The following is a 55,543-nucleotide window of genomic DNA, read 5'->3' as shown; positions in this document are numbered from 1 at the left end:
GGGCGACATTGGCAAACTGTTCCCGGACACCGATCCTGCTTTTAAAGGCGCAGACAGCCGCGAACTGCTGCGCGAAGCCTGGCGTCGTATTCAGGCCAAAGGCTACACCCTAGGCAACGTTGATGTGACGATCATTGCTCAGGCACCGAAGATGCTGCCGCACATCCCTCAGATGCGCGTGTTTATCGCTGAAGATCTGGGCTGCCATATGGACGACGTCAACGTCAAAGCGACCACCACGGAGAAGCTGGGCTTTACCGGTCGTGGCGAAGGCATTGCCTGTGAAGCCGTGGCGCTGCTGGTGAAGGCGGCCAAATGACGGATTTCGACAACCTGACGTATCTGCACGGTAAACCGCAGGGCAAGGGGCTGCTGAAAGCCAACCCTGAAGATTTCGTGGTAGTGGAAGATCTGGGTTTTGAGCCGGACGGCGAAGGCGAGCACATCCTGGTGCGCATTCTGAAAAACGGCTGCAACACCCGCTTCGTGGCGGACGCGCTGGCAAAATTCCTCAAAATCCACGCCCGCGAAGTGAGCTTTGCCGGTCAAAAAGATAAACATGCCGTGACTGAACAGTGGCTTTGCGCCCGTGTGCCCGGCAATGCCATGCCCGATTTAAGCAAATTTGAGCTTGAAGGCTGTAAGGTACTGGAGTACGCCCGCCATAAACGCAAATTGCGTCCGGGAGCGTTGAAAGGCAACGATTTCACGCTGGTGCTGCGTGAAGTGAACGACCGCGATGACGTTGAAAAACGCCTGAAGGCCATTACCGAACGCGGCGTGCCAAACTATTTTGGCGCACAGCGCTTTGGCATTGGTGGCTGCAACCTGCTGGGCGCGCTGCGCTGGGCGCAAAGCAGCGCGCCGGTGCGCGACAGGAATAAACGCAGTTTTTGGTTGTCGGCGGCCCGCAGTGCGTTGTTTAATCAGATTGTGAGCGAACGGCTGAAAAAACAGGACGCGAATCAAGTTGTTGTCGGCGATGCGCTACAATTAGCGGGACGCGGAAGCTGGTTTATGGCAACGGCCGATGAGATGGCCGATGCCCAGTCGCGCGTGGACGCTAAAGCGCTGATGATTACCGCCGCCTTGCCGGGCTCAGGCGACTGGGGAACTCAGGGCGAGGCGCTGGCCGCTGAGCAGTCAGCGGTGGCGGATGCGCCAGAATTACAATCATTGCTGGTGCGGGAAAAAGTCGAGGCGGCGCGCCGTGCGATGCTCCTCTACCCGCAACAGCTGAGCTGGAACTGGTGGGATGACGTAACCGTCGAGTTACGCTTCTGGCTGCCGGCAGGTAGCTTTGCCACCAGTGTTGTCAGGGAACTTATCAACACGTCGGGTGATTATGCGAATATTGCTGAGTAACGATGACGGGATCCATGCGCCAGGTATTCAGACGCTGGCGAAACACCTCCGCGAATTTGCGGATGTGCAGGTCGTGGCTCCCGATCGTAACCGCAGTGGCGCGTCTAACTCATTGACGCTGGAGTCTTCACTTCGCACCTTTACCTTTGAGAATGGCGATATTGCCGTCCAGATGGGGACGCCGACCGACTGCGTGTTTCTGGGCGTAAATGCGCTGATGCGCCCGCGGCCGGATGTTGTGGTCTCCGGCATCAATGCCGGGCCGAATCTTGGCGATGATGTGATTTACTCCGGCACCGTGGCCGCGGCGATGGAGGGGCGTCACCTGGGGTTCCCGGCGCTGGCGGTCTCGTTAAACGGCCACACCCACTATGACACTGCCGCCGCGGTAACCTGCTCTATTCTCCGTGCGCTTGGCCGCGAGCCGCTGCGTACCGGACGTATCCTCAATATTAACGTGCCGGATCTCCCGCTGGACGAGATCAAAGGGATCCGCGTGACGCGCTGCGGCAGTCGCCATCCGGCCGATCAGGTTATTCCCCAGCAGGATCCGCGCGGCAATACCCTGTACTGGATCGGCCCGCCGGGAGATAAATGCGATGCCGGGCCAGACACCGACTTCGCTGCGGTGGATGAGGGTTACGTTTCCGTTACGCCGTTGCACGTAGATTTAACCGCTTATAGCGCGCATGATGTGGTGTCGGACTGGTTAGATCGGGTCGGAGTGAACGCGCAATGGTAAGTAAACGTGTACAAACTCTTCTGGAACAATTACGCGCACAGGGGATCGCCAACGAGCAGGTGCTGGATGCGCTTGCCCAGGTTCCCCGTGAGAAGTTTGTAGATGAGGCGTTTGAACACAAAGCGTGGGAAAACGTGGCGCTGCCCATCGGGCAAGGCCAGACGATTTCGCAGCCTTACATGGTGGCGCGTATGACGGAGCTTCTGGAGTTAACGCCAGACTCCCGGGTGCTGGAAATTGGCACCGGTTCAGGGTATCAGACCGCGATCCTGGCCCACCTTGTGCACCATGTCTGTTCCGTGGAACGGATTAAAGGCTTGCAGTGGCAGGCGCGCCGTCGCCTGAAACAGCTTGATTTACATAATGTATCGACACGCCACGGCGATGGATGGCAGGGTTGGCAGGCTCGCGCCCCGTTTGACGCCATAATAGTCACGGCCGCGCCACCTGAAATTCCCGCTGCACTTCTCTCGCAGCTGGACGAGGGCGGCATTCTAGTTTTGCCCGTCGGCGATGAGCAGCAGCTTTTAAAGCGCGTTCGTCGACGCGGCGGCGAGTTTATTATCGATACCGTGGAAGCCGTGCGCTTTGTGCCCCTGGTTAAGGGCGAGCTGGCCTGAGACTCGGATTTTTCCAGGGTTATTGAGGCAAATTCAGCGTATGGTGTGGCGCGATAGGTTCGTGCCATCACGGTTATTTTTAAGTCACTGGTAGTTAACACATTCCTGGGGGATAAATGAGCGCGGGAAGCCCAAAATTCACCATCAGCCGTGTTGCGGCATTATCACTGGTTTCGCTCTGGCTGGCAGGCTGTACAAGTTCTGACAATGCACCTGCGCCCGTCAGTTCCGTCAATGGAACCAGCGGCTCGGGTAACACGTCCAGCGGAATGTTGATTACCCCTCCGCCTAAAATGGGTACGTCCACGGCGCAGCAAACTCCGCAGATCCAGCCGGTTCAGCGTCCAGTTACGCAGCCTTCGCAGATTCAGCCAGTGGATCAGCCTGTTCAGACCGAAAATGGCCGCATAGTGTATAACCGTAAGTATGGGAACATTCCGAAAGGTAGCTATACCGGCGGCAGCACCTATACCGTGAAGCGCGGCGATACGCTGTTCTATATTGCCTGGATCACCGGGAACGATTTCCGCGATCTGGCACAGCGAAACAACGTCCAGGCCCCGTATGGTCTGGAAGTCGGGCAAACGCTCCAGGTAGGCAATGCAACGGGTACCCCACTGACGCCTGGCAACACGGTTTCAGCGGCAGATGTGACGGCTCAAAATAACAGCGTTAAGCCTGCACAAAAATCCACCACGGTGGTTGCTTCACAACCTGTAATTACGTATTCTGAGGATTCAGGTGATCAGAGTGCTAACAAAATGTTGCCGAATAATAAAGGTACTGCGACTGTTGTCACAGCACCGACTACGGCACCTGTGGTTAGCTCTACTGTACCGACTGCAAGCAGTCAGAATGCCAGCTCGTCAATCACCACCTGGCGCTGGCCAACTGACGGCAAGATTATCGAGAACTTTGCTACCTCTGAGGGGGGCAACAAAGGGATCGATATCGCAGGCAGTAAAGGACAGGCAATCATCGCGACCGCAGACGGGCGCGTTGTCTATGCCGGTAACGCACTGCGCGGTTACGGTAATCTTATTATCATCAAACATAATGATGATTACCTGAGTGCCTACGCCCATAACGACACTATGCTGGTCCGGGAACAACAAGAAGTTAAGGCGGGGCAAAAAATCGCTACCATGGGTAGCACCGGAACCAGTTCTACACGCTTGCATTTTGAAATTCGTTACAAGGGGAAATCCGTAAACCCGCTGCAATATTTACCGCAGCGATAAATTGATGGGACATGCCAGCCAGGGTGTCTCGTCCAGGGATCACGGGTAGGAGCCACCTTATGAGTCAGAATACGCTGAAAGTTCATGATTTAAATGAAGACGCGGAATTTGATGAGAACGGAGCAGAGGCTTTTGACGAAAAAGCCTTAGTAGAAGAGGAACCCAGTGATAACGATTTGGCTGAAGAAGAGCTGTTATCGCAGGGTGCCACACAGCGTGTGCTGGACGCGACTCAGCTTTACCTTGGGGAGATTGGTTACTCCCCACTGCTAACGGCCGAAGAAGAAGTCTATTTCGCACGTCGTGCTTTGCGTGGTGATGTTGCCTCGCGTCGTCGCATGATCGAAAGTAACCTGCGACTGGTCGTGAAAATTGCCCGCCGTTACGGCAATCGTGGTCTGGCTCTGCTGGATCTGATTGAAGAGGGCAACTTAGGTCTCATCCGCGCAGTTGAGAAGTTTGACCCGGAACGCGGGTTCCGTTTCTCAACCTACGCGACCTGGTGGATTCGTCAGACCATCGAACGGGCTATTATGAACCAGACCCGTACGATTCGACTGCCGATCCACATCGTCAAAGAGTTGAATGTTTATCTGCGTACCGCGCGCGAGTTGTCCCATAAACTGGACCACGAGCCAAGTGCGGAAGAGATTGCAGAGCAACTTGACAAACCGGTTGATGACGTAAGCCGTATGCTGCGTCTCAACGAGCGCATTACCTCGGTTGACACCCCGCTGGGTGGCGACTCCGAAAAAGCGCTGCTGGACATCCTGGCCGATGAAAAAGACAACGGCCCGGAAGACACCACGCAGGACGATGACATGAAACAGAGCATCGTCAAATGGCTGTTCGAACTGAACGCCAAACAGCGTGAAGTGCTGGCACGTCGTTTCGGTTTACTGGGGTATGAAGCTGCGACACTGGAAGACGTCGGTCGTGAGATTGGCCTGACCCGTGAACGTGTTCGCCAGATTCAGGTTGAAGGACTACGTCGCCTGCGTGAAATCCTGCAAGGGCAAGGTCTGAATATCGAAGCGCTGTTCCGCGAGTAAGCAACCATTCGTCAGAAAAGGCCCGTCGTGAGACGGGCCTTTTTTATGCCTTACGGCTGCGCCGTTTCGTGCAGCAAACGCCAGGTGATGTTATCCCCTTCCTGATTAAGCACCGCGGTTGACCAGCGCACGTTGACGGGCTGGCCTGGCCGGGTTTGCGTCTCCCGGTAATGGAGCACTGCGCCGTTGTCCCATGTCTGAAGCGTTGTTAACGCATCAATGTCGATCCTGAGCCCCGGTCGGGTTCCCCGCTGCGCATATAAAAATTGGGCAAGCGCGTGATGATCTAAAGGGTTGCCACTCGGTGGAACCATCAGAAAATCCGGACGGAAACGGGCGAGCAGGGCGTCCCGATCGCCTTCGCCTGCACCTAACCAGTTTTCAAGGGCGACGTGAATGTCGAGGATCTCTTGTTCGAAATGGGTCATGGTTGCTCCTGTTGCAGTTGCGCAAGTAACTGCGTGTTGTTAAGACGGTAGACGTACAGTACGGGCAGTAGGGTGATGACTGCGGCAAAAACAAACATCCCGTGCCAGGCGGCCAGCGGCGCGACATAATCCTGCATGAAGCTTAGCGCCTGCGCCAGCAGCAGAGCGCCCGCAAAAAAGCTCAACTGACGATTCAGATTCCATAGCGCGCTGGCATCGGGCATATCTTCCGGTCGCATCGTCAAAAACGCGCTGCTCTGAGCCGTACTGCTGCAAAGGCTTCCCCCCGCGCCCATCAGCGCAAACGCAACGGCAGGTAGCAGCATTGCCGGGCCGACGTTAACTAAAAGCAGAATGCCCGTCGCCTGCAAAAGGCAACCGATGACCACCAGCGGCCGGGGGCCGATACGGTTGAAATAGCGTCCTGTCGCGGTGATAGCCAAAAACGAAGCCACAGACCACGGCAGCATAAGCATGCCCGTTGCGGCGGGTGTCATATTGGCCTCGCTCTGGAGGTAATACATGCCCGTTACGTTCACGCCGATAAAAATGCCGGGTACGCACACATAGATAAGCATGGATAAGCGCAACAGCGGATCCGTCAGCAAAGACAGGTTTACTGTCCTGGTGGGGGTTATCGGCGACGGTTCTGTTTTAAGCCACGCGCAGGCCAAAGCAAAGGTGACAATGGCGACGGGCAGGGTGGCAAAAAATATCCAGCGCCAGCTGAATGTCTGAACCAGCATACCGCCCACAGCCGGTGAGCACGCGGGGGCAAGCAGTGCGACCAGCATCACCGCCGAGGAGAGTCTGGCCCGCTCATGAGGCTTAAACTGTTGCCAGGTCAGCGCCTGACCAACCGGGATCAGTAAACCCCCTCCGGCGCCCTGTACGACTCGCCAGGCAATCAGACTTTCCAGCGAAGATGAGAGACCCGCCGCAACGGAGGCCGCGCTAAAGAGAAGCAGTGAGAGCAGGATAACGCGCTTCGGCCCGACGCGGCGCGTCAGGATACTGCTGAAAGGGATGACTAGCGTCAGCCCGGCAATGTATCCGTTACTTACCCAGGCAAGCGCGGAAGGTGTGGTATTGAAAGCACGAGCCATCGCCGGAAAGGCGACGCTGGCAATAAACATGTTTATCAAATCAAGGAAAAAGCCGAGCAGAAAGACGACGGCGATTTTGCTGCGATACGTCATGGAAGTTCCTCCGGTGAGGTGGCGTATCGTATCGGCCCGCGCGTTACGGATAAACGCGACAAAGCACGATATACTGTCAACATTATTTTGACAGTTAACCAGGCAAGCGATGCTTAATTTACAGCGTACGGCGATGTTTATCGCCGTAGCGGACACCGGCAGTTTCACCGCCGCAGCGGAGGCGATGGGGCTGACAAAAGCGGTGGTCAGCTTTCATATTCGTCAGCTTGAAGAGGAGCTGGGCGTCACCCTGTTGCTGCGAACCACCCGACGCCTGACGCTGACCGAGGCGGGGAAGCTCTTTCATCAACGAAGCGTGATGCTGTTACGGGATGCAGAGCGATTGCAGGATGATGTTCGCGCCAACCACGCCGGGCTGACGGGAGAACTGCGGATCACCACCACGCCCGAATATGGCTCGCAGGTGGTGGTGCCTTTGCTGGCTGAATTTAGCCAGCTGCACCCGGACCTTCGCGTGCGGCATGTCTCGTCCTCTTTGCATGCCGATCTTATCGCCGAGCGCTTCGATGTCGCTATCCGGCTCGGCACGCTTGCAGATTCGCGCTACCACGCCGCGTTGATGACCTCCTTCACCATCTTGCCCGTGGCAACGCCAGGCTGGCTGGCAAACCATCCGGTTAACTCTCTGGAGCAGCTGGCGGAAGCGGACTGGATCATTCACGAGCGTTTAACCTCGCCGCTGCGCTGGCAGATGAGAGGCGTTGATGGGCAGCCGGTTTCCTTTGAGATCAAGAGAGCGCCGCGCCTGTATGCAGACAGCGCCCAGGCGCTGAAGGCTTTTGCCCTCGCGGGATGTGGAGTGGCGCTGCTGCCGGAGTGGCTGGTGCGAAACGCACTGGATGCAGGGGAACTGGTCTCGCTGTTACCGGCGTACACGTTCGCTCAGCAGGGCATCTATGCCGTTTATCCTGATGCCCGGCATGTGCCCGCGAAAGTGCGAACATTTATTGATTTTATGCGCGTCAGGGTTACTTAATTCTGCATCATCTTTTTAATGAGCGCTGAAAATTGCTCTCGTTCCGCGCCGTTAAGGCGCCCTAAAAACGCCTCATCCACCTCATTTCCAATCGGTTTACTGCTCTCAAGCAGGGCCTCACCTTCGGCCGTCAGAAAGACAAACCGACGGCGCTTGTCCGCCGGATCGTGCTCGCGCCTGACCAGGCCGCGTGCTTCCATGCGGCTCAGCATTTCTGCCAGCGTCGCTTTGGTGCTCACCGCGACTTCAGTCAGGGCAACCTGCTCAATGCCAGGATTTTCAGCAATTGACCGCATCACCGCATACTGTGGCTTTGTCAGTTCGGGCAATGCGTGCTGCCACTGGGCGGTATGCTGTTGAAAAAGCTGACGTAGCAGGTGGAAAGCTTCTTGTCTTAACTCCATGGACACTCCGACGGAAAAATACTCCCTCTATGATAGCCGCTCTCGGGCTGAATTTTAACGCGAGAGTTTTTTAGCGATTAGTGTGATCGTATACGAACGATCTTGTCAGCAGCAGGATCAAGGCGTAGTTTAATTAATATGTTCGTACACGAACAAACTAATTGAGGTGCTGAATGAGATTGATTGTGGGAATGACGGGCGCAACGGGTGCGCCATTAGGCGTGGCGTTGTTGCTGGCGCTGCGGGAAATGCCGGAGGTGGAAACGCATCTGGTGATGTCGAAGTGGGCAAAAACCACGATTGAGCTGGAAACGCCCTTCACTGCGCATGACGTTGCTGCCCTGGCGGATGTCGTCCATAGCCCGGCCGATCAGGCTGCCACCATCTCCTCCGGCTCGTTTCGCACCGACGGCATGATCGTCATCCCGTGCAGCATGAAAACGCTGGCGGGTATCCGCGCGGGCTACGCCGAAGGGCTGGTAGGGCGTGCGGCAGACGTGGTGCTGAAAGAGGGACGCAAGCTGGTGCTGGTTCCCCGTGAGACGCCGCTCAGCACCATCCATCTCGAGAACATGCTTGCCCTTTCCCGCATGGGCGTGGCGATGGTGCCGCCTATGCCTGCGTACTACAACCACCCGCAAACCGCCGATGACATTACCCATCATATCGTGACCCGCGTTCTCGACCAGTTCGGTCTGGAGCATAAAAAAGCCCGACGCTGGGAAGGTTTGCAGGCAGCGAAACATTTTTCACAGGAGAATAAAGATGGCATTTGATGATTTGAGAAGCTTCTTGCAGGCGCTCGATGAGCAAGGGCAGCTGCTGAAAATTGAGGAAGAGGTAAACGCTGAACCGGATTTAGCGGCGGCCGCCAACGCTACCGGGCGCATTGGCGATGGCGCGCCTGCGCTGTGGTTCGATAATATTCGCGGTTTCACCGATGCCCGTGTGGTGATGAACACTATCGGCTCGTGGCAAAACCACGCTATTTCGATGGGGCTGCCGGCGAATACCCCGGTGAAAAAACAGATCGACGAGTTTATTCGTCGCTGGGACAAATTTCCCGTCGCGCCAGAGCGTCGTGCAAACCCGGCCTGGGCGCAGAACACGGTGGACGGGGAAGACATTAACCTGTTCGACATTCTGCCGCTGTTCCGCCTGAACGACGGTGACGGGGGCTTTTATCTCGATAAAGCATGCGTTGTCTCCCGCGATCCGTTCGACCCCGATCACTTCGGCAAGCAGAACGTCGGGATCTATCGTATGGAAGTGAAGGGCAAGCGTAAGCTCGGCCTGCAACCGGTGCCGATGCACGATATTGCGTTGCATCTGCATAAGGCAGAAGAGCGCGGCGAAGACCTGCCAATTGCCATTACGCTGGGTAACGATCCGATCATCACCCTGATGGGCGCCACGCCGCTGAAATACGATCAATCCGAGTATGAGATGGCCGGTGCGCTACGTGAAAGCCCGTATCCGATTGCGACGGCTCCGCTGACCGGTTTCGATGTGCCGTGGGGGTCGGAAGTGATCCTGGAAGGGGTGATTGAAGGCCGGAAACGTGAAATTGAAGGGCCCTTCGGTGAGTTTACCGGTCACTACTCCGGCGGGCGCAACATGACGGTTGTGCGTATCGACAAAGTTTCTTACCGCACTAAACCGATTTTCGAATCTCTCTACCTGGGCATGCCGTGGACCGAGATTGATTATCTGATGGGGCCCGCCACCTGCGTACCGCTCTATCAGCAGCTGAAGGCTGAATTCCCGGAAGTGCAGGCGGTAAACGCCATGTACACCCACGGTCTGCTGGCGATTATCTCCACTAAAAAGCGTTACGGCGGTTTTGCCCGTGCGGTCGGGCTCCGCGCCATGACCACGCCACACGGTCTGGGTTACGTGAAGATGGTGATTATGGTGGATGAAGATGTCGATCCGTTTAACCTGCCGCAGGTGATGTGGGCGCTGTCATCGAAGGTCAATCCGGCAGGCGATCTGGTGCAGCTACCGAATATGTCTGTGCTCGAGCTTGACCCCGGCTCCAGCCCGGCGGGGATCACTGACAAGCTGATCATTGATGCCACCACCCCTGTTGCCCCGGACAACCGTGGTCACTACAGCCAGCCGGTACAGGATCTCCCTGAAACCAAAGCCTGGGCCGAAAAACTGACCGCGATGCTGGCGGCACGTCAATAAGGAGGAAAAAATGATTTGTCCACGTTGTGCCGATGAACATATTGAAGTGATGGCAACATCACCGGTGAAAGGTGTCTGGACGGTATACCAGTGTCAGCACTGTCTGTATACCTGGCGCGATACCGAACCGCTGCGCCGTACCAGCCGCGAGCATTACCCGGAAGCGTTCCGCATGACGCAGAAGGATATTGATGAGGCGCCGCAGGTGCCGACGATCCCGCCGCTGCTGTAAAAAAAGCCCGGTGGCGGCTGCGCTTACCGGGCGATAATATTGTGCGGTCCTTTGCCCGGTGGCGCTACGCTTACCGGGCCTACGGGTTTTGTAGGCCGGGTAAGGCGAAGCCGCCACCCGGCAAAAAAGACCGCAGAGAACTAAACCAGACTCTTCAACCGATAAATCCACTCCAGCGCCTGTCGCGGCGTCAGGGAATCCGGGTCGAGATTTTCCAGCGCTTCCACGGCCGGAGAGGTCTCTTCCGGGACCGCCAGCAGTGACATCTGCGTACCATCTATCTGCGTCGCCGCCGCATTCGGTGACAAACTTTCCAGCTCACGCAGTTTCTGACGCGCGCGCTTGATCACCTCTTTCGGCACGCCCGCCAGCGCCGCGACGGCCAGGCCATAACTCTTGCTTGCCGCGCCGTCCTGCACCGTGTGCATAAAGGCGATGGTGTCGCCGTGCTCAAGCGCATCAAGGTGGACGTTAGCCACGCCTTCCATTTTCTCTGGCAGCTGTGTCAGTTCGAAATAGTGCGTTGCGAACAGCGTCAGCGCCTTGATTTTATTTGCCAGACTTTCCGCGCACGCCCAGGCCAGGGACAGGCCGTCATAGGTGGAGGTACCGCGTCCTACTTCGTCCATCAACACCAGACTGTTCTCTGTCGCGTTATGCAGAATGTTGGCGGTTTCGGTCATCTCGACCATAAATGTAGAGCGACCGCTCGCCAGATCGTCCGCCGCACCCACACGGGTGAAGATACGGTCGATAGGGCCAATCTCAACCTTCTGCGCCGGAACGTAGCTGCCGATGTAGGCGAGCAGCGCGATAAGGGCTGTCTGGCGCATATAGGTGCTTTTACCGCCCATGTTGGGGCCGGTAATGATCAGCATTCTTCGCTGCGGTGACAGGTTCAACGGGTTGGCAATAAACGGTTCGTTCAGCACCTGCTCAACCACCGGGTGGCGGCCTTCGGTAATGCGAATGCCGGGTTTGTCAGTAAAGGTCGGACAGGTGTAATTCAGCGTATCGGCGCGCTCGGCCAGGTTTACCAGGACATCCAGCTCGGCCAGCGCAGCGGCGCTCAGTTGCAGGTCAGCCAGGTGCGGCATCAGGATGTCGAACAGCTCGTCATACAGCTGTTTCTCCAGCGCCAGCGCTTTACCTTTCGACGTGAGCACTTTGTCTTCGTACTCTTTCAGCTCGGGAATAATGTAGCGCTCGGCATTTTTCAGCGTCTGGCGGCGAACGTAGTGAATAGGTGCCAGGTGGCTCTGCCCACGGCTGATCTGGATATAGTAACCGTGTACCGCGTTGTAGCCGACTTTCAGGGTGTCGAGCCCCAGACGTTCACGCTCGCGGATTTCCAGCTTATCCAGATAATCCGTCGCGCCATCGGCCAGCGCACGCCATTCGTCCAGCTCTTCGTTATAACCTGGAGCAATAACCCCGCCATCCCGCACCAGAACAGGCGGCGCATCAATGATGGCGCGTTCCAGCAGTTCGCGAAGCTCGGTAAATTCGCCCATGGTTTCGCGCAGCTTCTGCACTGGCGCGCTGTCGATCTCTCCCAACTGAGCACGCAGTTCCGGCAACTGCTGGAACGCGTGACGCATACGGGCGAGATCGCGTGGACGCGCGGTGCGCAGTGCCAGGCGCGCCAGGATACGCTCAAGATCACCCACCTGACGCAGCACCGGCTGCAAGTCGGTGTAACGATCCTGCAATGCGGCAATGGTTTGCTGGCGGCCGATCAGCGTGTCGGTATTGCGGATCGGCATATGCAGCCAGCGTTTGAGCATACGGCTGCCCATGGGGGTAACCGTGCTGTCGAGAACCGACGCCAGCGTATTTTCCATGCCGCCAGCGAGGTTCTGAGTGATCTCCAGGTTGCGGCGGGTGGCGGCATCCATGATGATGCTGTCCTGCTGACGCTCCATGGTAATGGAACGGATATGGGGCAGGGCGGTACGCTGCGTATCCTTAACGTACTGCAACAGGCAGCCTGCGGCACACAGCCCGCGCGGGGCATTTTCTACGCCAAAGCCAATCAAATCGCGCGTGCCAAATTGCAGGTTCAGCTGCTGGCGCGCGGTATCAATTTCGAACTCCCACAGTGGACGACGACGCAGGCCGCGGCGACCTTCAATCAGCGCCGTCTCGGCGAAATCCTCTGCATAAAGCAGTTCTGCCGGATTGGTGCGCTGTAGTTCAGCCGCCATGGTTTCACGGTCAGCCGGTTCACTCAGGCGAAAACGACCGGAGCTGATATCCAGCGTGGCGTAGCCAAACCCTTTACCGTCCTGCCAGATCGCCGCCAGCAGGTTATCCTGGCGCTCCTGAAGCAGGGCCTCATCGCTGATGGTTCCCGGCGTCACGATGCGTACGACCTTGCGCTCAACGGGGCCTTTCGACGTGGCCGGGTCGCCAATTTGTTCGCAGATAGCGACAGACTCACCCTGGTTCACCAGCTTCGCCAGATAGTTTTCAACCGCGTGATGCGGGATACCTGCCATCGGGATGGGCTCGCCTGCCGACGCGCCACGTTTCGTCAGGGAAATGTCGAGCAGCTGAGACGCACGTTTCGCATCGTCATAAAAAAGCTCGTAAAAATCGCCCATACGGTAAAACAGCAAAATTTCCGGATGCTGTGCCTTCAGCTTCAGGTACTGCTGCATCATTGGCGTATGCGCGTCGAAATTGTCGATTGTGCTCATGGAGTTATGATATCCATTTCTTTGAAAATATTACGCTTTGAGCGGCTCAATGGCCGATTGTTCCTTCTATTGTCGCATGAAAAAAAGGTGCGGCGCAGAAAAAAGTCACGACTTTACGAGGCATCTTCCACCATTAATTCAATGATGATTTTCCCGTGCTCGACGCCCACCCGAACCTGCGAGTTGGTGGTAAATCCCGCTTGCTCAAGCCAGTCGCCTTTCAGGCTCAGCGCAGCGTGTACGCTGTACCGTTTTGGAATTTTCGTTTTACGGTCTTCATGACGTTTTCTGAAGTAACCCACTTTCAAGTGACGATAGGGTTTGGCGATCGCGATCTCTTGCATAAGCTCTCCGGTGAATGCGGTCAAAGGTGGTTATTTATGCCTGTATAAAATACCAGTAAAACGCAGCGGGGGGCGGGGTAATTCTGGAAGGGCGCTTCAGAAAATGGAATGCAATGACTGAAAATGTGCGGATAAAAGGGTATTATAAATGCACTTTATTGTTGAGGACGACGTTATGTCCGGTAAACGTATTTCACGAGAAAAAAAGACGATCGCCAGAATGATCGCCCTGTACGAAAACAGGTGTCCGCACGCCATAAAAGAAGAGGGGCACTATTCGGCGCTCAAGGCTTATGCCGATAAGCGGCTGGATAAATGCGTGTTTGGTGAGGAAAAACCTGCCTGCAAACAGTGCCCTGTGCACTGTTATCAACCCGCCCGACGGGAAGAGATGAAGCAGGTGATGCGCTGGGCAGGGCCACGTATGTTATGGCGCCATCCGATTCTGACCATCCGTCATCTGAACGACGATCGCCGTCCGGTTCCGGAATTACCCGAAAAGTATCGGCCCAAAAAATAACCGGCTCCGCGCCGCAGTGGGCGACAAATTACGCGCAGGGCGACGTCGCCGGAATGACGGGTTAATTCAGACTCTCTTTATCGATTCCCAGACGCTTCATGCGCGAGAGCAGGGTGGTACGCTTCAGCCCCAGCCGTTGCGCCGCACCTTTCGGTCCGGCTACCACGCCGTTGGTCTCCTTCAGCACTCGCATAATGAGCTGATATTCATCTTCTCCCTCTTTCGCAAGCTCGGTTGCGGTCACGGTCGTTTCAGAAGGAGTAACCTCTGGCAGGGAGAGCTGGAGCACGTTCCCGCGCGTCAGCAGGACCGCGCGCTCAATGACGTTTTCCAGCTCGCGCACGTTCCCCGGCCACTCCATCGCCGAGAGTGTGCGTAGCGTTTCGGCAGGAATACTGTCGATATTTCGCCCCATCCGGCGGGCAATCTTCGCGGTAAAGGCTTTCACCAGCAGCGGAATATCTTCCGGGCGCTCGCGCAGCGGCGGCAGGCAGATCGGGAAGACGTTCAGGCGATAGTAAAGATCGCTGCGAAACTCGCGGTCGGCGACCATTTTTTTCAGATCGCGATTGGTGGCGGCAATCAGACGCACGTCGGTCTGGATCAGCTTGTTGCTGCCGAGGCGCTCGAACTCCTGCTCCTGCAAAACGCGCAGCAGCTTGGGCTGAAGCTCCAGCGGCATATCGCCCACTTCGTCGAGGAACAACGAGCTTTTATCCGCCAGTTCAAAACGGCCCAGCCGCTGGCTGCTGGCGCCGGTAAAGGCGCCACGCTCGTGGCCGAACAGGTCGCTTTCCAGTAGGCCCGCAGGCATCGCCGCGCAGTTCATCTTCACCATCCGGCGGCTGTTGCGGTTGCTCAGGTTGTGGATCGCCCGGGCAATCAGCTCTTTCCCGGTGCCGGTTTCACCGAGGATCAGCACCGTGCTGTCGCTCTGCGCCACCATTTCCACCTGCTTAAGGACGCTGTACATGGCATCGCTGCGTCCGATGATTTCGCCAAACTCGCTGTCCACGTTGTTGAGCTGCTCGGTCAGCGCCAGGTTTTCGTCCACCAGCCGCTCCTTCAGGCGGTGGATCTCCTGATAGGCGAGGGCGTTATCCAGCGCAATGGAGATACGCTCGGCGATCTGGCGCAGCAGCTTCAGGTTGGCGGTGGTAAATACGGCCTCATCGCACTGCGCCAGTTTAAGCACGCCGAGCATGGTGTTGCCGGACATCAGCGGCAGCAGGCACAGGGTCTGGATCTTGTTGCCCCAGGTGTTGAACAACATCCGCTCGTAGGGGGCTACCGGATCCTGTTCATTGAGATTGAGCAGCAGGATCTCTTTGCTTTTAAATACCCGCTCGGAAAGCGTTCCCGCTTCGTCCACTTCGCTCTGCTCGTGCGCCGGGTTGGCTTCATCAAGGTAGTGGGTGGAGTAGATGTTCAGCTTGCCTTTCCGGTTGCCGCGTAGCGCAATGCTGATGGCATCGATTTTAAAATAGTGATGGATCTCTTTTGACACTTCGCTGACCAACTCATCCATGTCCAGGCGGGAGAGCACGGCGTTGGTGATGGCAACCAGAATGCGGAAGTTATCGCGCTCGCGGCTCAGCAGGTCGTAGTCCACGTTATTGGTGACGCGGCTTTGGATCTGCTCCGCGACAACGGCCACAATCTGGGTAAAGGTGTGCAGGCGTTCGTACTCCGCCTCGCTCCAGGGCTGGTCGGTATCGCGGATAAACTCGCAGCCGCCAAAAATTTGCCCTTCCACCGCCAGCGGCAGCATGCTGTAGTGGCCGAACGGGTGGTAAAGATTGCTCTCTGCCAGCTTCGGCCAGGCCTGGCGAAACTGGTCAAAATTGCAGTGCAGCGCTTCCGGGCGGGAGAGGATACGCCGCACCGGGCCGTGGGCCAGAAACGTTTCATCTTCATATTCGAAGATTTTGCCGTTATCACGCGTTGAGAAATAGCTCGCGCGGTGGGTTGCGCTATGCCAGAGCACAATGGCGGCGCTGTCCGCCAGCGCTGATTGCCTGACCAGCCGCGTCAGGGCATCGCTCAGCGCGCCGAGATCGGGCTGTTGTAAAAGTGTGCGCGTGATGTCAAACAGGCCCTGCTGTCCAAGATCGCTCATCGGTGTATACGGCATTGTTGCTTTCCAATAGAAACTGGCAAAAAGAGAAATTCAGCGCTGACCGCTTTTGGCGCGGTCTAGCAAATTCGGGGTAACGGTTCAGCGTGCGGCAGATCCAGCGTGCGCTTCACGCCGTAAAGCCCGGTCAGGCGCACCCCTTTGCGCTCAACCACGTCGCCGATGATGGCCGCGTCTTTCCCTAAAGGATGTGCGCGCAGCTGTGCAAGTACGGCTTCCGCCGCCGCGCGTTCCACGCCGATCACCAGCTTGCCCTCATTGGCAAAGTTAAGCGGGTCTAGACCTAGTAGCTCGCACAGCCCGCGCACGGCGGGCTTAACGGGCAGGCCGCGCTCGGTCAGCTCAATCCCGCAGCCGCAGCTTGCCGCGAACTCGTGCACCACGGCATTCACGCCGCCCCGCGTGGCGTCGCGCAGGGCTTTTACGCCCGGCATGTCGCGCAGCGTCTGGATCAGCGGCGTGAGTACCGCGCAGTCACTGCGCAGCTCGCCATCCAGCCCCAGGCCTTCGCGCAGGTTCAGGATGGTTGCCCCGTGGCAGCCCAGCGTGCCGCTGACAATCAGCACGTCGCCTGCGCAAAGCTGCTGCGCGCCCCAGTGAATGTCGGCAGGGATCGCGCCCATCCCGGCTGTGTTGATGAAGAGCTTATCCGCCGCGCCGCGCTGCACCACCTTGGTATCCCCGGTGACGATGGCGATCCCCGCCTCGCGGGCGGTGTGCGCCATGCTGTTGACCACCGCCGTGAGCGTCTCCATTGGTAACCCTTCTTCGAGGATAAACCCGCAGGAGAGGTAGCGGGGGATCGCGCCGCTGACGGCGACGTCGTTTGCCGTGCCGCAGACGGCGAGCTTGCCGATATCGCCTCCCGGGAAGAACAGCGGGTCAATCACGTAGCTGTCGGTAGAGAACGCCAGCCTGTCACCGTGGGCGGTCAGGGCCGCGAGGTCAATACGCGCCTGATCTTCCTGCTCGGCGAGCCAGGGGTTATTAAAGGCTTCCATAAACAGCCGGTTAATCAGCTGCTGCATCGCCTGTCCACCGCTTCCGTGCGCCATTTCCACCGTGTTCATGCTTCACACTCCTGGTTGCGATAGTGATACCACGCGGCGCATGCCCCTTCGGAAGAGACCATCAGCGCGCCAAACGCGGTTTGCGGGTTACAGGCGTTGCCAAATAACGGGCAGTGATGAGGTTTGCATTTGCCGGTGAGTACGTCGCCACAGCGGGCGCGGGGATCGTCGCACACCTGCTGCGGCTGCGGGCGGAAATGCGCTTCGGCGTCGAAGGCGCGATACGCGGGCGTCAGGTGTACGCCGGATTCGGCAATCAGCCCCAGTCCGCGCCACTCGCTGTCGCCTTCGACGCTAAACACGTCGGCTATGGCCTGCTGTGCCCGTCTGTTACCTGCATCGGGCACCACGCGACGATACTGATTTTCCACCGCACTCAGGGCCGCTATTTTCTGCTCAACCAGCATGGTCACGCCTTGCAGTAGATCAAGTGGCTCGAAACCAGCCACCACTAACGGACGATTGTACTGTTCAGCGATAAAACCGTAGGCTTCTGTGCCGATCACCATGCTGACGTGGCCCGGCGCCAGAAACGCGTCGATACCGTTATCCGGCGCTTCAAGCAGGCTGCGCAGCGTGGGAATAAGCGTGATGTGCTGGCAGAAAAAGTAAAAGTTAGTGACGTTGCGGGCTTTCGCCTGCTGGAGGGTAATGGCGGTGGCGGGCATGGTGGTTTCAAAACCCAGCCCGAAAAAGACGACCTTACGCTCAGGATTAGCCATCGCCAGCGTCAGGGCATCCATCGGTGAGTAGACGATCCGCACGTCCGCGCCGCGCGCCTTCGCCTGGAGCAGCGAGCCATTTTTTCCCGGAACACGCATGGCGTCGCCAAAGGTGCAAAAAATCACACCGGGGCGGCTGGCGATGTCGATACAGCTGTCGATGCGCCCCATCGGCAGCACGCACACCGGGCAGCCGGGGCCGTGGATAAACTCGATGTTCTCCGGCAGCAGCTGGTCGAGGCCAAATTTAAAGATGGCGTGGGTGTGTCCGCCGCACACCTCCATGATCCGCAGCGGTTTTTCTTTCGTGTAGTCCAGCAGCGAGGCGCGGGTTTTCAGGCGATCGATAAGCTGCAACACCTGCTCCGGCGCGCGATATTCATCAACGTAACGCATGTGTTATCGCTCCTCGCCATACAGCAGGGCGCCCACGTCCGGCTCGACGTCAAACATATTCTGTAGCGCATCCAGCGTGTCGCGGGCTTCTTCCTCATTAATCACGCTCATGGCAAAACCCACGTGAACCAGCACCCACTGGCCGAGACGCGTTGCGCCGGTCTCATCGTGGCTGCCTACCAGCGTCAGGTCGACATCGCGCAGGATGCCGCAGACCTCCACTTTGGCCTGATTGCCGTCGAGGGAATGAATTTGTCCGGGGACGCCTATGCACATCGTTCGTTCTCCAGCCAGTTCAGCCAGGCGTCCATCCCGTCGCCGCGCGTGGCGGAAACCAGCAGGATCTCAATGTCCGGGTTCACTTCCCGGGCGTAAGCCAGGCACTTATCCACGTCGAAATTCAGGTACGGCAGCAGGTCGACCTTGTTCAGCAGCATGAGGGAGGCGGCGGCAAACATATGCGGATATTTAAGCGGCTTGTCTTCCCCTTCGGTCACGGAGAGCACCGCCACTTTATGCCGCTCGCCGAGGTCGAAGCTTGCCGGGCAAACCAGGTTGCCGACGTTTTCAATAAACAGGATACCGTTATCCGCCAGCGGCAGGCGCGGGGCGGCGTCGGCAATCATCTGCGCGTCCAGGTGGCACCCTTTCCCGGTGTTGACCTGAATCGCAGGCGTACCGGTTTCGCGGATGCGCGCGGCGTCGTTTACCGTTTGCTGGTCGCCTTCGATTACGGCGCAGGAGACGCGTTTATTCAGCCGTTTGAGGGTTTCGGTCAGCAGCGTGGTTTTACCGGAGCCGGGGCTGGAGACCAGGTTCAGCACCAGCTGTTCGCGCGCGGCAAAGCGGGCGCGATTGCGGGCGGCGAGCTGGTTATTCTTGTCCAGCACGTTGATCTCCACCTCCAGCATCTGGCGCTGGCTGATGCCCGGCGCGTGCGTACCCGCTTCGCCATGGCCGTAATGGAGGTCGCCCGCGTCGGAACGCTGCGGGGCAAAGGTGATGCCGGTCAGGGCCGCCGCGGGACGCGGGGCAGGAGAAAAGGGCGCGGAGCGAAACGCGGAGTGGGGACGGTGTTCATCCCCTTCTATATACAGGTTGCCTTCAGCGCAACCGCAGGTACTACACATACATTACTCCTTCTCGATTTCGAGGCGTTGGATCTGCATACCGTCATCCGCCACGATGCGCAGCCCGCTGCTCTGGCACTGCGGACAGCGCTGTACCTTCGATGACAGCAGCGTGACGTACTGCTGACACTGCTCGCACCAGCACTCTGCCTGCTGCTCGTCGATATGCAGCGCGCAGCCTTCCGCCAGCGTGCCGCGGCACACCAGCTCAAAACAGAAGGTGAGGGCGCTGGTCTCGACGCAGGAAAACGCCCCGACCTTCAGCCAGACGCCGGTGACGCGTTTCGCGTGGTTATGCACTGCCTGCTGTTCGATAAGTTCCAGTGCCCGCTGGCAGAGGGTGATTTCGTGCATGACGCCTCCTTAATGAATTGCCCCTTCAATGCAATAACGGTGCCAGCTTGATTTGCGTTACGGCGTGACGATGTCAACGCTGTCGAAATGACACGTCGACACCGCGGCGGTGACAGTGCGCATCTCTTTAAAACCCATTTAAATCAACAAATTAAAAACTGGCACGAAATCTGCTTAACAGCCGCTAACTCCATTAACCGGATACCTTTTATGACTATTTGGGAAATTAGCGAAAAAGCGGATTACATCGCACAACGTCATCAGCAGCTCCAGGAGCAATGGCACCTGTACTGCAATTCACTGATCCAGGGGATCACGCTGTCGAAGGCCCATCTGCATCACGCCATGAGCTGTGCGGCGCAGGGGGATATGCGTTTTGTCCTGTTCGGTCACTTTACGATTTACGTCACCCTGGCGGAGACCTTCAACAGCCACACGATTGAGTACTACGTCGAGACGAAAGAGGGCGACAGGCACTGCATCGCCCGGGCGCAGCTGATGGCGGACGGCATGGTGGACGGTCACGTCAGCAACCGCGATCGCCAGCAGGTGCTGGAGCACTATCTGGAGAAAATCGCGCCGGTTTACAACGGCCTCTACGCCGCCGTTGAGCATGACAGGCCAGTCAACCTGAAACAGCTGATCGACGGAAAATCCTCCGCGAACGTGGCCTGAAAAACGAGTGTCGAGAAGTGTCGATAAGACAGTTTTTTTTCGTCAAAAATGACCATCACCAGAGGATGACCCGGTGAACCGTTTTGTAATTGCTGACTCGACGGTCTGTATTGGCTGTCGGACCTGTGAGGCGGCGTGCTCGGAAACGCACCGCCTGCACGGGCTACAGTCCATGCCGCGCCTGCGCGTCATGCGTAATGAGAAAGAGTCTGCCCCGCAGCTCTGTCACCACTGTGAAGACGCCCCGTGCGCGGGCGTCTGTCCTGTCAATGCCATCACCCGCGTTGACGGCGCGGTACAGCTGAACGAAAGCCTGTGCGTGAGCTGCAAGCTGTGCGGCATCGCCTGTCCGTTCGGCGCCATTGAGTTTTCCGGCAGCCGTCCGCTGCATATTCCGGCGAATGCTAATACTGCGAAAGCGCCGCCTGCGCCACCGGCTCCGGCACGCGTGAGTACGCTGCTGGACTGGGTGCCGGGCATTCGCGCCGTTGCGGTGAAGTGCGATCTGTGCAGCTTCGATGAGCAGGGTCCGGCCTGCGTGCGGACCTGCCCGACCCGGGCGCTGGTCCTGGTCAACATCCGCGACATCGCTCGCACCAGCAAACGCAAGCGCGAGCTGACCATCAATACCGACGTCGGCGATCTTTCGCTGCTGCGGGCGCTTAACGAGGGGGCGAAATGAACGCGATAGTTATGATGACCAGCGGTGTGGCCTGGTTTGCCGCCGCCGCTGTCCTGGCGCTGCTTCTCTCCTTCCATAAAACGCTGAGCGGGGTGATCGCCGGTATCGGCGGGGCGGTCGGCAGCCTGATGACGCTGGCGGCGGGCGGGGTTGTCCTGATCGACGGCCAGTCTGTTGACACCCTCATCCCGCTGATTCACCACGCCGTTGAGCTTACGCCGCTGAACGCCATCTGGCTGATAACCTTTGGCCTGTGCGGACTGTTTATCAGCCTGTTTAATATCGACTGGCATCGACATCAGCACACCAAAGCCAACGGCCTGCTGGTTAACCTGTTGATGGCCGCCGCGGTCTGTACCGTTATCGCCAGCAACCTCGGCGCGCTGGTGGTGATGGCAGAAATCATGGCCCTGTGCGGCGTGTTCCTGACCGGATGCAGCGCCTCCGGCAAGCTGTGGTTTGCGCTCGGACGTCTCGGTACGCTGCTGCTGGCGCTGGCCTGCTGGCTGGTGTGGCAGCGTTTCGGCACGCTGGATTTTGCCGCGCTTAACGGCCAGCCGCTGGGCAACGACGTCTGGCTGTTGGGCGTAGTTGGTTTTGGCCTGCTGGCCGGGATAATCCCGCTGCACGGCTGGGTGCCGCAGGCGCATGCCAATGCCTCAGCCCCGGCCGCTGCGCTGTTCTCCACCGTGGTGATGAAGGTCGGTCTGTTCGGCATCCTGATGATAACCCTGACGGGCGGTCAGCCGCCGCTGTGGTGGGGCGTGGCGCTGCTGATTGCGGGGATGATCACCGCGTTCGTCGGCGGGCTGTACGCGCTGATGGAGCACAACATCCAGCGTCTGCTGGCGTACCACACCCTGGAGAACATCGGGATTATCCTGCTCGGCATGGGCGCGGGCGTCACCGGGCTGGCGCTCAACCAGCCGGCGCTGATTGCCGCCGGGTTTATTGGCGGTCTGTATCACCTTATCAACCACAGTCTGTTTAAAAGCACCCTGTTCCTCGGTGCGGGTAGCGTCTGGTTCCGCACCGGGCACCGCGATATTGAAAAGCTCGGCGGGATTGGCAAAAAAATGCCCGTCATTTCGCTGGCGATGCTGGTCGGGCTGATGGCGATGGCTGCGCTGCCGCCGCTGAACGGCTTTGCCGGCGAGTGGGTGATTTATCAGTCCTTCTTCGCCCTCGGCCAGAGCGAGGCGTTTATCGGGCGTTTACTCGGCCCGCTGCTGGCGGTGGGCCTGGCGATCACCGGCGCGCTGGCGGTGATGTGTATGGCGAAAGTTTACGGTGTCACCTTCCTGGGCGCGCCGCGCACCCGCGAAGCGGAAAACGCCTGCTGCGCACCGCTACTGATGGGCGTAAGCGTGGTCGCACTGGCGCTGTGCTGCATCGCGGGCGGGGTTGCCGCGCCGTGGCTGCTGCCGCTGCTGGGCCACGCCATTCCGCTGCCGCTGGTCACGGCGCATACCGTCGTTTCCCAGCCGATGATGGCGCTGCTGCTGATTGCCGCGCCGCTCCTGCCGTTCGTGCTGATGCTGTTCTTCAGACGCGACCGTCTCGCCTCCCGCTCGCGCGGCGCGGCGTGGGCCTGCGGCTACGAACACGAGCAGTCGATGGTCATCACCGCCCACGGTTTCGCTATGCCGGTGAAGGAGAACTTCGCCGCCGTGCTGAAGCTGCGCCACTGGCTGAACCCGGTGGGCTGGGTGCCGGGCTGGCAGGGTGCCGCCGTGCCCGTGCTGTTCCGCCGCCTGGCGCTGATCGAGCTGGCGGTGCTGGTGGTGATTGTCATTTCACGAGGAGCCTGACATGAGTCTGTTACTGGCAATTCTTCAGGCGCTGGTGCTGTTCGCCGCCGCGCCGCTGCTGTCGGGCATCACGCGCGTGGCGCGCGCCCGGCTGCACAACCGTCGCGGGCCTGGCGTGCTCCAGGAGTACCGCGATCTCTTCAAACTGCTTTCCCGTCAGAGCGTCGCGCCGGACGCCGCAGGCTGGGTGTTCCGCCTGACGCCGTTTGTGATGGTGGGCGTGATGCTGACCATCGCCACCGCGCTGCCGGTGGTGACGGTGGGCTCGCCGCTGCCGGTGCTGGGCGATCTGATTACGCTGATCTACCTCTTCGCCATCGCGCGTTTCTTCTTTGCGATTGCGGGTCTGGATACCGGCAGCCCGTTTACGGGTATCGGCGCCAGCCGCGAGGCGATGCTCGGCGTGCTGGTTGAGCCAATTCTGCTGCTGGGGCTGTGGGTCGCCGCGCAGGTTGCAGGCTCGACCCATATCAGTTTTATCACCGACACCGTTTACCACTGGCCGGTTTCACGTTCTCTCCCGCTGGTGCTGGCGCTCTGCGCCTGCGCGTTCGCCACCTTTATCGAGATGGGCAAGTTGCCGTTCGATCTCGCGGAAGCGGAGCAGGAATTACAGGAGGGGCCGCTCACCGAATACAGCGGCTACGGCTTTGCGGTGCTGAAGTGGGGCATCAGCCTCAAGCAGCTGGTGGTGTTGCAGATGTTCGTCGGCGTTTTCTTCCCGTGGGGGCAGATGACGCACTTCTCTGCGGGCGGCCTGCTGCTGGCCGTGGTGGTGGCTGCGCTCAAGCTGATTTTCGGCGTGCTGGTGATTGCCCTGTTTGAAAACAGCATGGCGCGCCTGCGTTTTGTCGAAACGTCACGCATCACCTGGGCCGGTTTTGGTTTTGCATTTTTAGCGTTCGTCTCCTTGCTGGTGGCGTGATTAAAGAGAGTGTTTATGTCTGAAGAAAAGAAAGGTCAGCAGTATCTCGCCGCGTTGCATCAGGCTTTCCCGGGCGTGGTGCTGGAGGAGTCCTGGCAAACCAAAGACCAGATCACCGTCACCATTAAGGTGAACTATCTGCCGGAAGTGGTGGAGTTTCTCTATTACCAGCAGGGCGGCTGGCTGTCAGTGCTGTTCGGCAACGACGAGCGTCAGCTGTGTGGCAACTATGCGGTGTACTACGTGATGTCGATGGAGCAGGGGGAGAAGTGCTGGCTCACCGTGCGCGTCGAAGTCGACCCGAACAAGCCGGAATACCCCTCCGTCACGCCGCGCGTGCCTGCCGCCGTCTGGGGCGAGCGCGAAGTGCGCGACATGTATGGTCTGGTGCCGGTTGGCCTGCCTGACGAGCGTCGCCTGGTGCTGCCGGACGACTGGCCGGATGAACTCTATCCGCTGCGCAAGGACAGCATGGACTACCGCCAGCGCCCGGCCCCGACCACCGACAGCGAAACCTACGAGTTCATCAACGAGCTGGGCAGCAAGAAGAATAACGTGGTGCCGATTGGCCCGCTGCACGTTACCTCCGACGAACCGGGCCACTTCCGCCTGTTCGTCGACGGCGAGAACATTATCGACGCCGACTACCGCCTGTTCTACGTCCACCGCGGCATGGAGAAGCTGGCGGAGACCCGCATGGGCTACAACGAAGTCACATTCCTCTCTGACCGCGTGTGCGGCATCTGCGGCTTTGCCCACAGCACCGCCTACACCACCTCTGTGGAAAACGGCATGGGGATCGTGGTGCCGGAACGCGCGCAGATGATCCGCGCCATTCTGCTGGAGGTGGAGCGCCTGCACTCGCACCTGCTCAACCTCGGCCTGGCCTGCCACTTCGTCGGCTTTGACTCCGGGTTTATGCAGTTCTTCCGCGTGCGCGAGGCGTCGATGAAGATGGCGGAGATCCTTACCGGGGCGCGTAAAACCTACGGCCTGAACCTGATCGGCGGGATCCGCCGCGACCTGCTGAAAGACGACATGATCCAGACCCGCCAGCTGGCGCAGCAGATGCGGCGGGACGTGCAGGAGCTGGTGGACATGCTGCTCAGCACGCCAAACATTGAGCAGCGCACCGTGGGCATCGGCCGTCTTGACCCGGAAATCGCCCGCGACTTCAGTAACGTTGGTCCGATGGTGCGCGCCAGCGGCCACGCCCGCGATACCCGCGCCGATCACCCGTTCGTCGGCTACGGCCTGCTGCCGATGAGCGTGCACAGCGAGCAGGGCTGCGACGTCATCTCCCGTCTGAAGGTGCGCATCAACGAGGTATTCACCGCGCTGAACATGATCGACTACGGCCTCGATAATCTGCCGGGCGGCCCGCTGATGGTGGAAGGCTTCACCTACATTCCAAACCGCTTTGCCCTCGGCTTTGCCGAAGCGCCGCGCGGGGACGACATCCACTGGAGCATGACCGGCGACAACCAGAAGCTCTACCGCTGGCGCTGCCGCGCGGCGACCTACGCCAACTGGCCAACCCTGCGCTACATGCTGCGCGGCAATACGGTCTCTGACGCGCCGCTGATCATCGGCAGCCTCGACCCGTGCTACTCCTGCACCGACCGCATGACCGTCGTGGACGTGCGCAAGAAGAAAAGCCAGGTGGTGCCGTACAAAGAGCTTGAGCGCTACAGCATCGAGCGTAAGAACTCGCCGCTGAAATAAGGATTCGCCATGTTTACCTTCATCAAAAAAGTGATCAAAACCGGCGCGCAGACCAGCAGTTATCCGCTGGAGCCGATCCCGGTGGATAAAAACTTTCGCGGCAAGCCGGAGCACAACCCGCAGCAGTGCATCGGCTGCGCGGCCTGCGTCAACGCCTGCCCGTCGAATGCCTTAACGGTGGAAACGGACCTGAAAACCGGCGAGCTGGCCTGGCAGTTTAACCTCGGGCGCTGCATCTTCTGCGGCCGCTGCGAGGAGGTCTGCCCGACGGTGGCCATTCGCCTGTCTCAGGAGTACGAGCTGGCGGTGTGGAAAAAAGAGGACTTCCTCCAGCAGTCGCGCTTTGCGCTGTGCAACTGCCGCGTCTGCAAGCGTCCCTTCGCCGTGCAAAAAGAGATCGACTACGCCATCGCGCTGCTGAAGCACAACGGCGACGTCCGCGCGGAGCATCACCGTGAAAGCTTCGAAACCTGCCCGGAGTGCAAGCGTCAGAAGTGCCTGCTGCCGTCTGACCGCATCGATTTAACCCGCCATATGAGAGAGGCCAGCTGATGGAAAACTTACTCGGCCCGCGCGACGCTAACGGCATTCCGGTGCCGCTGACGGTGGAGGAGTCCATCGCCAGCATGAAGGCGTCGCTGCTGAAAAAAATCAAACGCTCGGCCTACGTCTATCGCGTGGACTGCGGCGGCTGCAACGGCTGCGAGATCGAGATCTTCGCCACGCTGTCACCGCTGTTTGACGCCGAGCGCTTCGGCATCAAAGTGGTGCCGTCTCCGCGCCATGCGGACATTCTGCTGTTTACCGGGGCCGTCACCCGCGCCATGCGATCCCCCGCGCTGCGCGCCTGGCAGTCCGCGCCGGACCCGAAAATCTGCATCTCGTACGGTGCCTGCGGCAACAGCGGCGGCATCTTCCACGACCTGTACTGCGTCTGGGGCGGCACCGACAAAATCGTGCCGGTTGATGTTTACATTCCAGGCTGTCCGCCAACGCCTGCCGCGACGCTGTACGGTTTTGCCATGGCGCTCGGCCTGCTGGAGCAAAAAATCCACGCCCGCGAGCCGGGCGAGCTGGACAACCAGCCTGCCGCCATTCTGCACCCGGACATGGTGCAGCCGCTGCGGGTGAAGATCGACCGCACGGCGCGCAGGCTGGCGGGCTACCGCTACGGACGCCAGATTGCCGACGATTATCTGCGCCTGCTGAGCCAGGGCGACCATCAGGTGGCGCGCTGGCTGGAGGCGGAAAACGATCCACGACTCAATGAGATCGTGGCGAACCTGAACAGCATCGTCGATGAGGCGCGTATCCGATGAGTGAAACGGTGGTGTTCAGCCAGCTGAGCCGTAAGTTTATTGATGAGAACGACGCCACGCCGGATGCGGCGCAGCAGGTGGTCTATTACAGTCTGGCGATTGGGCACCACCTCGGGGTGATCGACTGCCTGGAGGCGGCGTTAAGCTGCCCGTGGGCCGATTACCTGGCGTGGATCGCCACGCTGGAGGAGGGCAGCACGGCGCGGCGCAAGATGGAGGGCGTGCCGAAATACGGCGAGATCGTCATCGATGCCAACCACATTGCGATGCTCGCCAACGCCTTTGACGAGGCGCTGAGCAGGCAAACCCCCGAGCAGCAGGCGTGGAGCAAAACGCTGCTTAGCATGCTGCACGATATTCATCAGGAGAGCGCCATCTACCTGATGGTGAGGAGATTACGTGACTGACGTTTTACTGTGTGTCGGCAACAGCATGATGGGCGACGACGGCGCGGGTCCGCTGCTGGCGGAACTGTGCGCCGCAAACCCGCCGGGCAGCTGGGTGGTGATTGACGGCGGCAGCGCGCCGGAAAACGACGTGGTGGCCATTCGCGAGCTGCGCCCGGACAGGCTGTTAATCGTTGATGCCACCGATATGGGGCTCAACCCCGGTGAGATCCGCCTGATTGACCCGGACGACATCGCCGAAATGTTTATGATGACGACGCACAATATGCCGCTGAACTACCTGGTCGATCAGATTAAAGACGACGTGGGTGAGGTGCTGTTTCTGGGGATTCAGCCGGACATTGTCGGGTTCTATTACCCGATGACGCAGCCGGTGAAAGAGGCGGTGGACGTGGTCTATTCACGGCTTGCCGGGTGGGTTGGGGATGGGGGATTTTCTCAGCTCTGAGCAGTGCCGGGTGGCGGCTTCGCCTTACCCGGCCTACCAAACCCATCCCCCTCTCCCTGTGGGAGAGGGCTGGGGTGAGGGCAACAGGCTACTCCAGATCCCCCCCGTTACTCGCAATCACCTTCTTATACCACCAGAATGATTTCTTGCGCTTGCGGTCCAGCGTGCCGTTCCCGGCGTCGTCCCGGTCGACGTACACAAACCCGTAGCGCTTGCTCATTTCCCCCGTTGAGGCCGAGACAAGGTCAATGCAGCCCCAGGTGGTGTAGCCCAGCAGCGGTACGCCGTCCTCAATCGCATCAGCCATCGCGCGAATATGCTCGCGCAGGTAGCTGATTCGGTAGTCGTCGTTGATCTCGCCGTTTTCATCAATGACGTCCTTCGCTCCAAGGCCGTTTTCCACCAGGAACAGCGGCTTCTGGTAGCGGTCGTACATCATGTTCATGGTGATGCGCAGGCCGAGCGGGTCAATGCCCCAGCCCCATTCGCTCACCTGAATATGCGGGTTGCGCAGGGACTTCACGATGTTCGCCGCGCTGGTGTTTCCCGCGTTCATGTCCGCCGACGCGCAGCGCGAGGCGTAATAGCTGAACGAGACAAAGTCGACGGTGTTTTTCAGCAGTTCATCGTCGCCCGGGTCTTTCACAATCACCACGCCTTTCTCGCGGAACACGCGGGCAGAGTAAGCCGGATAGCTGCCGCGCGCCTGCACGTCGATAAAGAACAGGTTCTCGCGGTCTTTTTCCAGCGCCATCCACACGTCTTCCGGCTTGCAGGACCAGGGGTAAAAATTGCCGCCCGCCAGCATACAACCGACCTGGTTTTCCGGGTTCACCTCGTGGGCAATTTTGGTCGCCAGCGCGCTCGCCACCAGCTCGTGGTGCGCGGCCTGGTATTTCACCTGATCTTCGTTTTCACCTTCTTCAAATACCAGCCCCGCGCCGGAGAACGGGCTGTGCAGCATGATGTTGATTTCGTTGAAGGTCAGCCAGTATTTCACCAGCCCGTTAAACGCCTCGAAGCAGGTGCGGGCGTAGCGGGCGAAGAAATCCACCATCTTACGGTTGCGCCAGGAGCCGTACTCCGTCACCAGGTGCATCGGCACGTCGAAGTGGCAGAGCGTCACCAGCGGCTCGATGTTGTACTTTTTACACTCCTCGAACACCGCGCGGTAGAAGGCAATGCCTTCCTGATTCGGCAGCGGTTCGTCGCCGTTCGGGTAGAGGCGGCTCCAGGCAATCGAGGTGCGGAACACCGTAAAGCCCATCTCCGCCATCAGGGCGATGTCTTCTTTGTAGCGATGGTAAAAATCAATCGCCTCGTGGCTCGGGTAGAATTCGTCGTCCCGCAACGAAAACCGTTTTTCCTTGCCGCCTTTTACCGCCAGACGGTTTGCGCCGTGGGGGATCATGTCGACCGTCGTCAGTCCTTTGCCGCCTTCACGGTAAGCACCTTCACTCTGGTTGGCGGCAAGCGCGCCGCCCCATAAAAATCCTTGTGGAAAAACAGACATTCTTACCTCGCTTTCAGTTTATGCTTCTGCTGCTTTGTTCTGTACCGGTGCGGTTTGCAGGGCGCGTGCTTTTTCGGCTTCGTCTTCTACCGGGATATCCTCAAACCCTAACAGCAGGGTTAGCACAAACGACAGCACTACCGCCAGACCCATCACGCCAAACACCCAGACGATGGTCATCGGGTTGGCCGGGTCGAAGAACTGCACGCTGGTAAACAGCCCCGGCGCCGCCATCGAATGGCTGGCAAGGCCTGCCATGCCTGCCACCGCGCCGCAGATAAAGCCGCTGATCAGGCTCGCAATCAGCGGACGCTTCAGGCGTACCGCTACGCCGTACAGGGCCGGTTCAGAGATCCCCGCCATGATGGCGGAGGCCGCCGCGGCCAGCGCCGTCTGGCGCAGCTCCGGATTTTTGGTTTTCCACGCCACCGCCAGCGACGAACCGCCGAGCGACAGGTTGGCGCCGATCTCCGACGGCATCACCATCCCTTCTTTGCCCGTTTCGGCAATGGTCTGGATGATGGTCGGCGTAAACACGCGGTGCATCCCGGTCATCACCAGCAGCGGCCACAGCGCGCCCATAATGGCAACGGAGAGCCAGCCCAGATAGCCGTGAATGGTGTAGACCAGCGCGGAGATGGCGCTGCCGATCCAGATCCCGAGCGGGCCAATCAGTACGATGGCGAGCGGGGCGGCAATCAGCACGATCAGCATCGGCTTGAGGAAGTTTTTGGTCACCGCCGGGGTAATGCGATCCACCCAGCGTTCGATGTATGACAGGCACCAGGTCATCACCAGGGCGGGGATCACCGTGTAGGTGTATTTCACCGCCGTCACCGGAATGAAGGCGAACTCAACGTGCTCGCCCTGCGCGGCCTTGGCCATCAGCTCGATAAAGCTCGGGTGAACCAACACGCCCGCGATGGCGATTGCCAGCGACATGTTGGTTTTGAACTTCACCGCCGCGGACGCCGCCACCATCAGCGGCAGGAAGAAGAACGCGCCATCGCCGATAACGGTCAGGATCGTCAGCGTCGGGTCGCCTTTGCCCAGCACGCCGGTCATCTCAAGGATCATCGCCAGCAGCTTGACCATTGACCCGCCGATGATCGCCGGGATCAGCGGAGACATGGTGCCGATCAGCGCATCGAGGATCCCGGCACCAATGCGGCGCAGCGTGAGCTTCTGTGGACCTTCCGCTACGGCAGGTTGCAGGTTAGCGGGCAGCAGGCTCACCACTTCACGGTATGCCTGGGACACGGTGTTGCCGATGATCACCTGACACTGGTTGTCGTTGCGCACCACGCCGAGCACGCCGCTGATGCTTTTCAGGCGTGCGGCGTCGGTGAGGCTTTCGTCTTTCAGGACGAAGCGCAGTCGCGTCATACAGTGGGTGACGGCGACGATGTTCTCTTTGCCGCCCAGCGCGCTAACGACGTCGGTCGCCAGCGCAGCGTAATTTTTTGCCATCGGATGTGATCCTGTTATCGTTGTGTGAAATGTAGGAAACCGGTTTCACATAATCATCATGAGTTTCTTTTAATGAAACAAGACCACTTTTTATGCATTTTTTCGTTTCGTGATAACGATCACTCGTGGCCGTAAAAAGCGTGATAACGCCGCTGGGACAATTTTTCTGCGGTGCAGTACACTGCGCCCATCAGGTTCAGACGGAATAATAATATGACCACGATGCTGGAAGTGGCGAAGCGGGCAGGCGTATCAAAAGCGACGGTCTCCCGGGTACTGTCGGGGAACGGTTACGTCAGCCAGGAGACGAAAGACCGCGTGTTTCAGGCCATCGAAGAGAGCGGGTATCGCCCCAATCTGCTGGCGCGAAACCTGGCGACCAAACGCACCCAGACTCTGGGGCTGGTGGTGACGAACACCCTGTACCATGGGGTCTACTTTAGCGAGCTGCTGTTTAACGCCGCGCGGATGACGGAAGAGAAGGGGCGTCAGCTGATCCTGGCGGACGGCAAGCACAGCGCCGAAGAGGAGCGCGAGGCGATCCAGTACCTGCTCGACATGCGCTGCGACGCGGTAATCATCTATCCGCGTTTTCTGAGCGTGGAAGCGCTGGACGAGATCATTGAGAAATGCGAGCAGCCGATCATGGTGCTCAACCGCCGTTTGCGGAAAAACAGCAGTCACAGCGTCTGGTCCGATCATAAAGCGTCGTGTCAGGACGCGGTATCGCAGCTGATTGAGAAAGGCCACCGGGAGATTGCGTTTATCACCGGTTCGCTGGATTCCCCCACCGGGGTGGAGCGTCTTTCCGGCTACAAGGACGCGCTGGCGCAGCACGGGATTGCAGTTCGCGACGCGCTGATCGCCGAAGGGAAGTGGAACCCGGCCAGCGGCGCGGCGGCGGTCTCTCAGTTGCTCACCCGCGGCGAAACGTTTACCGCGCTGGTGGCGAGTAACGACGACATGGCGATTGGCGCCATCAGGCAGCTGCACGAGAGCGGCGTCGCCACGCCGGGCGCAGTGTCCGTCATCGGCTTTGACGACGTGGCAATCGCGCCCTATATCGTGCCGTCCCTCTCCAGCGTGCGTATTCCGGTAACGGAGATGATTCAGGAGACCATCAGCCGTATGATTTTCATGCTCGACGGCGGTGAGTTTAAGCCTCAGCAAACCTTCTCCGGCGAGCTTATCCTGCGCGACTCCGTCATTGACGGCCCGCATCGCTGACGTCGACATCAGTCATCGTCACTAATGACGATGACAGATCCCTCTCTTTTAAATTTCCCTATAAAATCAATGCATTAAATATTGGCACGGTTTATGAATAGCTTCGCGCATAACAGTAATGCCGGAGAAGCAGATGAACCGTTTTATTATGGCCGATGCCAGCAAATGCATTGGTTGCCGTACCTGTGAAGTGGCGTGCGTGGTGTCCCATCAGGCAGAGCAGGATTGCGCCTCTCTCACCCCTGATACCTTCCTGCCGCGCATCCACGTCATTAAAGGCGTGAATATTTCTACCGCCGCTATCTGTCGCCAGTGCGAAGATGCGCCGTGCGCCAACGTCTGTCCGAACGGGGCGATTAAGCGCGAGAAAGGCTTCGTGCATGTGATGCAGGAGCGCTGCATCGGGTGCAAAACCTGTGTGGTGGCGTGTCCGTATGGCGCGATGGAGGTGGTGGTTCGCCCGGTGGTGCGCAACAGCGGTATCGGGCTGAGCGTACGCGCGGAGAAAGCCGAAGCCAATAAATGTGACCTCTGCTACCACCGCGACGCCGGTCCGGCGTGTATGGAAGCCTGTCCGACGCATGCGCTGGTCTGCGTCGATCGCGACAAGCTCGAACAGATGAGTGCCGAAAAACGCCGCCGCGCGGCGTTCGACACCTCGTCATCGCTGCTGTTTTAAGCTGCAATGCGCGTTAATGGCGTACAGCTTCGGGTGCGCGGCAAGGTGCAGGGGGTAGGATTTCGTCCCTTCGTCTGGCAGCTTGCGCACCAGCTGGGGCTGGCAGGCGACGTCTGCAACGACGGAGAGGGTGTCCTGGTGCGTCTCGCGGGCAGTGGGGGTGACTTTACCGCGAGACTGCGCCAGGACTGCCCACCGCTGGCGCGCATCGATCGCATTGAAACGCAGCCGTTCAGCTGGACGACGCTGCCGGACGAGTTTGTCATCCGCCACAGCGAGAGCGGGGCGATGGACACGCAAATCGTCCCGGATGCCGCCACCTGTCCCGCATGCCTGGCGGAGATGCGCGATCCCCGCGAACGTCGCTACCGCTACCCGTTTATCAACTGCACCCACTGCGGGCCGCGGTTTACCATTATCCGCGCCATGCCCTATGACCGCCCGGCCACGTCAATGGCGCCATTCCCGCTCTGTGTGCCCTGTGAAACGGAGTACCTCAACCCGGCTGACCGGCGTTTTCACGCCCAGCCGGTGGCCTGCCCGGATTGCGGACCGCAGCTGGAGTGGCGAGCCGGGGAGGCTGCTGCCACCCGCGAATCGGCGTTAAGCGCGGCGGTGGCGATGCTGGAAGGCGGCGGGATTGTGGCGGTCAAAGGGCTGGGCGGTTTTCACCTGGTCTGCGACGCGCTTAACCCGCAGGCGGTTCGGAAATTACGGGCACGCAAGCAGCGCCCGACCAGGCCGCTGGCGGTGATGATCCCGCATGCGGACGATCTGCCGGAGGCCATCCAGACGCTGTTACGTTCACCCGCTGCGCCGATTGTGCTGACGCCAAAAGCCTGCCTTCCTGCGTTTCCTGAGGAGATTGCGCCGGGGCTGGATACGGTCGGCGTGATGCTGCCTGCGAACCCGCTCCAGCATTTGCTGATGCTGGACTGCCAGCGCCCGCTGGTGATGACCTCCGGCAACCTCAGCGGCCATCCACCCGCCATAAGCAACCAGCAGGCGCTGGAAGAACTCAGTGACATCGCTGACGGCTTCCTGCTGCACAACCGCGACATCCTGCAACGGATGGATGATTCAGTGATGGACCAGGAGGGCACGATGCTGCGTCGCGCACGCGGTTTTGTGCCGGATGCCATCACATTGCCCGCCGGATTCCGCGACATCCCGCCCATGTTATGCACCGGCGCGGAGATGAAAAACACCTTCAGCCTGGTGCGTGGCAACCAGGCGGTGCTGAGCCAGCATTTTGGCGATCTGAGCGACGAGGGGGTAGAGGCGCAGTGGCGCAGTGCGCTCTCGACGATGCAGGACATCTACGCCTTTCAGCCTGAGCGCGTGGTGTGCGATGCCCATCCGGGATATCACGCCCGACAGTGGGCCCGGGCGCAGGCGCTGCCCGTTGAGACCGTGCTGCATCATCATGCGCATGCGGCAGCGTGTCTGGCGGAGAATGGCTGGCCGCTCGACGGCGGGGATGTTATTGCCCTGACCCTGGACGGGATCGGCATGGGCGAGAACGGCGCGCTGTGGGGCGGCGAGTGCCTGCGGGTGAACTATCGCGACTGCGAACGGCTGGGCGGTCTGCCAGCCGTTGCGCTGCCGGGGGGCGATCTGGCGGCAAAACAGCCGTGGCGCAATTTGCTCGCCCACTGTCTGGCGTTCGTACCTGACTGGCAGCAGTACCCGGAAACAGAGGTGGTACAGCGTCAAAACTGGCCGCTGCTGGCAACGGCTGTGTCGCGCGGTATCAATGCGCCGCGGGCCTCCTCCTGTGGTCGTCTGTTCGACGCCGTGGCCTGTGCGCTGGGCATTGAAACGCAACGCTATGAGGGCGAAGCCGCGTGCCGGCTGGAGGCGCTGGCCGAACGCTGCGCAGGGGTTGATCATCCGGTGACGCTCCAGACGGATAACCTTGCGCTGTTCTGGCAACAGTGGCTTACCTGGCGGGCGGAACCCGGCGAGCGTGCCTGGGCTTTTCACGATGCGCTGGCAAAAGGGCTGAGCGAACTGGCGGCAACGCATGCCCGCCGACGGTCGCTCACGACGGTGTGCTTCAGCGGAGGCGTCCTTCACAACCGCCTGCTGCGCGCGCGCCTTCGTCATTACCTTTCTGATTTCACGCTTCTTTTTCCTTCGCGCCTGCCCGCAGGCGACGGAGCGATCTCCTTCGGGCAGGCGGTGGTTGCTGCCGCCCGATCATGTTCACAAGGGATTTAAAATGTTACGACTTTTACGCAATGAACCTCGTGCAGCGTGCCTGCTGCTGGCTCTCGGGATGGCTAACCTGCTGGCCTGGGGGCTGGCGTGGCACACCTTTAGCGGCAGTACGGCGCTGATGGCGGCCAGCCTGCTGGCCTGGTGTTACGGACTGCGTCATGCGGTGGATGCCGACCATATCGCCGCGATTGATACCGTGACGCGTAAAATGATGCAGCAGGGCAAGCGCCCGTCCGGCGTGGGCGCATGGTTTTCCCTCGGACACTCCACCATCGTGGTGCTGGCCTCCATTGCTATCGCCGCGACCGCCACGGCGTTTCAGAAAAACATGGCATGGTTCCACGAAACCGGCAGCCTGATTGGCACCGCCGTCTCCGCCACCTTCCTGCTGGCGATGGCGCTGGTGAATATGGTGATCCTGCGCGGCGTCTGGCGCAGTTTTCAGGCGCTGAAACACGGCAATCCCGTGCAGGGCGACATCACGCTGCCTGCACAGGGCGGCGTCATGAACTGGCTGTTCGGCAAAACCTTCCGCCTCGTCAATAAAAGCTGGCAGATGTACCTGGTCGGTTTCCTGTTCGGCCTGGGGTTCGACACCGCCACCGAAATCGGCGTGTTGGGGATCTCCGCCGCCAGCGCCTCCAGCGGGATGTCGGTGTGGTCGATCATGATCTTCCCGGCGCTCTTCGCCAGCGGCATGGCGCTGGTGGATACGCTCGATAACCTGCTGATGGTGGGTGCCTACGGCTGGGCGTTTAACAAGCCGCAGCGCAAGCTCTACTACAACATGACCATCACCGGCACTTCGGTGGTGGTGGCGCTGTTTATCGGCGGCCTGGAAGCGATGGGTCTGCTGATGGACAAGTTCGCCCTCAGCGGCGGCGTGTGGGATCTGATTGGCGCGGTGAACGATAACCTGGGCGACGCCGGATTTGTGGTGGTCGGGCTGTTTGTCGCCTGCTGGCTGATCTCGATGGCGAACTATCGCTGGCGCGGTTATGACGCGCTGGTGGTGCGCTCCTGACGCTGAAAGTGTAGCGATAAAAAAAGCCCCGGGACATCGGGGCGGTGGACAACAAAATCCAAAGGTTAAGTAAGCGTGGCAGTACTGTAGGCCGGGTAAGCGGAGCGCCACCCGGCATGACGAGGGTTAAGCTGGTAGCGATTTCAGCAGCGCGAAGGCCTCCTTCATTCTGTCTTCGCTGACGACAAAGGCGCGCATCTGACCGTCGGTATCGGTGCCGCGCGCCACCATGCCCTGAGGCGAAAGGACAATCTCCCAGTCCAGATCCTGACGCTGCGTTTCACCTGCGAGATGCAGCGGTAGTTCCGGCGTTTTTACCTTCACCAGCATGGCGGGTAATTTCACCGGGGCGTTGCCGCCGAGCAGGTTTTTCGCCAGGAACATGGCGCTTAACTGAATCGGTTGCAGGAACGGCAGCACCTGGCCGTTAATTTCCGCGCAGTCGCCCAGGGCATAAATGTCCGGCCGGGTGGTTTGCAGGTAGCTATCCACCTTCACGCCTCGATTGATCTCTGCGCCCGCGCGGTGCGCCAGCGCGGTTTCCGGGCGCAACCCCGTCGCCGCAATAACCACATCCACTTCCACGCTGCGGTTGCGGTCGAGCGTCGCACAAATGCCGGTTTCGGTTTTGCTCAGGCTCTGTAACTGCGATTTCAGCAGCAGATGCACGCCCATGTCGGTCAGACGATGCTGTAAGCGACTGCTTACTTCTGCTGGCATCAGCCCTGACAGAATGCTGGCCGCGTGGTCAACCAGGGTGACGGATTTTCCCGCCCGGCAGAAGTCCATCGCCAGCTCGGTGCCAATCAGTCCGCCGCCGACAATCATCACCCGCGTGGCGTCGCGTAACAGGGTCTCGCTGGCCTGATACTCCTGCTGGCTGTTGAGCGTGACCATCAGCTCGCGGCCCTCAACCGGCGGCACAAACGCCGATGCCCCCGTCGCCAGCACCAGTTTGTCGTACTGCCAGGTTTTATCTTTCGCGTTCACCACGTGGGCGTCGGCGTCGATATCGGTGACCCAGGTGTACGGAAACAGACGCAGGTTAAACTGTTCTGCGAACTCCCCCGCCGTCTGGCGGGTGAGATCGTCGGCGCGCTGATTCTGGCTAATGACGTGGCTTAAATCAGGCTTGTTGTACTCATCCATGCTGTCGGCGGCGATCACCGTCAGCGGCACGTTAGCATCCTGTTTGCGGATATTTTTCACCAGCTGGCGGGCGGCAAAGCCCGAGCCGATAATGACGATGCCGTGGCTCATTTTGCCTCCGTTGCCAGTTCATCAAAGACGTCTTTCCCGAGGGAACATTCCGGGCAGAGGAAGTTGTCCGGCACCTCGCTCCACGGCGTACCCGGCGCGACATCCTGCAACGGCTCGCCCAGCTCAGGATCGTAAATCCACTGGCAGACGCTGCACTGCATGCAAGGGCCAAGGTCGGCAGCGGCAGCTTCTGCTACAGCTTTCGGCGTAACCGCCGCGGCGGGTGCGGTTTCCGGCAGCGGCGCAAGCGCCCACTGGCGGGCAATGTCGCGACCGTGCTGACGACAGATTTCCAGCGCGTCGAGATCCGGACGCCATTTCGCCTTCAGGCTCAGGGACATCTCAAAACCGGCATCCTGTAAACGGGTGGAGAGACGCTCTACCGCGCCGCCGCTCCAGCCGTGTGAACCAAAGGCGCTGGCGCGTTTGTTACGAAAGCGCAGGCCGGTCATCTCTTCCACCAGTCCGGCAATTTTCGGCATCATCACGTTATTCATGGTGGAGGTACCCACCAGCACGCCTTTGGAGCGGAAGACGTTGGTCAATACCTCATTCTTATCGCTGCGCGCCACGTTGAAGATTTTCACCGCCACGTTCGGGTCAACTTCGTTGATGCCCTGGGCAATGGCGTCCGCCATCATGCGGGTGTTGTTGGACATGGTGTCGTAGAAGATGGTGATGCGATCTTCCTGATAGTCCGCCGCCCACTTCAGGTACAGTTCGACAATCTGGGTTGGATTTTCACGCCATACCACGCCGTGGGAGGTGGCAATCATATCCACCGGCAGGTTGAAGCCGAGGATCTCGGTGATTTTTGGCGTGACCAGACGGCTGAACGGGGTCAGGATGTTGGCGTAGTAGCGCTGGCACTGTTCGAACAGCTCGGTCTGATCCACTTCGTCGTTGAACAGACGTTCGTCACAGTAGTGCTGGCCGAAGGCGTCGTTACTGAACAGCACCGCGTCACCGGTCATGTAGGTCATCATGCTGTCCGGCCAGTGCAGCATTGGGGTTTCCACGAAGATCAGCTGTTTGCCATTGCCGATATCCAGCGTGTCGCCGGTTTTCACGGTGTGGAAGTTCCACTCCGGATGGTGGTGGTGGCCGTTGATGGAGTCAATGGCGTTGGTGGTGCAGTAGATCGGGGTATCCGGAATGTGGGACATCAGCTCGGTCAGCGCCCCGGCATGATCCTCTTCCGCGTGGTTGATGATAATGTAGTCGATCTCATTCAGATCGATTTCGCTGCGCAGATTCTGCACGAACTCGCGGCTGAATTTGTGATCGACGGTATCGATCAGGACGTTTTTACCTTCACGAATGAGATAGCTGTTGTAGCTGCTGCCGCGCAGCGTTTTGTATTCCGTCCCGTGAAAATCACGTACTTCCCAGTCACGTTGACCCACCCAATGAATGTTATTTTTAACCAGAATAGACATAGCAACCTCAACTTAATACGGCGTTTTCAAATAAGATGACTGTCATATATCAAGTTGCGTGCCAACTTTTTAACCTGTTGAAAATAATGTGTTTTCGTTTCGATGCTCCTTAGTGGGTAGTCATTTTGACTATCTTAAAAATTGTCAATATGACACTATGTATTGTCAAAATGACAGTGAGGCAGAGATGAGCTTTTCCGTAGATGTGCTGGCGAAGATCGCCATAGAACTGCAAACCGGTATTGGTCATCAGGACCGCTTTCAGCGGCTGATCTCCACGTTGCGCCACGTGCTGGATTGCGATGCGTCGGCGCTGCTGCGTTACGAAGGGCGGCAGTTTATTCCGCTGGCTATCGACGGTCTGGCGAAGGACGTACTCGGGCGGCGCTTTACCCTGGAGGGCCACCCGCGTCTGGAAACCATCGCCCGCGCGGGTGACGTGGTGCGTTTCCCGGCAGACAGCGATCTGCCCGATCCTTACGACGGCCTGATCCCCGGACAGGAGAGCCTGAAGGTGCACGCCTGTATCGGCCTGCCTCTGTTTGCCGGGCAGAACCTGATTGGCGCGTTAACCCTCGACGGCATGTCGCCTGATCAGTTCGATACCTTCAGCGACGAAGAGCTACGGCTGATTGCCGCGCTGGCGGCCGGGGCGCTGAACAACGCCCTGCTGATAGAACAGCTGGAGAGCCAGAATATTCTTCCGGGTAGCCCGACGGTGTTTGAGCAGGTGGCGCACACCGAAATGATCGGCCTTTCGCCGGGCATGGCGCAGCTCAAAAAAGAGATTGAGATTGTCGCCGCGTCTGATTTGAACGTGCTGATCTTCGGGGAGACCGGCACCGGTAAAGAGCTGGTGGCAAAAGCGATCCACGAAGCCTCGCCCCGTGCGATGAATCCGCTGGTCTATCTCAACTGCGCGGCGTTGCCGGAAAGCGTGGCGGAAAGCGAGCTGTTCGGACACGTCAAAGGGGCCTTTACCGGGGCGATCAGCAACCGCAGCGGCAAGTTCGAAATGGCTGATAACGGCACGCTGTTCCTCGATGAAATTGGCGAACTCTCCCTTTCGCTTCAGGCCAAACTGCTGCGGGTGTTGCAGTATGGCGATATTCAACGCGTGGGAGACGATCGCAGCTTACGCGTGGATGTGCGCGTGCTGGCGGCGACGAACCGCGATCTGCGCGAAGAGGTGCTGGCGGGGAATTTCCGCGCCGATCTGTTCCACCGTCTGAGCGTGTTCCCGCTCACGGTGCCGCCGCTGCGCGAGCGGGGCGAGGATGTGGTTCTGCTGGCGGGCTTTTTCTGCGAACAGTGTCGGCTCAAAATGGGGCTTTCCCGCGTGGTGCTAAGTCCCGGCGCGAGGACGCACCTGCTGAGCTACGGCTGGCCGGGTAACGTGCGTGAGCTGGAACATGCGATCCACCGCGCGGTGGTGCTGGCGCGGGCAACGCGTTCGGGGGATGAAGTGGTTATTCATGCGCGCCATTTCGCGCTGCATGAGGAAACGATGCCGCCCGTGAAGCCGGTGATACCTGAGAGCGTGAACGAAAACCTGCGCGAGGCGACGGATGCGTTCCAGCGTCAGATGATCGCCCGCGCGCTGGAGCAGAATAACCGCAGCTGGGCGGCGTGCGCGCGGGCGCTGGAGATGGACGTCGCCAACCTTCACAGGCTGGCGAAACGTCTGGGGCTGAAGGGTTAAATAATCCCCGCCTGGTAGAAGTCTTGCAGGTTGATCGCGCCGCACAGCCTGCCGTGCTCGTCCACCACCGGCGCGGCGGTGATTTTGCGCTTCATCAGCACCTCTTTGGCTTCAATCGCGCGGCTGTCGGCATTCAGCGTCAGCCCGCCCTGGGTCATTGCTTCGGATACCCGCGCCTCCAGCTTGCCGCCGCCCACCAGCCAGCGGCGCAGGTCGCCGTCGGTGAAGACGCCCTTCACCTGGCGGTCATTGTCGCATACCGCAACCAGCCCCAGCCCGGTGCGGCTCAGCTCCAGCATGGCGTCCATCACGCTGGTGTCGAGTTTGACCTGAGGAATGGCATCGTCCGTGCGCATCAGGTGGTGAACTTTGTTGAGCAGACGAGCCCCAAGCGCGCCCGCAGGATGGGAGCGGGCGAAATCTTCCTCATTAAAACCGCGCGCCTGCATCACCGCCATCGCCAGGGCGTCGCCCATCATCAGCGTGTTGACGGTGCTGGAGGTCGGTGCCAGGTGCATCGGACAGGCTTCGCGCTCAACGGAAATATCCAGCGTTGCTTTCGCGGCCAGCGCCAGCGGCGAACGGGATTTGCCGGTCATCGCTAACAGGGCCACCGATTTTTCTTGCAGGCGAGGGATGATGAGATCCAGCTCTTTGGCTGAACCGGAGTAGGAGATAAACAGCATCACGTCGCGGCTTTCGATCATCCCCAGATCGCCGTGCAGCGCTTCGGCAGGATGCACGAAGAACGCCGGGGTGCCGGTGCTGGCAAGCGTCGCGGCAATCTTCTTGCCGATATGACCGGATTTACCGATACCCGCCACGATCACTTTGCCCTCGCAGTGGATAATGGTGTTGGCTGCACGAACAAAATCCTCACCCAGACGTTCCGGCAGGCGGCTGGCTTCCTGTAGCTCCAGCAGCAGGGTCTGACGGCCTGCGTTTAACAGAAAATCACTCATTTTTCTCTCCGGTTACGATCACGTCGATGCCCTTCGCTTCCAGCGCTTTTTTAAATGCCGGATCGATACCTGCGTCGGTAATCAGCTTATCGACGCTTTCAAGGCTACAGACAATGTTGGGGCTTTTACGGCCAAACTTCGACGAGTCCGCCATCAAAATCACTTCCCGCGCGGCGTTGCACATCGCTTTGCTGACGCTGAACACCTCGTTGAAGGTGGTCACGCCCGCGTTGAGGTCGATGCCGTCCGTGCCCATAAACAGCTTATCGAAGCTGAAGTGGTCGAAGGCATTCTCCGCCAGCTGCCCGTGAAACGACGCGGATTTTTTACGGAAGGTGCCACCGGGCATCAGGATGGTCTGCTCGCTGTCGAACTCTGACAGGGCATTGACGATGTGCAGGCTGTTGGTCATCACGGTGATGTTATTAAAGCGGCTGAGCAGCGGGATCATCTGTAGGACGGTACTGCCTGCGTCGAGGATAATGGAATCGCCGTCCTGGATAAATTTGACGGCGGCTTCGGCAATCAGCGCTTTCTGGTGGGTATTGATCAGCGTTTTGTGGTCGATAGGCGGGTCGGCTTCGTCTTTATTGAGCACCACGCCGCCGTAGGTACGAATGACGGCGCCGGAGTTTTCGAGCAACACCAGGTCCTTGCGTATTGTCGTGCCGGTGGTGTCAAAGTAGTGGGCCAGATCCTCTACCGAGCACTTTCCCTGCTTTTGCAGATGCTCAAGTATGGCCGCCTGCCGCTGACGTGGTTTCATAGGCGCTTCGTTCCTTACGTTGCGAAATGATAATTCCGCAAGTTTATAACTTTCACAACGAAATTATCCATGTTTCAGATTAAGCGCTAATGATAGTGCATTCTGACAGAGTGAATCATGGGGGAAGATCACATCAGGTTGTAATTCATGCAGCGAAATGCCGTCGATCGCCTGGATTTTGGTCGGACGGGCAAACACCGTTACGCCGCGCATGATGAGGGAATCGCAAACCATATTGTTTTCATCCAGCGCAATAGCGACGACAACCCGCGGTTTAAAGCGTCCGCCTGAACGCCCGACGCCCACGCGGCCTTTCTGGCACAGGGCGTCAAAGGCGCGGTTAAACTGATGGATTTGCCAGCCGCCAAACGCCATCTGGCAAAGCCAGGCGAGGGCGGCGACGGTGATGAGTGCGGTGACCATATCGGCTCCTTAACTGCCGGGTGGCGGCTGCGCCTTACCCGGCCTACGGGGATTGTAGCCCAGGTAAGCGCAGCGCCACCGGGGAATGAACTCAGAACATCACCTGCCCACCGGTGACGTTAATCGACTGCCCGGTGCAGTACGAGGCTTTCGGGCTGGCGTAAAACAGCAGCATGTTCAGCACGTCCTGATAATCGCACCCGCGCTTCAGCGGCACTTTGTCGATGTAGTACTGTTCGACGTCCTCTGCTTTGATGCCAAGTTTGGCGGCATACTGCGGCAGCAGGGACTGGAACATCGGCGATTTCAGCAGGTTACCCAGCATCAGCGCGTGCACGGTTATGCCGTATTCGGCCAGATCCAGCGCCAGAGACTGCGTCAGCCCGACGCCGCCAAACTTCGCCGCGCTGTAGCCGGAGTTGTGCTTGCTGCCCACTTTCCCCGATTTTGAGTTGATCTGAATGATGCGCCCCTGAATACCGTCGCGGATCATCAGGCGGGAAAATTCTCGGGCGCAGAGAAAATAGCCCACCAGATTCACCTGCAACGAGCGGTCAAAATCCCCCAGTTCGAAATCGCTGATAAAGGCCGCTTTCGCGATCCCCGCGCTGTAGACCAGCAGATCGGTGCGACCAAAAATCTCATCCACGCCGCGGGCCAGCGCCATCACGCTCTGCTCGCTGGTGGCGTCGGCGCCAAATCCATACGCCATCCCTTCGCCAAATTCGGTGTTGATGGCGTCCGCTACGCGGGCGGCTTTCTCACTCTGAATATCCACGACCGCCACGCGGTAGCCCTCTGCGGCAAGCCCATGGCAGAGGAACTCGCCTAAGGTTTGTCCCCCACCAATGACAACGGCAACCTGACTCATGTGTCTCTCCTTTATTACGAAATAAATTTTAACGTGCAGCCTGGGGTGACGGTCTGCGGAACCGGCCCCTCAACGTGAACCGTGCCGGGATACTCCGCCCGCGGCTGGCCGTCGAAACGCAAGGTGATGTGCCCCAGCTCGCGCAGGTTTTGCTCGGCGACGTCACCGACGGCGGTTACGGCATAGCGCGCCTTGCCCAGCTCCAGCTGGCCACCGGCCTTCAGCTTGCCGTTTAACTCGCCGTGGCAGTGGATAAAGCAAAACTCTTCGATATCTGCCGGGGCGCCTTCGCGGAAGGTGATCAGCATCTGGTCGCTCAGCGCATCGGCCGCGCTCTGGCCGATGCGGGTAATGGTGGTCTGGTAAATCACGGTCATGGCAGGAACCTCTTATTGATAAATAAAGCCGGAGACAAACCAGGCAATTAGCACCGTTGGCGCGCCCGTCAGGAAGCGGCTCACCAGCACGGAGGGGACGCCCACGCGCACGGTCTCCTGGCGCGCTTCCGCCAGCGACAGCCCGACGGGGATGAAGTCGCACGCCGCCTGAGCGTTAATGGCAAACAGGGCGGGCAGGGCGAGGTGCGGGGGAATATTCCCCAGACCAATCTGCACGCCAATCAGCACGCCGATGACCTGGGCAATCACCGCGCCCGGGCCAAGAAACGGCGACAGCAGCGGGAAGGAGCAGATCAGCGCCAGCGTCACCAGGCCGAGCGGGGCGCTGGCGAGCGGGGCGAGGCCGTGGGCAATCCAGTCGCCGAGGCCGGAGGCCATGATGATGCCGATCAGCGCCGAGACGAACGCCATAAACGGCAGAATGGTTTTCAGCACCGTGTCGATGGTGTCGCGCCCGGACTGGAACAGCACCGCCACGGCGGACCCCATCCCCATCCCGACCTTCGCCAGCAGGCCGTCGCTCTGCTCGGTGATTTTTTTGCTGGTGTCGTACTCGCGCGGGGCCGCTTTTTGCGGTGCGGATGTGCCATTTACCAGCGTGATGTTGTCCTCCTTCACGCCCGAGACATAAATGTCCTCAAGGATGTACTGCGCCAGCGGGCCTGATTTGCCCGTGGAGTGAATATTCACCGTCGGAATGCGGCGCTTCGGGTAGATGCCGCAGCGCAGGGTGCCGCCGCAGTCGATTACCGCCACGCCGATTTCCGCTTCCGGCGGCTCACCCTCTTTGAAGCCGTCGACTGCTTCCCAGCCGGTCAGCTCGCGCAGCGTGTCGACGATCGCCGGGCGCGTGCCCGCGGTGATGTAGACGATCTTTTTGCCTTCGGTAGCGTCGAACTCCAGCGGGCCGCCCCAGCCGCCCGTGCCTTTCTCTATGCGGATCCGGTTCATACTGTGGCTCCCGAAAGCTGGACTTTCTCATCAAGCTGAATGCCCATTTTTTTCTCAAAAATGGCGGTAGTGAGGTCCGTTACCCAGCCGCGGAAGAAGTTGGTCACCAGGCCGACCAGCAGATAGCTCACCGCCAGCGGGCCGAGCGGCAGTCCCAGCGTAGTGAGACCGCTGGCAATCCCGAGGTAAACAAACAGCTCGCCGGGGTTAATGTGCGGGAACAGGCCGTTCATTGAATGGCAGCTGTAGGAGGCGGCGGCGTAATAACTCGGCTTGTACTTCTCTGGCATAAATCGGCCGAGGCTTAAGGTCATCGGGTTGCAGAACACAAAGGTGCCGATGAAGGGCAGGATCAGGTAGCGGGACAGCGGATTGCCGGCACAGCGCTGGGCGAAGCGTTCAATACGCTGCTGGCCGATAAAGTTAATCAGGGCGTTCATGATCACCAGCAGGCTGATCAGCAGGGGCAGGATCCCGGTCACCATGCCGGTGAATACCTCGCCGCCTTTCTGAAACAGCCCGATGAACCACTCGGCGCCGTGGGTGATGGTTTCTATCATTATTCTCTCCTGTAGGGCGTTTGTTTTTGTCTATCTGCGGCTAATAATAATCACTTTGAAAGGTTTTAAAGTGTTAATCAGATCTCACAATGAAAGAAAAATGTATTATTTTGAAAGTTTATTGGTGAGGTGAATAATTTTTGGTGGAAAAAAACACGGATTTGCGTCGGGGAGGTGCGTACCGCTTCCTTGAGGAGTTGGGGATGCTTTACCATACTGGGTTCTTACCGAACTCGTTAAATGGATGCCACATGTTCAAGCGTCGTTATGCAGCGCTGTTGCCTGCGCTTATTCTCCTGTCCGCCTGTAGTAGCAAACCCAAGACCGAAGCCGCTCAGCCAACGGCGGGCGTGCCTTCCGGAGGATTCCTGCTGGAGCCGCAGCACAATATGATGCATATGGGCGGCGACTTCGCGAATAACCCTGCGGCCGAACAGTTCATCGATAAAATGGTGAGCAAGCACGGTTTTGACCGCCAGCAGCTGCATGCCATTTTGTCTCAGGCGAAGCGTCTGGACTACGTGCTGCGCCTGATGGACAGGCAGGCGCCGACAGCCCAGGTGCCGACCGGGCCAAACGGCGCGTGGCTGCGCTATCGCAAACAGTTTATTACCCCGGACAACGTGCAGAATGGCGTGGTGTTCTGGAATCAGTATGAAGACGCCCTGAACCGTGCGTGGCAGGTCTATGGCGTGCCGCCGGAGATCATCGTCGGTATTATTGGGGTCGAGACCCGCTGGGGACGCATTATGGGTAAAACCCGCATCCTTGATGCGCTGGCGACGCTCTCCTTCAACTACCCGCGCCGCGCCGAGTATTTCTCTTCCGAGCTGGAAACCTTCCTGCTGATGGCGCGAGACGAACAGGACGATCCGCTCGATCTGAAAGGGTCGTTCGCCGGGGCAATGGGCTACGGCCAGTTTATGCCGTCCTCCTATAAGCAGTACGCGGTAGATTTTAACGGGGATGGTCACATCAACCTGTGGGATCCCGAAGACGCCATTGGCAGCGTGGCCAACTACTTCAAAGCGCATGGCTGGACGCCGGGCGGCCAGGTGGCGGTGCAGGCGAACGGCGAGGCGTTTGGTCTGGAAAACGGATTTAAAACCAAATACAGCGTGGCGCAGCTGGCAGCGGCAGGCTTAACGCCGTCGCAGCCGCTGGGCAATGTTGACCAGGTGAGCCTGCTGCGCCTGGATGTCGGAACCGGTTATCAGTACTGGTTCGGGCTGCCTAACTTCTACACCATTACCCGCTACAACCACAGCACGCACTATGCGATGGCGGTGTGGCAGCTGGGGCTGGCGGTGTCTCAGGCGCGTGTGCCGGCAGCGTCACCGTTTAGCCAGTAAGTTACCCTGACGGGTAGGCCGGGTAAGGCAACGCCGCCACCCGGCATGGCTGCCCGCACCCTGACCCTCTCCCACGGGAGAGGGAAGTTTGCAGAAACATTTCGCCACACTCCCATTTCACTCCCACCGTTTACATCTTAATCGACTTTCATTATTGTTATGTTATAACATTATTTTTGAATTGAGATTTCCATGTCCCTGTTTTCTCTCTCATCCCCGGTTCGGCTGCTGCTGGCGCTGGTGATCATTCTGTTTCTCGGCCTGGCCGTGCGCTGGGCGGTGGCGTTGCCATGATCGTGATGAACGACCTGGTGGCGGGTTACGATCGCCAGCCCGTTACGCGCGCGCTGTCCGGCGTGATTGAACGCGGGAGCATGACCGCTATCGTCGGGGCCAACGGCTGCGGTAAATCCACGCTGCTGAAAACGCTCGCCGGCTTTATTCCGCCCGTCAGCGGTACGTTTCGCTGGCAGGGGAAACGTCCGGTGGTGGGCTGGCTGGCGCAGCGTCACGCGCTGGAGGCGCAATTTCCTCTGACCGTGCAGGACGTGGTGAGTATGGGCTGCTGGCCAGCAATCTCTCTGTTTGCCGGTTTTCGTCGGGATGCCCGCATGCGCATTGCCGGCGCGCTGGAGCGCGTGGGGCTGGAGTCCATGGCGTTCTCCACCATTGATGAACTTTCCGGCGGCCAGTTTCAGCGCATGCTGTTTGCCCGCGTTTTGGTGCAGCAGGCGCCGCTGGTGATGCTGGATGAGCCTTTCACCGGCGTCGATGAAGCGACCTGCAACGTGCTGATGGATCTGATGCTGGAGATGTATATGCAGGGGCAGACCCTGCTGGCGGTACTGCACGACAGCGAACGCGTCTCGCGTCACTTCCCACAAACGCTGCGGCTGGATGCTGATACGCCGCACTGGAAAACCGAGCGGGTGAGGGTGGCATGATCTGGCATCTCTTCTTCCAGCCGTTTATTGAGTACGGCTTTATGCGGCGCGCGCTGGTGGTTTGCCTGGCGCTCTCCGTCAGCACCACTGCGCTGGGCGTATTTCTTCAACTGCGTCGGATGAGCCTGATGGGGGACGCCCTTTCTCACGCCATTTTGCCGGGTGTCGCGGTGGGCTATCTGCTCAGCGGGATGTCGCTGCTGGCAATGACTGTCGGCGGGTTTATTGCCGGGATCGCCGTTGCGCTGGTGGCCGGGCTGGTCAGCCGCCGCACGCCGCTTAAAGAGGATGCCAGCTTCGCGGGGTTTTACCTGGGCTCGCTGGCGCTGGGCGTCACGCTGGTGTCGCTGCGCGGTTCAAATGTCGATCTGCTTCATCTTCTGTTTGGCTCCATTCTCGCCGTGGATAGCGCGTCAGCCCTGTTCGTGACGGGCGTTTGCATGTTCACGCTCCTCACGCTGGCGATTTTTTATCGGGGGCTGGTCAGCGAAGCGTTTGATACCGCGTGGTTGCAGGTGAACGCGCGCTGGCTGCCCGGGATGTTACACGGTCTGTTTCTGGCGCTGCTGGTGCTCAACCTGGTAGCCGGTTTTCAGGTGCTCGGCACGCTGATGGCCGTCGGGCTGATGATGTTACCCGCCGTGGCGGCACGCTGCTGGGTGCGCACACTGCCAGGGTTACTTTTGATGGCGGGTATCAGCGGTATTTTTTGCGCGTGGCTGGGCTTAAGCCTTTCCTGGGCAGTGAGTCTGCCCGCCGGGCCCTCCATTGTGCTGACCGCCAGCGCATTGTTCTTTATTTCAGTTTTATTTGGCACGCGCAGCAGGCTGGCGGATAGCCTGCGGGCGCTTTTTTAACGCAAGGGGAAACGATGAAACGTACAGGGTTAGCCGTGGCGCTCGCGCTCGGCATGATGACGCACGGCGTAATGGCGAAAACGCTTAATGTGGTGACCAGCTTTTCCATCCTGGGAGACATCACGCAGCAGGTTGGCGGCGATCGTGTGAAGGTGACGACGCTGGTGGGGCCGGACGGTGATCCCCATACTTTCGAACCCTCGCCCAAAGACAGCGCGGCGCTGAGTAAAGCTGACGTGGTGGTGGTCAATGGGCTGGGGCTGGAGGGTTGGCTCGACCGTCTGGTGAAAGCCTCCGGATTCAAAGGCCAACTGGTGGTTGCTTCGGACGGCGTGAAAACGCACACGCTGGAAGAGGACGGTAAAACCGTGACCGATCCGCACGCGTGGAACAGCGCGGCGAACGGCGCGCTGTATGCGCAAAATATTCTCTCAGGGCTGGTGAAGGCCGATCCTGAAGATACGGCGGCGCTTGAAGCTACCGGTAAACCCTATATTGCGCAGCTCTCTCAACTGGACGGTTGGGCTAAAAAGCGTTTCAGCGACATCCCACAGGCGAAGCGCAAAGTGCTGACCAGCCACGACGCCTTCGGCTATTTCAGCCGCGCCTACGGCGTGACGTTTATGGCGCCGCAGGGGCTGTCGTCTGAGAGTGAAGCCAGCGCGGCGCAGGTAGCGGAGATCATCAATCAGATTAAAGCTGACGGCGTGAAAACCTGGTTTATGGAAAACCAGCTTGACCCACGCCTGGTGAAGCAGATTGCGACCGCCACGGGCGCCCAGCCGGGTGGTGAACTTTACCCGGAAGCGCTGTCCGCGAAGGGCGGCGTGGCGGACACCTACGTCAAGGCGTTTCGCCACAATGTGGACACCCTCGCTAACAGCATGAAATAAGCGTCTCTCTGGCCGATGCGTCCGCATCGGCTTTTTTCTGAAGCCCCCTCGTAAAACCCGACGCGCATCCCCATATTTGATGAGAAAGTGCTATCTTGTGCTGCATGTTTTTCTAAGGCCTGGAGCGAGAATGACTGACCATGAATTGATGCAGCTAAGCGAAGTGGTGGGGCTGGCGCTGAAACAGCGCGGCGCGACTCTCACGACCGCAGAATCCTGCACCGGCGGCTGGGTGGCGAAAGCAATTACCGATATTGCTGGCAGTTCCGCCTGGTTTGAACGCGGCTTTGTGACCTACAGTAACGAGGCGAAAGCGCAGATGATCGGCGTGCGTGAAGCCACGCTTGAGCAGCATGGCGCGGTCAGCGAGCCGGTGGTGATCGAGATGGCGATTGGCGCGCTGAAAGAGGCGCGCGCAGATTACGCTATCTCCATCAGCGGTATCGCGGGGCCGGACGGCGGCAGCGACGTGAAGCCTGTCGGCACCGTCTGGTTTGGCTTTGCCACCTCAAAAGGTGAAGGGATCACCCGCCGGGAATGCTTCAGCGGCGACCGCGAAAGCGTGCGTCGTCAGGCAACGGAATACGCGTTAAAAACGCTCTGGCAACAATTTCTACAAAATACTTGATACTGTATGACTATACAGTATAATTGCCTCAACAGAACAGAAGTCCATGGTGAAGCGCAGTTGCTTCTCCCGGCATGACAGGAGTAATAATGGCTATCGACGAAAACAAACAGAAAGCGTTGGCGGCAGCACTGGGCCAGATCGAAAAGCAATTCGGTAAAGGCTCCATCATGCGCCTGGGTGAAGACCGTTCCATGGATGTGGAAACTATCTCCACTGGTTCGCTTTCTCTTGATATCGCACTGGGCGCTGGCGGTTTGCCGATGGGCCGTATCGTAGAAATCTACGGTCCGGAATCCTCGGGTAAAACTACCCTGACGTTGCAGGTTGTTGCGGCGGCACAGCGCGAAGGTAAAACCTGTGCGTTTATCGATGCCGAGCACGCGCTGGACCCGGTCTATGCCCGTAAACTGGGCGTTGATATCGACAACCTGCTGTGCTCCCAGCCGGACACCGGCGAGCAGGCACTGGAAATTTGTGACGCGCTGGCGCGCTCAGGTGCGGTTGACGTGATCATCGTCGACTCCGTTGCGGCGCTGACGCCAAAAGCGGAAATTGAAGGTGAAATCGGTGACTCTCACATGGGCCTCGCGGCACGTATGATGAGCCAGGCGATGCGTAAGCTGGCGGGTAACCTGAAGCAGTCCAATACGCTGCTGATCTTCATCAACCAGATCCGTATGAAAATTGGTGTAATGTTCGGTAACCCGGAAACCACCACCGGCGGTAACGCTCTGAAATTCTACGCTTCTGTCCGTCTGGATATCCGCCGTATCGGTGCGGTGAAAGAGGGGGATAACGTAGTCGGTAGCGAAACCCGCGTGAAGGTTGTGAAGAACAAAATCGCAGCACCGTTCAAACAGGCTGAGTTCCAGATCCTCTACGGCGAAGGTATCAACTTCCTCGGCGAGCTGGTTGACCTGGGCGTGAAAGAGAAGCTGATTGAAAAAGCGGGCGCATGGTACAGCTACAACGGTGACAAGATTGGTCAGGGTAAAGCGAATGCTATCTCCTGGCTGAAAGAGAACCCGGCGGCGGCGAAAGAGATTGAGAAGAAGGTGCGTGAACTCCTGCTGAACAACCAGGACTCTAAACCTGATTTCGTGGTCGACGGCGCGGATGCTGAAGAAACCAACGAAGACTTTTAATCCTCTCGGATAAAAATGAAGGGCTGCTGATGCGGCCCTTTTTGCATTTCTGAATCGACAGGTTTTTTATGAGTGAACCGACATCACGCCGACCAGCCTACTCACGCTTGCTGGATCGGGCCGTGCGTATTCTTGCCGTGCGTGACCATAGCGAACAGGAGCTGCGGCGGAAACTGTCAGCGCCCGTCATGAGCAAAAACGGTCCGGAAGACATTGATGCCACCGCGGAAGATTATGACCGCGTGGTTGCCTGGTGCTACGAGCATCACTATCTGGATGACGGCCGTTTTGCCGCTCGCTTTCTTGCCAGCCGTGGTCGTAAAGGCTATGGGCCAGCGCGTATCCGCCAGGAGCTGAACCAGAAAGGCGTAGCCCGTGAATCGATTGAAAAAGCCATGCGCGAAAGTGAAATTGACTGGTGCGAACTGGCGCGTGAGCAGGCGGTACGAAAGTACGGTGAGCCGCTGCCGCGTGAATTTTCAGAAAAAGTTAAAATCCAGCGCTTTTTGCTCTACCGCGGCTTCCTGATGGAAGATATTCAGGATATCTGGCGTAATTTTACCGATTGAACGCATGCGGGATTTTACTTCCCACTAAAGAAAACTTATCTTATTCCCACTTTTTCCAGTAGCTGGTCCGTCCAACTGTTTACAGATACAGATCTGCTGCGACATTTCGTTAGCTTGATTTCAGGATAATTATGAGCAAGAGCACCGCTGAGATCCGTCAGGCGTTTCTCGATTTTTTCCATAGTAAGGGACACCAGGTTGTTGCCAGCAGCTCCCTGGTACCGAACAATGACCCGACTCTGCTGTTTACCAACGCCGGGATGAACCAGTTCAAGGATGTGTTCCTTGGTCTCGACAAGCGTAATTATTCCCGCGCCACAACCTCACAGCGTTGCGTGCGTGCGGGCGGTAAACACAACGATCTGGAAAACGTCGGTTACACCGCGCGCCACCACACCTTCTTCGAAATGCTGGGTAACTTCAGCTTCGGCGACTATTTCAAACACGATGCCATTCAATACGCGTGGGAACTGCTGACCGGTGAAAACTGGTTCAATCTGCCGAAAGAGCGTCTGTGGGTGACCGTGTATGAGACCGATGACGAAGCGTTCGACATCTGGGAAAAAGAAGTGGGTATCCCGCGCGAACGTATCATCCGTATCGGTGACAACAAAGGCGCGCCTTACGCGTCTGATAACTTCTGGCAGATGGGCGACACCGGCCCTTGCGGTCCGTGCACCGAGATCTTCTACGATCATGGCGACCACATCTGGGGTGGCCCTCCGGGAAGCGCGGAAGAAGATGGCGATCGCTACATTGAGATCTGGAACATCGTCTTCATGCAGTTCAACCGTCAGGCCGACGGCACCATGGAGCCGCTGCCAAAACCGTCCGTAGATACCGGTATGGGCCTTGAGCGTATCGCGGCCGTTCTGCAACACGTTAACTCCAACTATGAGATTGACCTGTTCAGCACCCTGATCAAAGCCGTTGCTGAGGTAACGGGCGCAACCGATCTGAGCAACAAATCACTGCGCGTTATCGCAGACCATATTCGTTCCTGTGCGTTCCTGATTGCTGACGGCGTTATCCCGTCGAATGAAAACCGTGGCTATGTGCTGCGTCGTATCATTCGTCGTGCGATCCGCCATGGCAACATGCTGGGCGCGAAGGACACCTTCTTCTATAAACTCGTTGGGCCACTGATTGGCGTGATGGGCTCTGCCGGCGATGAGCTGAAACGCCAGCAGGCGCAGGTTGAACAGGTTCTGAAAACCGAAGAAGAGCAGTTTGCCCGTACGCTGGAACGCGGTCTGGCGCTGCTGGACGACGAGCTGGCGAAACTCAAGGGCGACACGCTGGATGGCGAAACCGCTTTCCGCCTGTACGACACCTACGGCTTCCCGGTTGACCTGACCGCGGACGTTTGCCGCGAGCGCAACATCAAAGTTGACGAAGCAGGCTTTGAAGCCGCAATGGAAGAACAGCGTCGTCGTGCGCGTGAATCCAGCGGTTTTGGCGCGGACTACAACGCGATGATCCGCGTTGATAGCGCGTCTGAATTTAAAGGCTACGAAGAGCTGGCCCTGACCAGCAACGTGACCGCGCTGTTTGTTGACGGTAAAGCCGTAGACAGCATTAGCGCGGGCCAGGAAGCGGTTGTTATCCTGGATAAAACGCCGTTCTATGCGGAATCGGGCGGTCAGGTTGGCGATAAAGGCGAACTGAAAGGCAATGGCTTCAGCTTCAGCGTAAGCGATACCCAGAAATACGGTCAGGCGATTGGTCACCAGGGCAAACTGGTTTCCGGCTCTCTGAAAGTGGGCGAGGGCGTTCAGGCCAACGTTGACGAAGCTCGCCGCGCGCGCATTCGTCTGAACCACTCGGCAACCCACCTGATGCACGCAGCCCTGCGCGAAGTGCTGGGTACGCACGTTGCACAGAAAGGTTCTCTGGTTAATGACAAAGTGCTGCGTTTCGACTTCTCGCATTTTGAAGCGATGAAGCCGTCTGAAATTCGTGCGGTGGAAGACCTGGTGAATGCCCAGATCCGTCGTAACCTGCCAATCGAAACCCACATCATGGATCTCGAGGCAGCGAAGAAGAAAGGTGCGATGGCGCTGTTTGGCGAGAAATATGACGACCGCGTTCGCGTGCTGAGCATGGGCGACTTCTCTACCGAACTGTGTGGCGGTACTCACGCATCCCGCACCGGTGACATCGGCTTGTTCCGCATCGTTTCCGAGTCGGGGACGGCGGCAGGCGTGCGTCGTATTGAAGCGGTGACCGGGGAAGGCGCGATTGCCAGCCTGCATGCGCAGAGCGACCAGCTGCACGAGATCGCGCAGCTGCTGAAAGGCGATAGTCAGAACCTGGGCGAAAAAGTGCGTGTCGCGCTGGATCGTACCCGTCAGCTGGAAAAAGAACTCCAGCAGCTGAAAGAACAGGCTGCGGCGCAGGAGAGCGCAAACCTCTCCAGCAAAGCGGTAGACATTAAGGGCGTCAAACTGCTGGTCAGCGATCTGGCGGGCGTTGAGCCTAAGATGCTGCGTACCATGGTCGACGATCTGAAGAACCAGCTTGGTTCGACGGTTATCGTGCTGGCAACGGTCGCAGAGGGTAAGGTTTCTCTGATTGCGGGCGTCACTAAGGATGTGACGGATCGTGTTAAAGCAGGGGAACTGATTGGCATGGTCGCCCAGCAGGTGGGTGGCAAAGGTGGCGGTCGTCCGGACATGGCGCAAGCCGGTGGTACGGATGCGGCGGCACTTCCCGCGGCATTAGCCAGCGTTGAAAGCTGGGTAAGCGCGAAACTGTAATAACTACAAAGCACAAGCAGACGCCATAGCGGTAACGTTATGGCGTCTTGCTCACTGCGCTATCGATAACGATAAAGTCAGGTTGAGTTTGTGTATATCGGCTAAACTTACGTTTAACAGAATGTGATGCCGTGACTGCTTACACTTTACGTGTTTGTCATCGCTTACTTTTTGGCGTTATATGATGGATAATGCCGGGATACAAGAGACCCGACTCTTTTAATCTTTCAAGGAGCAAAGAATGCTGATTCTGACTCGTCGAGTTGGTGAGACCCTCATGATTGGGGATGAGGTCACCGTGACAGTTTTAGGGGTAAAGGGTAACCAGGTACGTATTGGTGTTAACGCTCCTAAAGAAGTATCTGTCCACCGTGAAGAGATCTACCAGCGTATCCAGGCTGAAAAATCCCAGCAGTCCAGTTACTGATATTGTCGCGTCTCGCTGTCGGGCGAGACGCAACCCTCCTGCTATTTTTCCTGCATAAAGTTACCGTTCTATTTCAAACGCTTCGTTTTTGACCACTCTCATAATTTTATCTCATCCAAAAGACGCGCTTCTCTCAACACAATTCTGTGAAGATGCCTGCAAAATCCGCTTATAAAACACTCTCTTTGCGGCTTTTACATGCGAATTGGGTGCGAATTGTGCAAACGAAAAAAGCATGTGGAAAATTGTTTGACTTATAAGTCCCAGAAAGTAATATATGCGCCACGCAGCGACGAGAAGCTCTTAACGAGTTGCTCGAAGCACTCGAAAGAGGCGTTGTGTGGTGAGGTGGCCGAGAGGCTGAAGGCGCTCCCCTGCTAAGGGAGTATGCGGTCAAAAGCTGCATCCGGGGTTCGAATCCCCGCCTCACCGCCATTTTGCATCCGTAGCTCAGCTGGATAGAGTACTCGGCTACGAACCGAGCGGTCGGAGGTTCGAATCCTCCCGGATGCACCATCTATTACTTCATATTGCTTTCGAAGTGATATGAATATCGAGCAGTACAGTAGTAAATCCCGATGCATCCGTAGCTCAGCTGGATAGAGTACTCGGCTACGAACCGAGCGGTCGGAGGTTCGAATCCTCCCGGATGCACCAT

General features: G+C 58.7%; 57 protein-coding genes and 3 tRNA genes (1 of these 60 only partly in view). 37 read left to right on the top strand and 23 right to left on the bottom strand.

What is annotated here, in order from left to right; all coding sequences use genetic code 11:
* The 4 genes in view from ispF to L379_RS05455 are tightly spaced (each overlapping or abutting the next) and all read left to right on the top strand, a layout consistent with a single transcriptional unit that may run on beyond the window.
* Positions 1-319, top strand: partial view of a 2-C-methyl-D-erythritol 2,4-cyclodiphosphate synthase gene (gene ispF / locus L379_RS05440; protein WP_003862097.1) — the 3' portion only. Its footprint begins 161 nt before the window's first position; the window shows 319 of its 480 coding nt (coding positions 162-480); its start codon lies off the left edge, out of view; it ends in the stop codon at positions 317-319.
* The gene (truD, locus tag L379_RS05445; RefSeq protein ID WP_032654811.1) at positions 316-1,365 is read left to right on the top strand and encodes a tRNA pseudouridine(13) synthase TruD; all 1,050 of its coding nucleotides are present in this window, start codon (positions 316-318) and stop codon (positions 1,363-1,365) included. Before ispF ends, truD begins: the two co-directional genes overlap by 4 nt.
* Positions 1,346-2,107: a 5'/3'-nucleotidase SurE gene (surE, locus tag L379_RS05450; protein WP_017382816.1), complete on the top strand. Its 762-nt coding sequence runs from the start codon at positions 1,346-1,348 to the stop codon at positions 2,105-2,107. Before truD ends, surE begins: the two co-directional genes overlap by 20 nt.
* On the top strand, positions 2,101-2,727 hold the full coding sequence (locus tag L379_RS05455; RefSeq protein WP_015571709.1) for a protein-L-isoaspartate(D-aspartate) O-methyltransferase: 627 nt from the start codon (positions 2,101-2,103) through the stop codon (positions 2,725-2,727). The genes surE and L379_RS05455 overlap by 7 nt, the downstream gene beginning before the upstream one ends.
* Positions 2,728-2,821: 94 nt before the next feature.
* Here L379_RS05455 and L379_RS26355 read toward each other — a convergent pair whose 3' ends face one another.
* The gene (locus tag L379_RS26355; RefSeq protein ID WP_223230135.1) at positions 2,822-2,962 is read right to left on the bottom strand and encodes a peptidase; all 141 of its coding nucleotides are present in this window, start codon (positions 2,960-2,962) and stop codon (positions 2,822-2,824) included.
* On the opposite strand from L379_RS26355, the gene nlpD reads away from it, so the two are divergent.
* Both nlpD and rpoS read left to right on the top strand, forming a co-directional pair.
* Positions 2,895-3,968, top strand: coding sequence for a murein hydrolase activator NlpD (gene nlpD / locus L379_RS05460; RefSeq protein ID WP_223230139.1), 1,074 nt, complete (start codon positions 2,895-2,897; stop codon positions 3,966-3,968). The genes L379_RS26355 and nlpD overlap by 68 nt on opposite strands.
* Positions 3,969-4,027: 59 nt before the next feature.
* Positions 4,028-5,020: an RNA polymerase sigma factor RpoS gene (gene rpoS, locus L379_RS05465; RefSeq protein WP_013098493.1), complete on the top strand. Its 993-nt coding sequence runs from the start codon at positions 4,028-4,030 to the stop codon at positions 5,018-5,020.
* A gap of 50 nt (positions 5,021-5,070) precedes the next feature.
* On the opposite strand, the gene L379_RS05470 is transcribed toward rpoS, so the two are convergent.
* A complete protein-coding gene (locus L379_RS05470; protein WP_015571707.1) occupies positions 5,071-5,448 on the bottom strand; it encodes a DUF4440 domain-containing protein in 378 nt (125 codons plus the stop codon).
* Complete coding sequence (locus L379_RS05475; RefSeq protein WP_017382814.1) at positions 5,445-6,647, bottom strand: MFS transporter; 1,203 nt, start codon at positions 6,645-6,647, stop codon at positions 5,445-5,447. Before L379_RS05475 ends, L379_RS05470 begins: the two co-directional genes overlap by 4 nt.
* A gap of 109 nt (positions 6,648-6,756) precedes the next feature.
* Between L379_RS05475 and L379_RS05480 the strand changes: the two genes are divergently transcribed.
* Positions 6,757-7,644: a LysR family transcriptional regulator gene (locus L379_RS05480; RefSeq protein ID WP_017382813.1), complete on the top strand. Its 888-nt coding sequence runs from the start codon at positions 6,757-6,759 to the stop codon at positions 7,642-7,644.
* On the opposite strand, the gene L379_RS05485 is transcribed toward L379_RS05480, so the two are convergent.
* A complete protein-coding gene (locus L379_RS05485; protein WP_017382812.1) occupies positions 7,641-8,048 on the bottom strand; it encodes a MarR family winged helix-turn-helix transcriptional regulator in 408 nt (135 codons plus the stop codon). The genes L379_RS05480 and L379_RS05485 overlap by 4 nt on opposite strands.
* Before the next feature lie 173 nt (positions 8,049-8,221).
* On the opposite strand from L379_RS05485, the gene L379_RS05490 reads away from it, so the two are divergent.
* The 3 genes from L379_RS05490 to L379_RS05500 are packed head-to-tail and all read left to right on the top strand — an operon-like array spanning position 8,222 to position 10,473.
* On the top strand, positions 8,222-8,824 hold the full coding sequence (locus L379_RS05490; RefSeq protein ID WP_017382811.1) for a non-oxidative hydroxyarylic acid decarboxylases subunit B: 603 nt from the start codon (positions 8,222-8,224) through the stop codon (positions 8,822-8,824).
* Positions 8,814-10,241, top strand: coding sequence for a non-oxidative hydroxyarylic acid decarboxylases subunit C (locus L379_RS05495; protein ID WP_032654808.1), 1,428 nt, complete (start codon positions 8,814-8,816; stop codon positions 10,239-10,241). The genes L379_RS05490 and L379_RS05495 overlap by 11 nt, the downstream gene beginning before the upstream one ends.
* A 10-nt stretch (positions 10,242-10,251) precedes the next feature.
* Positions 10,252-10,473: a non-oxidative hydroxyarylic acid decarboxylases subunit D gene (locus tag L379_RS05500; protein ID WP_003862116.1), complete on the top strand. Its 222-nt coding sequence runs from the start codon at positions 10,252-10,254 to the stop codon at positions 10,471-10,473.
* Between the two features lie 140 nt (positions 10,474-10,613).
* Here L379_RS05500 and mutS read toward each other — a convergent pair whose 3' ends face one another.
* A complete protein-coding gene (mutS, locus tag L379_RS05505; RefSeq protein WP_017692766.1) occupies positions 10,614-13,175 on the bottom strand; it encodes a DNA mismatch repair protein MutS in 2,562 nt (853 codons plus the stop codon).
* A 113-nt stretch (positions 13,176-13,288) separates the two neighbouring features.
* Positions 13,289-13,519 (bottom strand): SymE family type I addiction module toxin, encoded by a 231-nt coding sequence (locus L379_RS05510; RefSeq protein ID WP_017692767.1) that lies wholly within the window; start codon positions 13,517-13,519, stop codon positions 13,289-13,291.
* Positions 13,520-13,694: 175 nt separating this feature from the next.
* On the opposite strand from L379_RS05510, the gene L379_RS05515 reads away from it, so the two are divergent.
* Entirely contained in the window at positions 13,695-14,039 is a 345-nt protein-coding gene (locus tag L379_RS05515; protein WP_181006769.1) for a nitrous oxide-stimulated promoter family protein, read from the top strand.
* A 61-nt stretch (positions 14,040-14,100) separates the two neighbouring features.
* Here L379_RS05515 and flhA read toward each other — a convergent pair whose 3' ends face one another.
* The 6 genes from flhA to hypA all read right to left on the bottom strand — a co-directional run bounded on the left by flhA (position 14,101) and on the right by hypA (position 19,848).
* Positions 14,101-16,173 carry a formate hydrogenlyase transcriptional activator FlhA gene (gene flhA, locus L379_RS05520; RefSeq protein ID WP_017382808.1) on the bottom strand — a complete coding sequence of 691 codons (2,073 nt, stop codon included), beginning with the start codon at positions 16,171-16,173 and terminating at the stop codon, positions 14,101-14,103.
* A gap of 62 nt (positions 16,174-16,235) precedes the next feature.
* Positions 16,236-17,246: a hydrogenase expression/formation protein HypE gene (hypE, locus tag L379_RS05525; protein ID WP_017382807.1), complete on the bottom strand. Its 1,011-nt coding sequence runs from the start codon at positions 17,244-17,246 to the stop codon at positions 16,236-16,238.
* Positions 17,243-18,364: a hydrogenase formation protein HypD gene (hypD, locus tag L379_RS05530; RefSeq protein ID WP_017692769.1), complete on the bottom strand. Its 1,122-nt coding sequence runs from the start codon at positions 18,362-18,364 to the stop codon at positions 17,243-17,245. The genes hypE and hypD overlap by 4 nt, the downstream gene beginning before the upstream one ends.
* Positions 18,365-18,367: 3 nt before the next feature.
* Positions 18,368-18,640 (bottom strand): HypC/HybG/HupF family hydrogenase formation chaperone, encoded by a 273-nt coding sequence (locus L379_RS05535; protein WP_015571696.1) that lies wholly within the window; start codon positions 18,638-18,640, stop codon positions 18,368-18,370.
* Positions 18,631-19,494 (bottom strand): hydrogenase nickel incorporation protein HypB, encoded by an 864-nt coding sequence (hypB, locus tag L379_RS05540; RefSeq protein ID WP_015571695.1) that lies wholly within the window; start codon positions 19,492-19,494, stop codon positions 18,631-18,633. The genes L379_RS05535 and hypB overlap by 10 nt, the downstream gene beginning before the upstream one ends.
* Positions 19,495-19,497: 3 nt before the next feature.
* A complete protein-coding gene (hypA, locus tag L379_RS05545; protein WP_032654800.1) occupies positions 19,498-19,848 on the bottom strand; it encodes a hydrogenase maturation nickel metallochaperone HypA in 351 nt (116 codons plus the stop codon).
* Positions 19,849-20,058: 210 nt separating this feature from the next.
* Here hypA and hycA point away from each other — a divergent pair, with 210 nt between their 5' ends.
* The 9 genes from hycA to hycI all read left to right on the top strand — a co-directional run bounded on the left by hycA (position 20,059) and on the right by hycI (position 27,840).
* The gene (gene hycA / locus L379_RS05550) at positions 20,059-20,523 is read left to right on the top strand and encodes a formate hydrogenlyase regulator HycA (RefSeq protein WP_017382804.1); all 465 of its coding nucleotides are present in this window, start codon (positions 20,059-20,061) and stop codon (positions 20,521-20,523) included.
* Positions 20,524-20,596: 73 nt separating this feature from the next.
* Complete coding sequence (locus tag L379_RS05555; RefSeq protein WP_017382803.1) at positions 20,597-21,205, top strand: 4Fe-4S dicluster domain-containing protein; 609 nt, start codon at positions 20,597-20,599, stop codon at positions 21,203-21,205.
* The gene (hycC, locus tag L379_RS05560) at positions 21,202-23,016 is read left to right on the top strand and encodes a formate hydrogenlyase subunit 3 (protein WP_032654798.1); all 1,815 of its coding nucleotides are present in this window, start codon (positions 21,202-21,204) and stop codon (positions 23,014-23,016) included. Before L379_RS05555 ends, hycC begins: the two co-directional genes overlap by 4 nt.
* Before the next feature lies 1 nt (position 23,017).
* A complete protein-coding gene (locus L379_RS05565) occupies positions 23,018-23,941 on the top strand; it encodes a respiratory chain complex I subunit 1 family protein (RefSeq protein ID WP_015571691.1) in 924 nt (307 codons plus the stop codon).
* Positions 23,942-23,956: 15 nt separating this feature from the next.
* The gene (hycE, locus tag L379_RS05570; RefSeq protein WP_032654795.1) at positions 23,957-25,666 is read left to right on the top strand and encodes a formate hydrogenlyase subunit HycE; all 1,710 of its coding nucleotides are present in this window, start codon (positions 23,957-23,959) and stop codon (positions 25,664-25,666) included.
* A 9-nt stretch (positions 25,667-25,675) separates the two neighbouring features.
* Positions 25,676-26,218 (top strand): formate hydrogenlyase complex iron-sulfur subunit, encoded by a 543-nt coding sequence (locus L379_RS05575; RefSeq protein WP_003862138.1) that lies wholly within the window; start codon positions 25,676-25,678, stop codon positions 26,216-26,218.
* Positions 26,218-26,985 carry an NADH-quinone oxidoreductase subunit B family protein gene (locus L379_RS05580; protein ID WP_032654793.1) on the top strand — a complete coding sequence of 256 codons (768 nt, stop codon included), beginning with the start codon at positions 26,218-26,220 and terminating at the stop codon, positions 26,983-26,985. The genes L379_RS05575 and L379_RS05580 overlap by 1 nt, the downstream gene beginning before the upstream one ends.
* Positions 26,982-27,392, top strand: coding sequence for a formate hydrogenlyase maturation HycH family protein (locus tag L379_RS05585; protein ID WP_032654790.1), 411 nt, complete (start codon positions 26,982-26,984; stop codon positions 27,390-27,392). Before L379_RS05580 ends, L379_RS05585 begins: the two co-directional genes overlap by 4 nt.
* Positions 27,385-27,840, top strand: coding sequence for a hydrogenase maturation peptidase HycI (gene hycI / locus L379_RS05590; protein ID WP_017382797.1), 456 nt, complete (start codon positions 27,385-27,387; stop codon positions 27,838-27,840). The genes L379_RS05585 and hycI overlap by 8 nt, the downstream gene beginning before the upstream one ends.
* 88 nt (positions 27,841-27,928) lie before the next feature.
* Here hycI and L379_RS05595 read toward each other — a convergent pair whose 3' ends face one another.
* Positions 27,929-29,353 (bottom strand): 6-phospho-beta-glucosidase, encoded by a 1,425-nt coding sequence (locus L379_RS05595; RefSeq protein WP_032654785.1) that lies wholly within the window; start codon positions 29,351-29,353, stop codon positions 27,929-27,931.
* A gap of 18 nt (positions 29,354-29,371) precedes the next feature.
* Complete coding sequence (gene ascF, locus L379_RS05600; RefSeq protein WP_017382795.1) at positions 29,372-30,823, bottom strand: PTS cellobiose/arbutin/salicin transporter subunit IIBC; 1,452 nt, start codon at positions 30,821-30,823, stop codon at positions 29,372-29,374.
* Positions 30,824-31,012: 189 nt separating this feature from the next.
* Here ascF and L379_RS05605 point away from each other — a divergent pair, with 189 nt between their 5' ends.
* The 4 genes from L379_RS05605 to L379_RS05620 all read left to right on the top strand — a co-directional run bounded on the left by L379_RS05605 (position 31,013) and on the right by L379_RS05620 (position 35,976).
* Positions 31,013-32,050, top strand: coding sequence for a LacI family DNA-binding transcriptional regulator (locus L379_RS05605; RefSeq protein ID WP_323132051.1), 1,038 nt, complete (start codon positions 31,013-31,015; stop codon positions 32,048-32,050).
* A gap of 133 nt (positions 32,051-32,183) precedes the next feature.
* The gene (gene hydN, locus L379_RS05610; RefSeq protein ID WP_017382793.1) at positions 32,184-32,729 is read left to right on the top strand and encodes an electron transport protein HydN; all 546 of its coding nucleotides are present in this window, start codon (positions 32,184-32,186) and stop codon (positions 32,727-32,729) included.
* A gap of 6 nt (positions 32,730-32,735) precedes the next feature.
* On the top strand, positions 32,736-34,952 hold the full coding sequence (gene hypF, locus L379_RS05615; protein ID WP_032654782.1) for a carbamoyltransferase HypF: 2,217 nt from the start codon (positions 32,736-32,738) through the stop codon (positions 34,950-34,952).
* A gap of 1 nt (position 34,953) precedes the next feature.
* Positions 34,954-35,976 carry a HoxN/HupN/NixA family nickel/cobalt transporter gene (locus L379_RS05620; RefSeq protein ID WP_032654779.1) on the top strand — a complete coding sequence of 341 codons (1,023 nt, stop codon included), beginning with the start codon at positions 34,954-34,956 and terminating at the stop codon, positions 35,974-35,976.
* A gap of 126 nt (positions 35,977-36,102) precedes the next feature.
* Here the strand turns inward: L379_RS05620 and norW are convergent, their stop codons facing one another.
* Positions 36,103-37,236 (bottom strand): NADH:flavorubredoxin reductase NorW, encoded by a 1,134-nt coding sequence (gene norW / locus L379_RS05625; protein WP_032654776.1) that lies wholly within the window; start codon positions 37,234-37,236, stop codon positions 36,103-36,105.
* On the bottom strand, positions 37,233-38,675 hold the full coding sequence (gene norV / locus L379_RS05630; protein ID WP_032654773.1) for an anaerobic nitric oxide reductase flavorubredoxin: 1,443 nt from the start codon (positions 38,673-38,675) through the stop codon (positions 37,233-37,235). Before norV ends, norW begins: the two co-directional genes overlap by 4 nt.
* 187 nt (positions 38,676-38,862) lie before the next feature.
* Between norV and norR the strand changes: the two genes are divergently transcribed.
* The gene (norR, locus tag L379_RS05635; protein WP_032654770.1) at positions 38,863-40,377 is read left to right on the top strand and encodes a nitric oxide reductase transcriptional regulator NorR; all 1,515 of its coding nucleotides are present in this window, start codon (positions 38,863-38,865) and stop codon (positions 40,375-40,377) included.
* Here the strand turns inward: norR and gutQ are convergent.
* The 7 genes from gutQ to srlA form a co-directional block, all read right to left on the bottom strand.
* Complete coding sequence (gene gutQ, locus L379_RS05640; protein WP_015571677.1) at positions 40,374-41,339, bottom strand: arabinose-5-phosphate isomerase GutQ; 966 nt, start codon at positions 41,337-41,339, stop codon at positions 40,374-40,376. The genes norR and gutQ overlap by 4 nt on opposite strands.
* Positions 41,332-42,105: a glucitol operon DNA-binding transcriptional repressor SrlR gene (locus L379_RS05645; protein ID WP_015571676.1), complete on the bottom strand. Its 774-nt coding sequence runs from the start codon at positions 42,103-42,105 to the stop codon at positions 41,332-41,334. The genes gutQ and L379_RS05645 overlap by 8 nt, the downstream gene beginning before the upstream one ends.
* A gap of 63 nt (positions 42,106-42,168) precedes the next feature.
* Positions 42,169-42,528 (bottom strand): transcriptional regulator GutM, encoded by a 360-nt coding sequence (gene gutM / locus L379_RS05650; RefSeq protein ID WP_032654767.1) that lies wholly within the window; start codon positions 42,526-42,528, stop codon positions 42,169-42,171.
* Between the two features lie 91 nt (positions 42,529-42,619).
* On the bottom strand, positions 42,620-43,399 hold the full coding sequence (gene srlD / locus L379_RS05655; protein ID WP_017382786.1) for a sorbitol-6-phosphate dehydrogenase: 780 nt from the start codon (positions 43,397-43,399) through the stop codon (positions 42,620-42,622).
* A 14-nt stretch (positions 43,400-43,413) separates the two neighbouring features.
* Positions 43,414-43,776 carry a PTS glucitol/sorbitol transporter subunit IIA gene (srlB, locus tag L379_RS05660; protein WP_032654763.1) on the bottom strand — a complete coding sequence of 121 codons (363 nt, stop codon included), beginning with the start codon at positions 43,774-43,776 and terminating at the stop codon, positions 43,414-43,416.
* Positions 43,777-43,788: 12 nt separating this feature from the next.
* Entirely contained in the window at positions 43,789-44,748 is a 960-nt protein-coding gene (locus tag L379_RS05665) for a PTS glucitol/sorbitol transporter subunit IIB (protein ID WP_032654760.1), read from the bottom strand.
* Entirely contained in the window at positions 44,745-45,308 is a 564-nt protein-coding gene (gene srlA, locus L379_RS05670) for a PTS glucitol/sorbitol transporter subunit IIC (protein ID WP_015571673.1), read from the bottom strand. The genes L379_RS05665 and srlA overlap by 4 nt, the downstream gene beginning before the upstream one ends.
* A gap of 251 nt (positions 45,309-45,559) precedes the next feature.
* On the opposite strand from srlA, the gene mltB reads away from it, so the two are divergent.
* The 12 genes from mltB (at position 45,560) to L379_RS05730 (ending at position 55,542) form a co-directional block, all read left to right on the top strand.
* Complete coding sequence (gene mltB, locus L379_RS05675) at positions 45,560-46,660, top strand: lytic murein transglycosylase B (RefSeq protein ID WP_169815224.1); 1,101 nt, start codon at positions 45,560-45,562, stop codon at positions 46,658-46,660.
* A gap of 290 nt (positions 46,661-46,950) precedes the next feature.
* Positions 46,951-47,604: a metal ABC transporter ATP-binding protein gene (locus L379_RS05680; protein WP_032654755.1), complete on the top strand. Its 654-nt coding sequence runs from the start codon at positions 46,951-46,953 to the stop codon at positions 47,602-47,604.
* Positions 47,601-48,461, top strand: coding sequence for a metal ABC transporter permease (locus tag L379_RS05685; RefSeq protein ID WP_015571669.1), 861 nt, complete (start codon positions 47,601-47,603; stop codon positions 48,459-48,461). The genes L379_RS05680 and L379_RS05685 overlap by 4 nt, the downstream gene beginning before the upstream one ends.
* Before the next feature lie 14 nt (positions 48,462-48,475).
* The gene (locus L379_RS05690) at positions 48,476-49,354 is read left to right on the top strand and encodes a metal ABC transporter substrate-binding protein (RefSeq protein WP_022649141.1); all 879 of its coding nucleotides are present in this window, start codon (positions 48,476-48,478) and stop codon (positions 49,352-49,354) included.
* A 130-nt stretch (positions 49,355-49,484) separates the two neighbouring features.
* The gene (gene pncC / locus L379_RS05695; RefSeq protein ID WP_003862172.1) at positions 49,485-49,982 is read left to right on the top strand and encodes a nicotinamide-nucleotide amidase; all 498 of its coding nucleotides are present in this window, start codon (positions 49,485-49,487) and stop codon (positions 49,980-49,982) included.
* Between the two features lie 89 nt (positions 49,983-50,071).
* Positions 50,072-51,130, top strand: a complete 1,059-nt coding sequence (gene recA / locus L379_RS05700) for a recombinase RecA (protein ID WP_015571667.1) — start codon at positions 50,072-50,074, stop codon at positions 51,128-51,130.
* 68 nt (positions 51,131-51,198) lie between these two features.
* Positions 51,199-51,699 carry a recombination regulator RecX gene (recX, locus tag L379_RS05705; protein WP_017382782.1) on the top strand — a complete coding sequence of 167 codons (501 nt, stop codon included), beginning with the start codon at positions 51,199-51,201 and terminating at the stop codon, positions 51,697-51,699.
* 131 nt (positions 51,700-51,830) lie between these two features.
* A complete protein-coding gene (gene alaS, locus L379_RS05710) occupies positions 51,831-54,458 on the top strand; it encodes an alanine--tRNA ligase (RefSeq protein ID WP_032654753.1) in 2,628 nt (875 codons plus the stop codon).
* A 241-nt stretch (positions 54,459-54,699) separates the two neighbouring features.
* Positions 54,700-54,885, top strand: a complete 186-nt coding sequence (gene csrA / locus L379_RS05715; protein WP_000906486.1) for a carbon storage regulator CsrA — start codon at positions 54,700-54,702, stop codon at positions 54,883-54,885.
* Positions 54,886-55,227: 342 nt separating this feature from the next.
* Positions 55,228-55,320, top strand: a tRNA-Ser gene (locus L379_RS05720).
* Between the two features lie 4 nt (positions 55,321-55,324).
* Positions 55,325-55,401: transfer RNA gene (locus tag L379_RS05725), tRNA-Arg, on the top strand.
* A 64-nt stretch (positions 55,402-55,465) separates the two neighbouring features.
* Positions 55,466-55,542: transfer RNA gene (locus tag L379_RS05730), tRNA-Arg, on the top strand.
* Position 55,543 lies beyond the last annotated feature (1 nt).

Source organism: Enterobacter sp. MGH 33 (assembly GCF_000534535.1).
In the GTDB taxonomy this organism is placed as follows: domain Bacteria; phylum Pseudomonadota; class Gammaproteobacteria; order Enterobacterales; family Enterobacteriaceae; genus Enterobacter; species Enterobacter hormaechei_C.
The sequence above is the reverse complement of the archived record's forward strand: the minus strand, read 5'-3'. Positions and strand labels throughout refer to the sequence as shown.

Coding starts and splice junctions, on each gene's coding strand:
- recA (WP_015571667.1), top strand. CDS start 50,072: ATGGCTATCGACGAAAACAAACAGAAAGCGTTGGCGGCAGCACTGGGC.
- recX (WP_017382782.1), top strand. CDS start 51,199: ATGAGTGAACCGACATCACGCCGACCAGCCTACTCACGCTTGCTGGAT.
- L379_RS05490 (WP_017382811.1), top strand. CDS start 8,222: ATGAGATTGATTGTGGGAATGACGGGCGCAACGGGTGCGCCATTAGGC.
- gutM (WP_032654767.1), bottom strand. CDS start 42,528: ATGGTCACCGCACTCATCACCGTCGCCGCCCTCGCCTGGCTTTGCCAG.
- norW (WP_032654776.1), bottom strand. CDS start 37,236: ATGAGCCACGGCATCGTCATTATCGGCTCGGGCTTTGCCGCCCGCCAG.
- mltB (WP_169815224.1), top strand. CDS start 45,560: ATGTTCAAGCGTCGTTATGCAGCGCTGTTGCCTGCGCTTATTCTCCTG.
- gutQ (WP_015571677.1), bottom strand. CDS start 41,339: ATGAGTGATTTTCTGTTAAACGCAGGCCGTCAGACCCTGCTGCTGGAG.
- hycE (WP_032654795.1), top strand. CDS start 23,957: ATGTCTGAAGAAAAGAAAGGTCAGCAGTATCTCGCCGCGTTGCATCAG.
- L379_RS05665 (WP_032654760.1), bottom strand. CDS start 44,748: ATGAACCGGATCCGCATAGAGAAAGGCACGGGCGGCTGGGGCGGCCCG.
- alaS (WP_032654753.1), top strand. CDS start 51,831: ATGAGCAAGAGCACCGCTGAGATCCGTCAGGCGTTTCTCGATTTTTTC.
- surE (WP_017382816.1), top strand. CDS start 1,346: ATGCGAATATTGCTGAGTAACGATGACGGGATCCATGCGCCAGGTATT.
- hycA (WP_017382804.1), top strand. CDS start 20,059: ATGACTATTTGGGAAATTAGCGAAAAAGCGGATTACATCGCACAACGT.
- srlA (WP_015571673.1), bottom strand. CDS start 45,308: ATGATAGAAACCATCACCCACGGCGCCGAGTGGTTCATCGGGCTGTTT.
- L379_RS05680 (WP_032654755.1), top strand. CDS start 46,951: ATGATCGTGATGAACGACCTGGTGGCGGGTTACGATCGCCAGCCCGTT.
- truD (WP_032654811.1), top strand. CDS start 316: ATGACGGATTTCGACAACCTGACGTATCTGCACGGTAAACCGCAGGGC.
- hypB (WP_015571695.1), bottom strand. CDS start 19,494: ATGTGTAGTACCTGCGGTTGCGCTGAAGGCAACCTGTATATAGAAGGG.
- L379_RS05495 (WP_032654808.1), top strand. CDS start 8,814: ATGGCATTTGATGATTTGAGAAGCTTCTTGCAGGCGCTCGATGAGCAA.
- hypA (WP_032654800.1), bottom strand. CDS start 19,848: ATGCACGAAATCACCCTCTGCCAGCGGGCACTGGAACTTATCGAACAG.
- norV (WP_032654773.1), bottom strand. CDS start 38,675: ATGTCTATTCTGGTTAAAAATAACATTCATTGGGTGGGTCAACGTGAC.
- L379_RS05455 (WP_015571709.1), top strand. CDS start 2,101: ATGGTAAGTAAACGTGTACAAACTCTTCTGGAACAATTACGCGCACAG.
- L379_RS05500 (WP_003862116.1), top strand. CDS start 10,252: ATGATTTGTCCACGTTGTGCCGATGAACATATTGAAGTGATGGCAACA.
- L379_RS05480 (WP_017382813.1), top strand. CDS start 6,757: ATGCTTAATTTACAGCGTACGGCGATGTTTATCGCCGTAGCGGACACC.
- L379_RS05595 (WP_032654785.1), bottom strand. CDS start 29,353: ATGTCTGTTTTTCCACAAGGATTTTTATGGGGCGGCGCGCTTGCCGCC.
- L379_RS05645 (WP_015571676.1), bottom strand. CDS start 42,105: ATGAAACCACGTCAGCGGCAGGCGGCCATACTTGAGCATCTGCAAAAG.
- L379_RS05535 (WP_015571696.1), bottom strand. CDS start 18,640: ATGTGCATAGGCGTCCCCGGACAAATTCATTCCCTCGACGGCAATCAG.
- flhA (WP_017382808.1), bottom strand. CDS start 16,173: ATGCCGTATACACCGATGAGCGATCTTGGACAGCAGGGCCTGTTTGAC.
- srlB (WP_032654763.1), bottom strand. CDS start 43,776: ATGACCGTGATTTACCAGACCACCATTACCCGCATCGGCCAGAGCGCG.
- csrA (WP_000906486.1), top strand. CDS start 54,700: ATGCTGATTCTGACTCGTCGAGTTGGTGAGACCCTCATGATTGGGGAT.
- L379_RS05585 (WP_032654790.1), top strand. CDS start 26,982: ATGAGTGAAACGGTGGTGTTCAGCCAGCTGAGCCGTAAGTTTATTGAT.
- hypE (WP_017382807.1), bottom strand. CDS start 17,246: ATGAACACGGTGGAAATGGCGCACGGAAGCGGTGGACAGGCGATGCAG.
- L379_RS05475 (WP_017382814.1), bottom strand. CDS start 6,647: ATGACGTATCGCAGCAAAATCGCCGTCGTCTTTCTGCTCGGCTTTTTC.
- L379_RS05620 (WP_032654779.1), top strand. CDS start 34,954: ATGTTACGACTTTTACGCAATGAACCTCGTGCAGCGTGCCTGCTGCTG.
- pncC (WP_003862172.1), top strand. CDS start 49,485: ATGACTGACCATGAATTGATGCAGCTAAGCGAAGTGGTGGGGCTGGCG.
- L379_RS05515 (WP_181006769.1), top strand. CDS start 13,695: ATGTCCGGTAAACGTATTTCACGAGAAAAAAAGACGATCGCCAGAATG.
- L379_RS05685 (WP_015571669.1), top strand. CDS start 47,601: ATGATCTGGCATCTCTTCTTCCAGCCGTTTATTGAGTACGGCTTTATG.
- L379_RS05690 (WP_022649141.1), top strand. CDS start 48,476: ATGAAACGTACAGGGTTAGCCGTGGCGCTCGCGCTCGGCATGATGACG.
- ascF (WP_017382795.1), bottom strand. CDS start 30,823: ATGGCAAAAAATTACGCTGCGCTGGCGACCGACGTCGTTAGCGCGCTG.
- hydN (WP_017382793.1), top strand. CDS start 32,184: ATGAACCGTTTTATTATGGCCGATGCCAGCAAATGCATTGGTTGCCGT.
- mutS (WP_017692766.1), bottom strand. CDS start 13,175: ATGAGCACAATCGACAATTTCGACGCGCATACGCCAATGATGCAGCAG.
- hypD (WP_017692769.1), bottom strand. CDS start 18,364: ATGCGTTACGTTGATGAATATCGCGCGCCGGAGCAGGTGTTGCAGCTT.
- L379_RS05485 (WP_017382812.1), bottom strand. CDS start 8,048: ATGGAGTTAAGACAAGAAGCTTTCCACCTGCTACGTCAGCTTTTTCAA.
- hycC (WP_032654798.1), top strand. CDS start 21,202: ATGAACGCGATAGTTATGATGACCAGCGGTGTGGCCTGGTTTGCCGCC.
- L379_RS05575 (WP_003862138.1), top strand. CDS start 25,676: ATGTTTACCTTCATCAAAAAAGTGATCAAAACCGGCGCGCAGACCAGC.
- norR (WP_032654770.1), top strand. CDS start 38,863: ATGAGCTTTTCCGTAGATGTGCTGGCGAAGATCGCCATAGAACTGCAA.
- L379_RS05470 (WP_015571707.1), bottom strand. CDS start 5,448: ATGACCCATTTCGAACAAGAGATCCTCGACATTCACGTCGCCCTTGAA.
- L379_RS05510 (WP_017692767.1), bottom strand. CDS start 13,519: ATGCAAGAGATCGCGATCGCCAAACCCTATCGTCACTTGAAAGTGGGT.
- rpoS (WP_013098493.1), top strand. CDS start 4,028: ATGAGTCAGAATACGCTGAAAGTTCATGATTTAAATGAAGACGCGGAA.
- L379_RS05565 (WP_015571691.1), top strand. CDS start 23,018: ATGAGTCTGTTACTGGCAATTCTTCAGGCGCTGGTGCTGTTCGCCGCC.
- L379_RS05580 (WP_032654793.1), top strand. CDS start 26,218: ATGGAAAACTTACTCGGCCCGCGCGACGCTAACGGCATTCCGGTGCCG.
- srlD (WP_017382786.1), bottom strand. CDS start 43,399: ATGAGTCAGGTTGCCGTTGTCATTGGTGGGGGACAAACCTTAGGCGAG.
- hypF (WP_032654782.1), top strand. CDS start 32,736: ATGCGCGTTAATGGCGTACAGCTTCGGGTGCGCGGCAAGGTGCAGGGG.